This window comes from Celeribacter indicus, assembly GCF_000819565.1.
Lineage (GTDB): Bacteria > Pseudomonadota > Alphaproteobacteria > Rhodobacterales > Rhodobacteraceae > Celeribacter > Celeribacter indicus.
The window spans coordinates 930,001-986,578 of record NZ_CP004393.1 but is presented as its reverse complement, the minus strand read 5'-3'; the positions used below and the strand labels follow the sequence as shown (position 1 = coordinate 986,578).

Here is a 56,578-nt window from a genome sequence, read left to right as displayed (position 1 = left end):
GCCGCGGCGCGACTGGCAGTAGTAGTCCCGCTTGGGTATCGCCCGCGCCAATATCTCGATCTGGCGGTCGTTCAACCCGAAGCGGCGATAGATCGCGGTGATCTGCGGCTCGATGGCGCGCTCATTGGGCAGCAGGAGCCGGGTCGGGCAGGACTCGATAATCGCCGGGGCGATATTGCTGCCGTCGATATCGGACAGGCTCTGCGTGGCGAAGATAACGCTGGCGTTCTTTTTGCGGAGGGTTTTCAGCCACTCGCGGAGTTGGCCCGCGAAGCCGTCATCATCAAGCGCTAACCAGCCCTCGTCGATGATCAGGAGCGTCGGCCGGCCATCAAGCCGGTCGCCGATGCGGTGGAACAGATAGGAAAGGACCGCTGGTGCCGCGCCGGTGCCGACCAGCCCCTCGATCTCGAAGGCCTGAACATCGGCAGTGCCGAGATGTTCGACCTCAGCATCGAGCAGCCTGCCATAGGGTCCGCCGACGCAATAGGCGCGTAGGGCCTGCTTCAGGTCATTGGATTGCAGCAAGACGGCAAGGCCGGTGATGGTGCGCTCCCCGACCGGGGCAGAGGCCAGCGAGGTCAGCGCCGTCCAGAGATGCTCCTTCACCTCAGGCGTGATCTGGATGTTTTCGCGCATCAGGATCGCGACGATCCAGTCAGCGGCCCAAGCGCGCTCTGCAACATCAACGATCCGGGCCAGCGGTTGCAGCGAGACCGAGGCTTCCGCCGCATCTGTCAGCTCGCCGCCGAGATCGTGCCAGTCGCCACCCATGGCAAGAGCCGAGGCGCGGATCGAGCCCCCGAAATCGAAGGCGAAGATCTGGCTGCGCGCGTAGCGGCGGAACTGGAGCGCCATCAGCGCCAGCAGCACAGATTTCCCAGCCCCAGTCGGGCCGACAACAAGCGTATGGCCGACATCTCCGACATGGAGAGAGAAGCGGAACGGGGTCGAACCTTCCGTGCGGCCATAAAGAAGCGGAGGCCCGTTGAAGTGTTCGTCCCGTTCCGGCCCGGCCCATACGGCGCTGGAGGGCACCATATGGGCAAGGTTGAGTGTCGAAACCGGCGGCTGCCGGACGTTGGCGTAGGCGTGCCCCGGCAGACTGCCGAGCCAGGCATCAACCGCATTGACCGTTTCCACCATGACGCTGAAGTCGCGGGACTGGACGATCTTCTCGACCAGCCGCAGCTTTTCGTCGGCGCGCCGGGCATCGTCATCCCAGACCGTGATGGTGGCCGTCACATAGGCCATGCCCGCCACATCTGCACCGAGCTCCTGCAAGGCCATATCGGCATCGGCGGCCTTGTTCGCCGCATCGGTATCGACCAGCGCGGATTGCTCGTTGGTCATCACCTCCTTGAGGATCGCGGCGATGGACTTGCGCTTGGCGAACCATTGCCGGCGGATCTTCGTCAGCAGCTTCGTCGCGTCGGTCTTGTCCATCAGGATGGCGCGGGTGGACCAGCGATAGGGAAAGGCCAGCCGGTTCATCTCGTCGAGCAGACCGGGCGTCGTCGTGCCCGGAAACCCGGTGATGGTGAGGATCCGCAGGTGCTGGTTACCCAGACGTGGTTCCAGCCCAGCGGTCAGCGGCTGATCGGCCAGCAGCGCATCGAGATAGACCGGCGTTTCCGGCACCCGGAGACGATGCCGGTTGGTCGAGATGGTGGAATGAAGGTAAGTCAGCGTGCCCGCGTCATCGAGCCAACGGCATTCCGGCATGAAGCCGTCAAGCAGCGCCAGCACCCTGTCGGTGCGGTCGATGAAACCGCGCACCAGTTCCCAGGGGTTCACACCCGAGGTCTCGCGCCCCTCATAGAGCCAGGATTCGGATCGTGCGGCATCCTCGGCAGGCGGAAGCCAGAGGAATGTCAGGAAATAGCCAGAGACGAAGTGACTGCCTTCCTCCTCGAAATCTGCCCGCCGCTCGGCATCCACTAGGGCGGACGCTGGATCCGGAAACCGGCTCGCCGGATAGGTTGCGGCCTCTGAGCGCTGTGCTTCCACAAAAATGGCCCAGCCGGACCCGAGGCGGCGGAAGGCATTGTTCAAACGCCCGGCCACGGCGACCAGTTCGGCCGCGACAGCAGAGTCCAGATCGGGACCACGAAACTTGGCGGTCCTCTGGAATGATCCGTCCTTGTTGAGGACAGCCCCCTGCCCGACCAGCGCCACCCAGGGCAGGTAATCGGCAAGGCGGGAGGCGGTGCGGCGGTATTCTGCAAGATTCATCATGGCGAATGCCTCACACCGAGAGATGGCCGGGGATGCGCAGATGACGACGTGCGACCTCGACGAAGAGCGGATCACGCTTGGCAGCCCAGACCGCTGCGACATGGCCTACTGCCCAGATCAGGATGCCGAGGAGCCAGAGCTGCAAGCCGAGGCCGACCGCGCCGGCCAGCGTGCCATTCAGGATGGCAACAGAGCGCGGCGCGCCACCGAGCAGAATCGGCTCGGTCAGGGCGCGGTGAACCGGGACGCTGAATCCCGGCACCGCGTCGAGGGCCTCGAAACTGCCCCCCATCAGATCAGCGCCCCGCCACCGAAACTGAAGAAGCTGAGGAAGAAGGAACTGGCAGCGAAGGCGATAGAGATACCGAAGACGATCTGGATCAGCCGCCGGAAGCCGCCGCCGGTGTCGCCAAAAGCCAGCGTCAGGCCAGTGACGATGATGATGATCACCGCCACGATCTTGGCAACCGGCCCTTCGACAGATTGCAGGATCGACTGCAACGGGGCTTCCCAGGGCATGGAAGACCCTGCGGCAAAGGCCGGGGAGGTCATCAGGCTCGCCCAGGCGAAGGTGGCCGCAGTTGCGACATGCTGGCGGATACGGAAGGCACGACGGATCATTGAGAGTCTCCTGTATTGGGAGGGGTGGCGGAATCGGAAAAGGCGGGGGAAATCCGGTAGTCGCCGTCAGGGCCGAGACCCTCGACCGAGGCGAGCTCCGCAAGCCGGCGGGCAGAGCCGCGACCGGAGAGAACGACCACAAGGTCGATGGTCTCGGCGATCAGAGCACGCGGCACGGTGACAACGGCTTCCTGGATGAGTTGTTCGAGGCGGCGCAGCGCGCCGATGCCAGAACCCGCATGGATGGTGCCGATCCCGCCGGGATGGCCGGTGCCCCAGGCCTTGAGGAGGTCGAGAGCCTCGGCTCCCCTTACCTCGCCAACGGGAATACGATCCGGGCGCAGGCGCAGAGAGGCCCGAACCAGTTCGGACAGAGAGGCAACGCCGTCTTTGGTGCGCATGGCGACGAGGTTCGGCGCGGCGCATTGCAACTCGCGCGTATCCTCGATGATGACCACACGGTCCTGGGTCTTCGCGACCTCCGCAAGCAGAGCATTGGTCAGAGTGGTCTTGCCGGTCGAGGTGCCGCCTGCCACCAGGATATTGGCGCGGGCTGCGACCGCGCGGCGAAGAGCTCCGGCATGAACGGCGGTCATGATGCCAGCGGCCACATAGTCATCCAGGGTGAAGACGGCGACAGCGGGTTTGCGGATCGCGAAGGCCGGTGCGGCCACGACAGGTGGCAGCAGACCCTCGAAGCGCTCACCTGTTTCCGGCAGTTCAGCCGATACTCGCGGGCTGCGGGCATGGACTTCGACGCCAACATGGTGGGCCACCAGCCGCACGATGCGTTCTCCATCGGCAGGCGACAGCACCTCCCCCGTATCGGCCAGCCCTTCGGACAGCCGATCCACCCAGATCCGGCCGTCCGGGTTCAGCATGACCTCGACCACGGAGGGATCTTGCAGAAAGGTTGAGATGGCAGGCCCGAGCGCCGTCCGGAGCATGCGCGCGCCGCGGTCCACCACTGCCTGTTTGTGAATATTGCCTGCCATCTCGTCCCCGTTCCACCGGGGAGGCTGGAGACACTCCCCGGATGGGGATGACTAAAAGAGACCCAAAACAGGTCGTTTCAACAAGATTCGGTGGGCGTCGTAGCGTGGCGTGCAAATACAGGAGAACGGCGGTGGGCCAATCGCATATGGCAGCCGGGCGGGATCGGTGACACGTTTTGCGTCCTGATTACAAAACATGAGAGGCAGAACATGACCCGGAAAGAAGATAGCAAAACCGACCATCCTGACCGCCCTGAGCATTGGAGCGACCGGCTGGCCGTATGGAGGGTACAATTACTCGCTCTGGCGGCCGCGCCTTTTCTCGGGATCGGCTTCGCATTTGACTTCTCACTGCGCGCAAAAGACTTCCCTCAGCTTGGAAGCGCAATGTGGGGCGTGATGGTCCTGTTAATTGGTCTTTTTCTGTTCATCACGGCCCTGCTGGTCGCAGCAATGATGGCGTCGATACTCGGCAGCCACGAGTATCGTCACAGAGACAAGACAGGCTGGAAACGCGTGTTGGCGATATTTTTGCCGCGAGCCTTGATTGCTTGCGGAATCATCGTGATCGTGGCGACCGGTTATGATGCCTTCGCCAAATCAGCGCAGGGATTTGGAAGCTACGTCGAACCCTATGTGAAATGGCTTCGGGACGCCGCACCCTGATGCCAGCTATTAGCCGTCACCCTCCGGGTCAACATCCTCTGCGACCTCCTGCCGGAGCGTTGGCCCTTGGGCAAGCCGCCGCCCGAGGGCCGTGATGAACGCCTCATAGCGCTCACCGACCTTCGCGCGGGCGGCCTTCGCAGCAGGTTCGGGCAAGGACGGCGTCGTCGCGAGCCAGAAGCGGATGAACACCGCCATGGTTTCGACCGAGATGCCGATATCCCGTTCGACGCGTGTGAGACGACGATCCATCTGGTCGAGGCGTTTGGCGAGGATGGCCTCCCGCCGCTCAGCGTCATCGGGGGAGAGGAAAGATGCGATGGCGGCCTCGGCGATCATCGACTGCGACCGATCCCGGCGCGCGGCAAACTCCGCCAAGGATTTCTCGACCTCCGGGTCGAGATAGACGGTGAACTTTCGCTTTTTTAAACGGCTGGCCATGGTTCTAGAGGTCCATGCCATCATTAGGGTCCATCGAGATCTGCCGGGCGATACTCTGGACATGGCGGACCATGCGCCGGTTCTGGACCGCCTCCTCGTCCACATCATCGCCGAGGCCGGCCTCGAACTCGTTCTCGATGGGCTTTTTCTTCTCGACCGGCTTCACGCGGTTGAGTTCGGGTTGCAGCCTGCGCTCGGATTCCGTCGGATCTTCATCCTCGGCATCCCCTGCCCCAGCGTCCCTTTCTCCCTCCAGTGGAGCCGGGATCGGGAGCGAGGTCCAGTCATCGGCGCGCGTATCCGCCGGATGGGTCAGCGCTGGCGGCGGCAACAGGCGCTCGCGGAAGCGCGCATCCTCGAAGTAGCGCGCCTTCTTTGCCTTGATCGGCGGGATGCCCGCGACCATGACGATCTCTTCGTTCGGGGGCAGTTGCATGATCTCGCCGGGCGTGAGCAACTGGCGGGCAGTCTCGGACCGAGACACCATCAGATGGCCGAGCCAGGGCGACAGCCGGTGCCCGGCATAGTTCTTCATCGCCTTCATCTCGGTCGCGGTCCCGAGGGCGTCGGAGACCCGCTTCGCGGTGCGTTCGTCATTCGTCGCAAAGCTCACCCGCACATGGCAGTTGTCGAGGATCGAATTGTTCGGCCCATAGGCTTTCTCGATCTGGTTCAGCGACTGCGCGATCAGGAAGCTCTTGAGGCCATAGCCCGCCATGAAGGCCAAGGCGGTCTCGAAGAAATCCAGCCGCCCGAGGGCCGGAAACTCATCGAGCATCATCAGAAGCCGATGCCGCCCGGCATTGGCCTGTAGGTCCTCGGTCAGCCGCCGCCCAACCTGGTTCAGAAGCAACCGCATCAGCGGCTTGGTGCGGTTGATGTCGGATGGCGGTACCACGAGGTAAAGGGTGGCCGGTTTTTCCCCGCCGACGATATCGCTGATGCGCCAGTCACAGCGGCGCGTGACCTCAGCCACCACCGGATCGCGGTAAAGGCCAAGGAAGGACATGGCGGTCGACAAGACGCCTGATCTTTCGTTCTCGGATTTGTTGCGCAACTCGCGCGCCGCGCTGGCGACGACCGGATGCGGACCGGCCTCGCCCAGATGCAGTGTCTTCATCATCGCGCGCAGTGTGGACTCCACCGGACGTTTCGGATCGGAGAGGAAGTTGGCAACGCCTGCCAGCGTTTTGTCGGGCTCGGCATAGAGGACATGCAGGATCGCGCCGACCAGCAGGGAATGACTGGTCTTCTCCCAGTGGTTCCGTTTGTCGAGGCTGCCCTCGGGATCGACCAGGATATCGGCGATGTTCTGGACGTCCCGCACCTCCCATTCGCCGCGGCGCACCTCGAGCAGCGGATTGTAGGCAGAGGATTTCGGATTGGTTGGATCGAAGAGCAACACGCGACCATGGCATGCCCGGAACCCCGAGGTGAGCTGCCAGTTCTCGCCCTTGATGTCATGAACGATGGCTGAGCCGGGCCAGGTCAGGAGGGAGGGCACCACCAGACCAACACCCTTGCCCGATCTGGTCGGCGCGAAACACAGCACATGCTCCGGCCCATCATGGCGCAGATAGTCCTGCTCGTACCGGCCGAGCACGACACCATCGGGATCGAGCAGGCCCGCCGCCTTGATCTCTGGCCTTTCCGCCCAGCGCGCCGAGCCGTAGGTTGCAACGTTCTTTGCTTCGCGCGCCCGCCAGACCGACATGCCGATCGCGACGGCGATGGCGATGAAGCCACCCGATGCGGCGATGAGGCCGCCTTTGGTGAAAATCGGCGGCGCATAGGCCTCATAGAAATACCACCACCAGAAGATCGCCGGCGGATAATAGATCGGCGTGCCGAAGAGCTCGAACCAGGGCGGGCCAAGCTGCGGCTGATAGCCGAGGCTCCAGGCCACATATTGCGTGGCGCCCCAAGCGGTGGCGAGGATGATCAGGAAGACGATGGAGATCTGTCCCCAGAGAATTTTTGTGGCGGACATGGGCGGTGTTCCTTTCCGGGTGCTGTCAGAGGCCGAGGCCGCGCTTGCGACCGAAGTCCCAATCGACCCCGCCATCGTCGCGGGCGACGCCGGAGACAGGACGACCGAGCTGTTTGTCGAGAGAGGGTGACCAGGGGACGAGCTGGAAGCCGAGGCCATCATCGATCATGGCGAAACGACCGGAGGCGAGCGTGAACCGCTGGCGATAGCTGCCGGAGACATATTCCCCGTTTCCGGCCCGGTTGAACGGCATGGCGGTCTCGGCCGCGAGCTTTTCCCCAAGGGCATCGACTTCGCGCTGGCGCAGGGTGGTCAGTAGACGACGGGCAAAGACGACGCGCCCACCCTGCCGCTCGGCCAGGCCCTCTCCGATCAGGGTCTCGGCGCGGTCATCCATCGCCTGACGGACTTCGCCGCCGAAGCCACTCTCCGACAGCGCAATCGGATCCTTGGTGATGGCCTGCCGGTCGAGCCAGGTCGCGCCCGAAGCCCCGACCTGTGCGCCGAGATCGAGATCGGAACGAACGGCGAGCGCCACGCGGCGCGTGCCCTGCCCATCTTCCCAGGCGCGCAGCTCGACGATGGAACCCGGCGGGCTGTCGCCGGCGGCATCCAGATGCGAAAGCCTGATGTGATGACTGCGCCCGTCCACGCCGTCGACGACGGCATAGGCCGTGCCTTTCAACTCGTCATCGAGGCCGCGCTCAACCAGACGGCCGATGACGGGAACGTCGAGGCTTTCACCGGCAAGGACATAGCTGCCAGAGCCGCGCTCAATGCCCCGTTCGGTCAGGGCGCGGTGCATCCGCTTGATGATGTCACCGCGCTCGCCGAGTTCGCGCAGCACCGTCTCGGCCTCGGGCCTAATCGCCCATTGCGCAGGGCCGATCTGGTCGGCAACCCCGAGCACTTCGAGGGTGCGGAGCCGACCGACCTTCAGCGTGTGGAACGCGTCCTGCGGGCGGTCAGCGTGCGGCGCGAGGTCCACGATGCCCGATTTCCCCGCATCACGGACAAGCTGCCGATCGATTTGGGTCCAGCGCTCCGCCTCGACCTGCCGTTCCAGGTTGTGGTGAATCTCAAGGTCGCTGCGCTGGCCAAGTTCCTGCGTGACGAGATCCTGAGCGCGGGCACGCATCCCCTCCTTGATGTAATCCCGCGAGATCACCAGGTCCTGGCCGTCATCCGTTCGGCCGCGCAGGATGATATGGGTATGCGGGTTGTCGGTGTTCCAGTGATCCACCGCGACCCAGTCGAGCTTCGTGCCGAGGTCCTTCTCCATCTGCGCCATCAACTCGCGGGCATGTTCGCGCAGGTCGATCATCTCGACCGCATCCTCTGGCGAGACGATGAAGCGGAAATGGTGGCGGTCATCCTTGCAGCGTTCCGCAAAAGCGCGAGCGTCCATGTCATCCCCCTCGGGGCCGAAGAGATGCGCCTTCTCCCCGTCACGGGTTACACCGTCACGTCCGAGATAGTTCAGATGCGCAGCGAGAGGTGCAGAGCGCGCCGTATGGCGGACGACGCGGGTCTTGATGACGACATTGCGCGACCGCCCGGTCAGCATGCGATTGGCCTGAATGCTGGCGCGTTGTCCCCGGCCAAAGCGCGAACGGTTGCCAGAGGTGACCTTGCCCGAGCGCGAAACCCGCCCACCAGCCTTCTGCGCGGCCGCCAGCGCCTGGGCGATAAAGGGCCGCGCCTGCTGCGCGCGGGTCGAGCGAATGCGCCCGGGCCGGATACGGAATTCGCTGTCATCGGCCATGGATCAAGCCCGCACAGTGCGAAACAGAGAATAAAATCAGAGAGGTGGCGGCGAAGCGCACGGTGCGCGCCAGCGCCGCACGGTGCGGAACGCACCAGAAATCCCTGCAAAAACAACAGCCCGACCGTTGCGCACCGTGCGCCTTTTTATCTCGCCATCCTTCGGTCGTCGTGCCTGCCGCCACGCTCTGCCCCCTCCACAGCACGCCAGCGCCCGATGCCATGCGATATGTGCCCAACTGGCTCATGGCTGAGGTCCATGGGCTGCGCGCGGCACGAAGAGGCCCTCCGGCTGCAATGCAGTGAGAGCTTCTGGTGCTGCCGGAAGGAGCGCAGGGGCATCGTCCGGCGTGCGGTCGAGGGCGGCGGGATCGGCAGTGGAAGCACCGATCTGCTGCGCCACGAAGATCGCCGCCTCGCGCCAGTCGGGCGGTGGTGCGACAGCCGATCCACCAGCCGCAGGGTCTTCACCGAGCAGGATCGGCGTCAGCACTGCGACATAGCTGCGGGTCTCGGCCGGAAGCACGCGCGCGTCCGAGAGGTATTCGTCATAGCGACCGGGACCGGCATTATAGGCCGCCAGCATCGCCGCGACATTGCCGTAGCGATCCCACATCTCGCGCAGATAGGCGGTGCCTGCGAGGATGTTGTCGCGCGGCTCATAGGGATCGTCACCGAGGCCATGACGGATACGCAGCTCCGCCCAGGTCTCGGGCATGACCTGCATCAGGCCCATTGCCCCGGCAGCGGAAAGCGCGCGCAGATCGCCCGCGCTCTCGACCCGCATCACCGCGATGATCCAGGCCGCCGGGATGCCGAAACGCTGCGCGGCCTCGGCGATATGCGCGCCCTGCGGATGTGCTGCGGCTGCACGGTACGGCGGATCGGTCTGCGCAAAACCCTGCGGCGCTGCGGCGGTGAACGTCAGCAGGCCGGAAAGAAGGAAGAGGAGGATGCGACGGCCTCCGCCGCATCTCCCGATCACCTGACGGGTGCAGGACGTGATCATGGTCACTCCTGCTCGTCACGCTTCTTCGCGCGGGTCCAGCGCAGGTTCCAGTCGCGGCCTTCCTCATCCGACTGGAACAGCCGGGCGCGGATCGGCTGCGGGAACACCGGATCGTCGAGGACGACGGAAATGTACGGCCCCGCGCTTTCGCCGGTCTGTTTCCAGCCCGCGCCGACTTCGGGTCCGTCTTCATCGCCGAGATGGACACGGTAAGCAGGCGCCTTCTCGGACTCGGGATTTTCGGTCGGGACGAAGGTCAGCTCGACGTCGAGCGAGAGCGTGCGAACCTGCCCGGAATAGCCTGACGCGGTGCGGGTAAACTGGCCAATCTGTGGCATTGGAGGCTCCTTTCAAATGCGGTGGGCAAGACACGCGACGGCGCAACCGCCCCACTCTGGACGCGCGATCACCGCATCGGCGCGCGCCAGACAAAGCGGCCATCGCCGTCTTCGTCGGTGAACAGCGGAGTGGCCCGGCCGATCACCGCCGAGGCAGGCAGCGGGCCGAAGTAGCGACCGTCGAGGCTGTCGCCGATCTCAGGGTTCATCAGGAAAACCTCCCCCTCGGCGATCACGCGGCAGCCCTGCCAGACCGGGAGGTCGCGGCCGAGGCTGTCACGGTCCCTCGCCTCGCCGAGCGGAACGCCGTCGACAATGATGAGGTGGCCGTCACGGCATAGCCGCTGTCCCGGCAGGCCGAGAACGCGCTTCAGAAGCGGCACATCACGGGCGACGTAGCCGCGCTCGGCCATGAAGGAGGCAAAGGGTTCGGGTGGCATGACGGCGACCAGATCGGCCCCGTCGATCCGCTCGGCGGGCGCGACGGTGTAGAAGCCGATCGGCACACTGGCGGAGGCGTTCCAGACCAGCCTTGGCACGGTCGGAACGAGTCCGGCGATGGCGATCCAAAGCACGGAGACCGCCGAGACCATGACATAGCGGATGGGGGTCACGGCGCGATCTCCCGCCGCCGCAGCCATGCGCGATGGCGCGCAGCGGTGTAGGGACGTGGCACTTCCCCTGCGCTCATCCAGTGGCCAACGTGACGCCAGTGATCGGGATCGACTTCGGCCAGATCGATGCCGCCGGCCTCGATCCCGTCGATGTGGCGCAGGACGGCTTCGACCTTCGGCCAGCCGCCGATCTTCAGGAGGATCTCACCGCCGGGGCAGACGCAGGGCAGCGTCTGGCAGGTTGCGCCGGGTGCCACGGCACGCAGGATGTCGAGGCGCGACATCATCGTGCCGAAGTCATTCGCCGCCCAGCGAACCAAGGCGAAGACCATGCCGGGACGGAAAAAGACATGGCGGCGATTGCGGTCGAGGATCTGCGATGCAACCTCCTGGCCGAACCGGATCCAGAATTCGGTCCGGCCTTCGATCCAGGTCAGCTCCACCCGGGTCAGATCGGCCATATGCGCGTCGATGGCGATCATGGGCGTTCCCCCGTTCCATCGGGAAACTCGCGTACCAGCAGGTCACGCAGCATCTCGGCGACAGTGATGCCGCGCCCGAACGCAGCGATCTTGATCCTGCCGCGCAGTTCGGGCGTGATGTCCACGGTGAGCCGGGCGGAGTAAACCGTCGCGGCACCATCGCACTCGGGCCGCGCATCGCTGGCCTTGATCCAGCCGTCGGGATCAGCTGGGCGGATTGCGAAACCACGCTTGTCAGACCCCGCCGTCATGAAGAAGCCCTCCGGATATCCAGGCGCAAGATCTCGGCGGCGAGTGCGGCGATCTCGCGCGCAGCAGGCGACTGGTCGTCGATTTCGCGGGCCAGCCGCCCGGTCTGCGCGGCGTCGGCGAAGACGACGCGCTGGCCGATGGAGCTGGCGAGCAGCGGTGGATCGTGGTCCGCCAGCATCTCGGCCGTTTCACGGGCGATGATGGTCCGCGCCCCGCAGCGGTTGAGCACGAACTTCGCCGCGAGATGGGGCCGGTAGATGCGCGCCTCCGTCAGGAGAGACAGCATCTCGGCCGAGGCCCAACCGTCGAGGGGTGACGGTTGCACCGGGATAAGCACCAGATCGGCAGCCAGCAGCGCCGAGCGCATCAGGGCGGCGACACGCGGTGGCCCGTCGATCACGAGATGATCGACGCCACGGGCCAGATCAGGGGCTTCGCGATGCAGCGTATCTCGCGCCAGGCCGATGTTGCCGAAGATCCGGGGGTGGCCTTCTCGCGCGCGTTGCTGCGACCAGTCGAGGGCGGAGCCTTGCGGATCGGCGTCAATCAGGGTGACACGCTGGCCATCCCGCGCGAGTTCACCGGCGAGGTGCAGCGCCAGCGTGGTCTTGCCGGTGCCGCCCTTCTGGTTGAGGAGCGCGATGATCATCGGCCCCCGCCCGGCAGATCGAGCGGCAGAAAGGGCGCGTCGCACTCGGCGATACGCGCTTCATGGGCCAGATCGGTTGCGGGTTGTCGGGCCGGTTCTGCGCTCGATGCGCCCTTCTTTGCAGAAATCCGGAGGCTTCTGGCGGTGTCGCGGATGAGTTTTTCCACATCGCCCGCACGCCCCTCAATGTTAGACTCTTTGTTAGACTCTAAGTTAAGGGCGCGATTTTTCGATTGATCACAGTGGGTTAACTCCGGTTTCGGTTCCCCATAGCACGTCACCCCGGTTCCTGATGGCACGTCTCTCCGGGTTCCCGATGGCACGACGGCATTCACAGGTTTTCCACAGGGCGCAGCCGGCTCGAAAGCCAGCAGAACGCGGCCACCAATCTCGGTGACGGCAGACAGGGTGTATCCCGGAAGCGGCTGGCGGCGGATGATGTCGCGCAGTTCGAAGGAAAAGCGCTTGAACGGCGACAGGCTGCCGGATTTCTGATGCAGATGCCGGAAATCGAACCGCCATCCGGTTCTCTGGCGACCACCATGTTTGCGTACGATGCGGTAGAGCCAGCGTTCCAGGCCCCCGGTCAGCTCGAAGTAGGCCGGATCAATGGTCAGCACGAGGGCATCGTCCAGAACGGCCTGATAGAACCAGTCCGGCAGGATCATCTCGATGCCATCAGCGCGGCCATCGCGGCCACTGCGCTCCTTCCATTCGTTGATCCAGGAAAAGCGATGGCGTCGGCCTTCCACGGGCTGGCGGATCGTGGTGCTGACCGTGGTGGATTGCAGGCGGTCGAGCGCCGCTCTCAGGCGCTGGTAATCGCGCATCGAGGTGCCGCGGCCGATGAAGCGCAGAATCTCGTAGGGGGTGGCGGCCATGAGCCGCGAGGTCCGAAGCCCGGTATCGCGCGCCTCGACAATCTGGCTCGCCGCCCAGATCAGGATATCGGCATCCCAGATCGTGGCCATGCCATGATCGGGAACCGCCTCGACCCGGATGGTCACGTTACCGGCGACAAAATCGATTGGCGCGATGCGCCTGGATTTGGCGAGGGAGAAGAATGGATAGGCCATGAGATCCTGTGCATCTCTGGGTGCGAAGTCACCGGGCAGCGCCCTGAAGAGGTCGAGCTGCCCGCGCTCGGAACGGGACCCGCGTCGCGCTGCCATGGGAAACTGCAGTGGCTCAGCGCGCGTAGCTTCGGACCCGGTGCCCGGACAGCTGCGGATGGCGCTTGGCGGGCAGTACCGAGCCGCGCGGATCCGAGGTGGAGGTCACTGCCCCGCGTTCGGTCCAGGCCTCCAGATCGTCGATGGCATAGACGACGCGTCCACCGAGCTTGCGATAGGCCGGGCCCGTCCCATAGGTGCGGTGCTTCTCCAGGGTCCGGGCCGAAAGGCTCAGGAACTTGGCGGCATCCTTTGTGCGCAGAAAGCGCGGCGGCAAATGGACAGGGTCTTGGGGCATGGATCGGGCCTCCGTGGTGTTGAAGCCGGTCGCTGCGGATCAGCGGCGGGCAACGACCACGGTGGCGAAAAGGAAGCGGTGATGTGCAGGGCGAAGTTGGGGGGGATCGAAATCGCCCACCGCCCAAGGCTGGAAACTGCGCTAGTTTGGGCGACGATGACGCAGCAGCTTTCGATATCCGCCTGCGATCATGGATCGGGCATCACGCAGCAACGCCTTGACGCTGTGGCGGGCCGAGGCGGCTTGCCATTCATCCCGGTCCAACGGACCGGAATTCAGGATCACCTGTGCGATTTCCTGTTGGGTGGCACCTGCGCGGGAACCATCAAAGGCGCGCAGCATGCGCCGCAACCTTGCGCGCTGCTGCCGTGTCATTCGCGTGTCAGGAGGAATCGCGCGCCCATGCAGGGCAGCGAGAAGCCGCTCCACTGCCTCGATCCGGTCAAAACCGTCGAGGCTGAGGGGAATGATCGCAACGGCAACCCTGTCGACACTGGTGGAGCAGTCAAGAACCTGGAGGGCCTGTCCGTTGCCGAGTGCGAAACGGAACGCAACATCGATACTGTCTCGTGCGAGGTCCCCTCGCCCGATCAGCGGCGCACTTCCGAGATTGTCACCGAACTCCGCCGCGGTGTCGGCAAGCACGACGACACTGGTATCCACCTGCGGAAGCCAGAGAACCGGCGCTTCTGGAGGCGGCAGCATAGGATCGACCGGGAAATCGCAACCCCCACCGCTGCCGGATCTGTTCGGTCAGCGGGTCGAGGTCTCCTCGCGCAGAGGCGGCGGCTTCAAAATCGGCGTCATAGTCATCATTCCGGCGCAACCACTCCCATGCCATGTCGGATGCCGTCAGAGCATCCAGATGGTCGTAGTGTTCCGAAGAACGCCAGGTTGAGGCGTCTGGGATCATCGCAACCTCCCGAGTGTTTTACTGGGAATTTGGGATGTTCAGGATTCCCGGGAAGGTTGCACTGGGGAAGTCCGCTTCAGGTTGACAGGTGATGCGTGGCGCGCATCACGATAAAGTCTTACGCTGGCTCTCGGCGACCAACTGACGATAGCCCTCTTCCGTCATCCATCGTGCGCGCGCCAGATGGGAAGCATGGACGGAGCGGCAATGCGCAGGGTCACGTTCCGGATCAAGTCCGAACAGGATCTGCACGGCTTCGCGCCAGTCAGCACCATCCCGCTCTGCATCAAGCAGGCGCATATAGAGCTTCATGTGGTCCCGGTCGTAGGCCGTGAGCCTGTCACTGGCCGGCGGTTCGTCCAGGAACTCCTGCAGGGCCTTTCCCATCACGTTCTCATCACCGCTGGTCACGCATTTGTTAACCATCTCTGTCGAGAGATAGCCATTCCTTTTGACGAGAGCCGGTCGCCACCGAGACGGTAACGCTACGATCTTGTGCTGCGGCTTTCGTGAAGCAACAACACGCCCTCGCCCTTGTCGGTTGCCAGAAAAACGATCCCCGCCGCCTCAAGGGCCCGGCGCACCTCATCACGCGTGGATTCGAACACCTCGAGCCCGTTTTCGGATTCGAGGCGCTTGAGCGCGGTCAGCGATACTCTGGCCTTGTCAGCGAGCGTCTCCTGCGTCCAACCCAAGAGCGCACGCGCGGCCCGTGATTGGCGAGCGGTGATCATACATGACCACCTCCCATCCGGACCTGCACGCACTCCAGAACTACGACTATAATAGTCGCTTTAGTTCATCACGCCAATCAGAAACCGTCTCGGAAGCATAGCACTTATCGATCCTCGGCTGGGTGCGCAGCGACTGATTCGGTTGGGACGAGTTGAGGCGTTGGCCCGGTATCCACGAGCAGGATCGGTACACCAGGGCCGGTGACGTCCATGATCGGCACCCCTCGCGCTGAGGTGTCGGCGGCGTGCGGCGCGAACACGGGAAAACCCGGCGGCTTACGCCGCCGGGCTCCGGGCGTCCCGTTCAGAACGGGATGTCATCGTCGTCGATGAACTTGCCATCGTCGTTCTCGGTCTGCTTCGCCCGGCTCAGGAAATCGACCGTTTCGGCGATGATCTCGCAGCCGTAGCGGTCAACGCCAGCCGCGTCGGTCCATTTCGTGTAGTGGATGCGGCCGCGCACCAGAAGCTTCATGCCCTTCTCGCAATGCTCCTGGACCGTCTTGCCGAGGCCGTTGAAGCAGGTGATGCGGTGCCATTCGGTGTCCTGGACCCGATAGCCGTTCTCGTCGCGGACCACACGGCCTTCCGCGTAACGGGGGCGGGAGGTGGCCAGGGTGAAGCGGGTGATGCCGGTGCCGCCCTGAGTGGTGATGGTTTCGGGGGCTTGGCCGATGTTGCCGGCGAGGATGACGATGTTCTGCATTGTAAGTCTCCGTTGCTTCTCGGAAGGACCATCCCTCCGACGAGACCCGGCCAAGGCCGTCGGGAGACTCCCGCAACTGCCACTCGTGGCAGCTTGCCCCCAAGGCCCGGAGTGGTGCGGGCAGGCGCGGCACGCGCCAACTCGGTCCGGAGCCGCCGGGGTTGCTGGTGGAAACCGAACGGACTTAGGGGATCAGTCAGGCGGAGGGAATGGTGCATCAGAGAGCATCGACGGAGACGCAGAGCAGAACAGACATCCCATGCAGGTATCGGCATCGCCCCCTGAAACTGCACAAGAGAGGACAGGTCAATCAACCCGCTTCCCGGCCACCCCTGTCGCTCTCGCCGGAAGGTCTTGTGGTTCGGGACGAGGACACCGGGGCTATCGGAGTGGGTACAGAGCCGCCCCGCTTTACCTGCGCAGGCCGAGGCGCGGGCCAGCAGCGTTGCATGAAGGTGCCATGAAGATGGCGCGGCCTTCGTGACGAAACAGGATAGACCGATTGGCTGATATCGACCGCTGGCTGCATGGGTGTCATGCCGACGACGGTTCCCCATGACGGGCAATGACCACCGGGAATAGAGAACGTCAGGCCCACGGCGACTCATGTAGCCCGTTCCTATGGAAAACGCGGAGCCCGTCGGCGTAAGCCGCTGGTTTTCCTGGCAGCGCCGGCCCCGGCCAAAGCCTCAGCGCGAGAACACGGACTCGCCAAGAGCATTCAGGTTCACAATCGCAGAGACGCCGATGATGAGGCCCGCGACGCCGCCGAGCAGATTGAGGGCAAGGCCTGAATCTACTGCGTTCTTCGTGATACCATAGACCAGCGCATAGCCTGCAATGGTGGCGGGCACAGCGAAGAGAGCAAGGGCGAACAATCGCAACACCGGGTTCTTCGCGAACCCGAGAGCGAGGATCACGAATGCAACCGACAGCACGGCGGTGGCGATGGCAGCGAGGCCGGATATCAGGATACCCGCCCCTGCGCCCCAGGCAAGTTGTGCGGCAGAGATGCCCGCCATCACCGGCAAGGCATAGACTGCGAGATTATAGGCGATCACACAGGCCGCTATGGTCAGCGCAAACGCGAGCAAGATCAGGGTCATGGAAGCCTCCAGCGAACGATTGTGGAATTTACGTCAGGCAATCGGGAGCTAGGCTCAGCCTGGAGCAATTCTGTTTCGCCGGTTCTGCAGATGGATAACATCGTGAAAGCGGATCGGCGTCAAGCGCTCGCAGCGTGGACGCATATCCAGAGACAACATGGATTATGGTCGGCTCAGCGTGGTGCCCACGGGATCGGTAGTTTGAGCCCTTTTGTTGCCCTTGGTCATGACGACGCGTTGCGGCATAGCTTTGGCTGCCACAACTTTCCGGTGTCACCTTGAACAGCGAAACACTTCTGCTCTCGATTGCCTTTCTGATCACCGCATTGGTCTATGCAGCGGTCGGGCAAGCCGGGGCTTCGGGCTACATCGCAATCATGGGATTGGCTGGCTTCGGCCCACTCGCCATGAAAACCACCGCACTATCCCTCAACCTTCTGGTGGCAGCTATCGGCACTGCCATGTTCCTGAGGGCCGGGAGGTTGTCATGGCGAAACGTCTGGCCCTTTGCCATTCTGGGCTTTCCATTTTCGATGCTGGGTGGCGCCCTTCACTTGCCCGAGCGCATCTATTTCCCGCTCGTCGGCGTGGTTCTGATCCTCTCGGCGCTTCAGATGGCCCGCACAGCGGTCTGGGGTAAAAGCACAGGAGATGAGGCAGCGGTCACGCCTCCCTTCATGGCTGCCCTCGCAACCGGGGCTGTTATCGGGTTCATCTCAGGGACGACGGGGACCGGCGGTGGAGTGTTCCTTGCGCCAATCATCCTGACGATGAACTGGGGCACCGCGCGGCAGACTGCCGCCACCACCGCCGTCTACAATCTCATGAATTCCTTTGCGGCACTGGTCGGGGCCTATGCCGTCTGGGATCACATCCCGTCAATGCTTCCGGCGTGGCTGGTTGCTGTCGCGGTCGGCGGCACCATCGGTGCCTATATCGGTAGCCGCCATCTCTCGGACCGCTGGTTGCGTGGGATACTGGCGCTCCTGCTGCTCTTGTCCGGCGTCAAGCTCGTCTGGTGACCGATAGATTTATCCGCTCCTCGACATGCCGATCCCTTAGCCGCCGGTCGCCTTGCGTGCCTTGCGTCGTTGGGTTAGCCTCCTTGTCAGGCTTGACCCGCGCCTCCTCCCTCCAGATGGGGAAGTATCGTACATGCAGGGTGACTGAGATCATCGAACCATCTGTTCGAGCGTTCGCATAAGGAGGGGTTGCGTTTTCGGCTCGGAATGGAGGTTCCGTGATGCGGCTATCCGCACCCATCTATCAGTTGAAACGCCGCGCCAAGCTGTTGGCGCGAGACGAGAATATTCCGTTGCATCAGGCACAGGCCCGTATTGCTGCAGAGGAAGGATTCACGGCATGGAGCCTGCTGGCCGCGCGTGTAACTGCAGATGCCGATGTCAGCGCATTACTTCCCCAGCTTGTGGATGGCGACATGCTCCTGATCGCCGCGCGGCCAGGACACGGCAAGACGCGTCTCGGCCTACGGCTTCTGCTTGATGCAGCCCTTGATGGGCGTCGAAGTGCATTGTTTTCGCTTGAATACACGGAGCGAGAGGCGATGGAGCGCTTCCGCGCGCTTGCCGACCCTCTGCCCGATACCATTCCGGAAATCATTACCACGGACGATATCTGCGCCGACTACATCATCCAGCATCTGCGGGGCGCACCGAGCGGCTCTGTAGCCTTGATAGATTATCTGCAAATTCTCGATCAAAGGAGAACAAAGCCTCCGCTTTCGGACCAGATGAAAGCGCTACAGGCATTCACCCGGAGCACTGGGGTCATTCTGGCCGTGATTGCGCAGATTGATCGCTCTTATGCGTCAGAAGCTGCATCGGTGCCGGGTTTCACCGACCTTCGCCTTCCCAACCCCATCCCTGCGAACATCTTCTCGAAAGCCTGCTTCTTGAACGCAGGAGAAGTTCGCTTGCAAGGCATGAATTGACGTTGCCCGCCAGCGGCAGACCCCTGCCACCGGCGGAGTGCGACCGGCAGCTTCGTCCCGCATAGCTACGTACGCCGAGGGAACTACCTCGCCCTTCGGCGGCGCTTACGCGCCGCCGTCGAACTTCATGACAGGGATGCCGAGTTTGCGGGCCTTGTCTGCAAGATTCTCCTGAATGCCCGTGCCTGGGAAGACCATGACACCGATGGGCAGGGTGTCTAGCATGGCATCGTTGCGCTTGAAGGGCGCGGCCTTGGCGTGTTTCGTCCAGTCGGGCTTGAAGGCGACCTGTGGCACCTTGCGGCTGTCTGCCCAACGGGCGGCGATCAGCTCGGCACCCTTCGGCGAGCCGCCGTGCAGCAGTACCATGTCCGCGTGCTTTGCATGGACCTGATCGAGCTTCGCCCAGATCAAGCGATGGTCGTTGAAGTCCGCGCCGCCCGTGACGGCGACCCTGGGACCGGCGGGCAGCAGCACCTCGGTCTCGGCCCGGCGTTTCGCGGCAAGGAAGTCGCGGCTGTCGATCATCGCCGAGGTGAGGTTGCGATGGTTGACCATCGAGCCGCTGCGGGGCCGCCAGGCGCTGCCGGTGTGGTGCTCGAACGCCTCTGCGGCGAGATCACGGAAGAGTTCCATGCTGGCGCGCCGTTCGATCAGGGTCTGCCCCTCTGCGGTGAGGCGCTCGAGTTCGACGCTCTTGACCTCGCTGCCGTCCTGTTCGCGCTGCATGCGCCGCTGCGCCTGCTCGTTGTCATCGAGATCACGTTCGACCCGGGTATTGGCGCGGTGGAAGAGATTGACGGTTCCCCAGAGCAGCTCTCCGAGATCGGGCTCGAGGCGGGTGTCAGCGAGCGTCGCCACCAGAGCGTCGAAGATGTCGCTGACAGCGGCGGCAACGGTATTGCCCTCGGGCAGCGGACGGGGATCAGGTTCATCCTGGAAGGGACGCCAGCCGTAGAGTTGGAGTTCGGTGAGGGCGTGATCGGTCTGGGAGGAAGTGTGGACCGGCTCATCGCCTACGGTGTCGGTTGTCTTCATCATCGGGAGCGTCCTTCGTCTGGTGACCGCGCCCATCGCGGCCTTCGCAGGCGTCGAAGCGCACGGGCGGGACGGGTTGGCAGCCCTCGCCCGCTCCGCGAGGGCCTTGATGGCAAAGGCCGACTATTTTGTCTTTCGCGATGCAAAGGCGGGGCTCGTCCCCGCCGGCGGAAAATAGTCGGCCGCCGCCATTGCCTGCCCGGCCCGCTTGTGCGCCGATCGCCCTCTCAAGAAGGCCGTGGGTGCAGGACTCTCCGACGCAGGATGCAGCTGCCGATGGCGAGCGAAGGTGACCGGCAAGGGGATGAAGCCTGGCCAAGCCTCCGGGATCGCGCCCCCTCACCCCACCAGAAAGCGGCGCAGGTCGTCGGGATGAAGCTGATCCTTCAGCGCCGCCCTGAGGGCATCGAGGCCATGCAACCGCAGATCATCGTTGAAATCGCCCTCGAGTGGCGTAAGCGATACCACCTCGATCCCGTGATCGGCTGCTCTGGCAACCAGGCTGTCTCGTGCGCCATCCCCGGCGGGGTCGCGATCCCGGATGACATAGAGCCGACGCAGCGCAGGCGGGAACAGGATTGCCGCGAGATGCGCGGCAGAGAGCGCCGCCAACATCGGCATTTCTGGCAGAACCTGACGGGGCGACAACACGGTCTCGATCCCCTCGCCCGCGGCGAGCACCTCACCGGCAGTGCCGAAGCGGACCCCGTGGCCGAGAAGGTCGCCCATCGCCCGTCGCGGGGCCTCGACTGTCGCCTTGCCGGAACCGTCCGGAGCGAGCCAGGTGCGATGCGCGCCGGTCTGGAGGCCGTTGAGATCGGTGACGGCTGCTATCAACGCCGGCCTGATTTCCCGGGGCGCATGCTCATCAGGCCGATAATAGCACCTGGGATGGTAACGCAGCGCGGCCGCCCCTACGAGAGAAGTGATCCCGCGCCCACGCAGGTAAGTCTCCGCGAGGGTGCCTTGGATCGGTCGGGACATGGCGAACAGGCGACGCGACGCGTCAGGCGAGCCAGGCTGCCTGCTGGATATGCTGCCAGCCGAGGATCTGGCCTTCTCCGGTTCAGGATGCGGAAGGGCGAGGAACCGGCGTGCCTCCTCAGCCACATCCCTGAACTCGACAAGGCCGAGCGCCTCCCGGATGACGTCGAGCAGATCGCCATGCGATCCATCCGCCATGTCGGTCCATTTTCCTGCGGCACCCTTGCCGGTTTCCGGGCCGGTGAGGCGAACAAACATTGAGCGTCCAGGCGTGTTCTGCACATCGCCGACCAGCCAGTATCGTCCGGCGCGGTGACCGGACGACAGGTAGTGGCGGCAGACCGCCTCAGCCTCACGGCCAAGGCGGATCGCCAGTTCCGATGCGTTGAGATGCGCCACTACGCGGCCTCCCGCTCACCGATGCGCGTGACCGGGAAGCGCTCCAACAGCTTTTCGAGGGTCTCGGCGCCATTCGCGCCCACCGGCACGAAGAAGCGCAGTTTCCACGAGATGATCTCGCTGAAGAGACCATAAGCCCGGAGCCGGTCGCGCATTGCATCGGTGAAGCCCGTCAGCTCGATGCGGTTGGTACCCATGACCCGGGCACGGCGCAGTTGCATCCCCTCGGTGAGGTCGAGGATCGTGCGGCCTTCGATCAGTGCGGCATAGGCGGCATCCGGTGTCAGGCTGCTGGTGACGCCGCTGGTCGAAGCATTGGCGGCCCAGGCCGGCGATACGCGGCGACCGATGATGCGTTCGCCCTCGTCAGTCTGGAGCCGATAAACACGGGAAGAGTCCTGCGGCAGGCGTTTCCAGATCGGCAGCAGGAGTCCAGTCACCATATGCAGGGTGCTGTCGGTGAACTCGGGCACCTCTGTCAGTTCTGCCGTCCAGGCTGCGGTGAAGGCGGTATGGTCGGCCTCAATCCAATGGGTCTCGCCCATCGCCCGCACGGGAATGCTCATCGCCTCCATGGGCCGGATCAGCCGCACGCGTCGTTCAATCTCCCCGTCATCGAGCATAACGCTGGTGTTCGGGATCTGGACGGCAGCGCGTCCTGAACGCTCGTTTATGAGCAATCTTGCGCATGGATCATCCAGTTCCGCCAGGGCGGCATCGAGCGTGACCGGCTGATTGCGCTTGCGCTCGGTCAGCGTCAGCAGCCGGGTTTCCGCGCCGGTGCCCGGGTGGGTATGGATCACCTGACGGTCGGTGACGATGAAGCTTTCGGCCTTCAGCGTTTCCAGCCCCATATCATAGGTGCCCGATGCAATCGCGCCGTCGATCCGCGCCTGCAGTAGCTGCTCGAAGGCCGAGAACAGGATACCCTGCAATTCGATGGTCAGCGCTAGCAGGCGGTTGAGGAAAGTGGTGATCGGCGGCAGGTCGTCCTTCACACCGTTGCTGTCCATCAACTTCAGCCCGGTGGCGGATTCAAACCGCTCCAGCGAGCAACCCTCGACCTTGCCCCGCACGATCAACAGATAGAGCTGGCGCAGCGCATCGCGAGCATAGGCGGATTCCAGATTGTCCTCGGGACGGAAAAGCCCTTGTCCGCCGGTCTGGCGCTGACCGCGCGTGATAGCGCCCAGCGTATCGAGGCGACGGGCGATTGTGCTGAGGAAGCGCTTTTCGGCTTTGACATCCGTGGCAATGGGCCGGAACAACGGCGGCTGCGCCTGATTGGTCCGGTTGGTGCGGCCCAGCCCCTGAATGGCGGCATCGGCCTTCCAGCCCGGCTCCAGCAGGTAATGGACGCGCAGCCTCTGGTTTTTCGCCGAAAGTTCAGCGTGATAGCTGCGCCCCGTGCCGCCAGCATCCGAGAAGACCAGGATGCGCTTCTGGTCATCCATGAAGGCCGACGTCTCGGCAAGGTTGGCAGAAGGCGCACGGTTCTCGACCGCAAGACGTGCCGATGCCCCTTCGCCCTTGCGCACGATCCGGCGCGAACGCCCGGTGACCTCGGCCACCATATCCGTGCCGAAACGCTGGACGATCTGGTCGAGCGCCCCCGGCACAGGTGGCAGCGAACCAAGCTGCTCCAGCAGCTCATCGCGGCGGGCGACAGCTTCGCGGCATTCAACCGGCTGACCATCGCGGAAAACGGGACGGGATGACAGGTTTCCCTCGCCATCGGAGAAGGGCTCATAGAGCTGCACCGGGAAGGAATGCTGCAAATACGAGCCTACGTACTCCCTCGGCGTAACATCGACGGAAATATCGTTCCATTCCTCGGTCGGGATCTCAGAAAGCCGCCGTTCCATCAGGGCTTCGCCGGTCGAGACGATCTGGATGACGGCAGCATGACCCGCTTCCAGATCGGCATCGATGGACCGGATCAGGGTCGGGGTTTTCATGGAGGTCAGCAGATGGCCAAAGAAGCGCTGCTTGGTGCTCTCGAAAGCCGAACGTGCCGCCGACTTCGCCTGCCGGTTCAGCGTCCCTTCGCTGCCGGTGATGTTGGCGGCTTCCATCGCCGCGTCGAGATTGTTGTGAATAACGGCGAAAGCCCCCGCATAGGCATCGTAAATCCGGCGCTGCTCGTCGGTGAGCTGATGCTCGACCAGTTCGTATGCGACACCATCATAGGAGAGTGAGCGGGCGGTATAGAGGCCGAGGGATCGCAGATCACGGGCCAGCACTTCCATGGCTGCCACGCCACCGGCCTCGATTGCCTCGACGAATTCGGCTCGGGTCGCAAAGGGGAAGTCTTCGCCGCCCCAGAGGCCGAGACGCTGCGCATAGGCGAGATTGTGGACGGTAGTGGCCCCGGTTGCCGAGACATAGACCACGCGCGCATCGGGCAGCGCGTGCTGAAGGCGCAATCCCGCCCTGCCCTGCTGCGAGGCGGCGACATCGCCGCGCTCGCCCTTGCTGCCACCGGCATTCTGCATGGAATGGCTTTCGTCGAAAATGATGACCCCATCGAAGTCGGACCCCAACCATTCAACGATCTGCCGGACACGCGAAACCCTTTCTCCGCGGTCGTCGGAGCGTAGCGTAGCATAGGTTAGAAACAGGACGCCTTCGCTCAGGGTGATCGGCTTGCCTTGCGGGAACCGTGACAGCGGCGTGACCAGCAGGCGTTCCATGCCGAGCGCCGACCAGTCGCGCTGCGCATCTTCCAGAAGCTTGTCGGATTTGGAGATCCAGATCGCCTTGCGACGACCGCGCAGCCAGTTGTCGAGAATGATGGCCGCCGACTGGCGGCCCTTGCCTGCGCCGGTTCCATCGCCGAGCATGAAGCCGCGGCGGAAGCGGATCGATCCTGCAGCACCCTCAGGCGCAGCGCTGACATTGTCGAAATGCTCGTCCACGGTCCAGGAGCCTACGAGATGCTCGGCATGGGCTTCGCCTGCATAGATCACCGTCTCAAGCTGGGCGTCCGACAGGCGCTGGCAGATGTCAGGGGGCAGCATGGGGCGGTAGGACGGTTTGGGCGGAGCGACCGAGGCCATGGCGGCGGATTGCACCAGCTTGGTCGGATGCGGCTGTGCGCCGGGAATACGCAGTGATTGCAGCGCATATTCCTCATAAATCGCATCGGACAGGCGAGCACCTTCCGGTGGCGTCCAGTCCACGGTCTCATAGGCAAGTTCGACGCCCTCGGGATCGTTGGCGGGAGTAGCGGCTGAGCGGGCGAGATAGCCTCGCACGGTCTTAGGCGCTGCGGTTGAACCTAGCACCACGATCTTCGGCAGTGATACCGGCATACGCTGCGGAACATGCGCCTCGATCCATCCGATCAGCGTGGCAACATCAGGCGCAATCCCCGGAGAGGCCGGAAAACTCGCCGGATCGTCGGCGGGCAGTTTGTCGATCACGGTCAGCCGCGTGTTGATCGTGGTGCCGTGCCTTGCATAGACCGCGCCATCTACGGCCGCGCTGAACACCACGCGGCCACGGGCCTGCATACGGATGAACGCGTCCCGCCATGCCGGCGCCTCGGGGCCAAAGCCAGCGCCGGTAATCGTCACCAACCGGCCACCGGGGGCAAGACGGGCCAGTGCCGAGGCGACATGGCGATAGGCTGCATCGGAGGCGCGGCCGCTGACATTGGCCATGACGGAAAATGGCGGATTCATCAGCACCACGGACGGGACTGCATCCGGGGCGAGATGATCGTCGATCTGGGCGGCGTCGAACCGAGTGACAGCAAAGGTCGGAAAGAGCGAGGACAGAAGATCTGCGCGGATCTCGGCCAGTTCATTGAGGATCAGCGAACCGCCGATGGTCTGCGCCAGGATCGCCAGAAGGCCGGTGCCTGCAGATGGTTCCAGAACCCGGTCATCAGGCGTGATCGCTGCGGCCGTCAGAGCGGCAAGGCCGAGCGGGATCGGTGTCGAGAATTGCTGGAAGTTCTGGCTCTCGTCGGAGCGGCGCGTTTGCGTGGGCAACAGCGCCGCGATCTTTGCCAGCACGGAAATCCGTGCAGCCGGAGGCGCGGCTTTACGGAAAATCGCCTGTCCGTATTTGCGCAGGAAGAGAACGGTAGCGACCTCGCAGGCCTCATAGGCCAGCTTCCAGTCCCAGGCGCCGGTGGCATCGGACGCACCGAATGCCGTCTCCATCGCACTGCGCAAGGTGGCAGCATCGACGCGTTCACCTCGTTCGAGATGGGGGAGCAGAAGACTGGCCGCAGCCAGGATCGCGGGCGCAGCCGCCAGCGGCGTGTCCGGATTGGCCACGGGAAATACCATGTTCATGTCGGGAACCTCAGGAGAGCGGAAAGGACAAGGCCGGACGGCGCTCTCTCTCGACCACCCGGACTTAACCCCTTCCGGCCCCCCTCGAACTCTTCGGACCAGGCGAGGATGGTGAAGTCCCGCAACGGGGTTCCCGCCGCCATTGCTTGCTTCAGCTCTCTGCCCCAGGTCACCCGCAGCCGCCCCCTGCGTCAGGGATCTTTGCCCGAATGGGGGAAGACTGCGAGCAGGCTTCCGTCCGCAAGGACCCGAGCCCGGTCCCGGCAAGGCCGGGAGACGCCCCGCTTCTGTTCAGGATCGCGACGATTTCGACAATGATGCGACCCGACATACGATTGGCCCCGGCCAAAGCGAATGTCATGCTGCGCACGGTAACAGAGGATCTATGCCAACCATGTCCCAGGAAGCCCCATGACCTCACCTCAAACCTGGTGAACAGCCCTGACCCATTCCACCTGACCATGGCACGCCATCAGGCGCTTGCCATTCTGTCCCTGCTCAGCGGTGAAGCGCGAGGTGTCTGCAATGACAGGATCTTGCTCGACTGGCTGCGTGACTGGGGAATGGGGGCCGAGCGCGAAAAACTACATGCGCTTCTGGAAAATCTGGAACGCGATGGCGCGCTGATCCTTGCCAGGCATGCCGATGTCATCGTGATCAGGCTGACTGAGCGGGGAGATGATCTGACAAAGGGCTATGCACGATCCGAACACGTATTGCGCCCCTTGCCGGGCGGCCCCTATGAGAGCCTCAGAAAAGAGCCAACCTGACCAAGCGGGCGAGCTTCCCGGTTCGAACCCTCTGAACGCATCGTGGCTCAGCGACCGTTGAGGCGATCGCGGATCTGCTTGCCCGCCGTGAAGAACGGGACAGTCTTGTTTCGAACCGGAACAGTTACCCCATTACGCGGGTTGCGCCCGAGCCGGGCTTCCCGCTTCCGGACAGAAAACACCCCGAAGCCACGCAGTTCCACCCGATTGCCATGCGCCATGGCATCAATGATCGTCTCGAAGATACAGCCAACCAGCCGCTCGGACTGTTGTGCCGTCAAATGCGGGTTCTCGCTGGCAATAAGCCTGATCAACTCTGAACGGATCATGGTCGATTTCCTTTGATGAGCATCACGCAACCGACGCTCAGCACACATCATCGCAAAAGTCGGACGGACATTATTCACGCGGATCAAATGATTACAATAGCTTGACCGGCACCGGGACAGCGGGTGTCATGTTCAGGTCGTTGTTCCGCCACCGACGATCCTGCCCCGCAACAGATCGAACGCAAGGCTGAGAAGAGGGCGATGACCATCAGGATAGGCCCCACCGCCCGGTTGGGATCTCAGGTGCAGGCCGTGTTTCACTCTATCCGAACCGGCGGCCGACCTCGGTGAAGGTGTATTCGTTTGCGGCGATGGTTTCGTCCACCACCTCATCCGACGACAGATAGTCGTGTTCGCGCTCCAACTGCCGATAGAGCCAGCGCGCCAGATCGCGCATCGCCTCGACAATGATCTCCTCGGCATCCCCGGTCATGTCCTGCCAGGTCGGGCTGTCGCGGGTGACAGAAATCGCCATGCAATACTCATGATAATAACGGCCCCGGTGGCTGATATCAGCTTGTAACTGGTAGAAATTGCGCCGCTGGATCGCCTGAAGGGCATCGGCGATGCGATGCAGTTCGGTGTCTTTCGGCGCATATTCCCTGATCCGCTGTGGGGCGCGTTTCCGGTGGGACAGAAACGCCTCGAAGCAGGCTCCATCCCCCTGGCCGCAGAACCCTCGAAACCAGATGCAGGGATCATGACGGATACCACCGCCCATGAGCCTGACAGGCCGGGTCTTCAGGCCGAGGCCGAGGATCTCCGCAATGCGCTGGAAATCTTCATAGACGGAATCATACCAGTCGTAGTCGAACCCACCCTCGCGATACCAGGCTCGTGCCTTCTCTTTCGCTGCCTCTGAGAGTTCGTCCAGCCGATAGACGGTGACCTCGATGACTTCACTCATGGGGATCGCCTCCGGCCAGAACGATCTCCAGCCAGCTACCGCTGTAGATCCAGTCCACGGTCTCGCCAGTCGCGAGATCAAGGACATGCGCGCCGCCCCCACATGCGTTCACCCGGGCCTGAGAACAGGTCGTTGCGTACTGAAAACCCCATAAGCCGGTCAGACCGAAGGCCGCGGCGCAGCGCTTGACGAACTGGATGACATGCTCGGGATCGCCGGTTTCGTCATCACGGATCCAGAGCTGCGTGCCGCCATGCTCAGGCTGGATCGAGAGCAGGAAACCTTCGGAGGGCGGATCATCCGCCGCATTCTCTGCGGACAGCGCGTTATAGAGATCAAGGGCATGGGCGGCATTCTCGGGCGTGCCCACATCCAGCAGGCAGGAAAAATGGGTGAAGTAGTTGGCCATATCAGGCTCCTGAAACGATAAGGCCCGGCGCGTGGCCGGGCTGGACAGGATTAAGCGGGTGATGTTCAGGCCGCTTGTGGCAAGCGGGTCAGGTCGGCGGCTGTCTCACGCCAGATCGGATCGACCAGCCGGGCCTCCAGAATGGCGGCGCGGAAACGCAGCTTGCGGACCGCAGCCGGGTCCACCGAACGAAAGGCCATGCCGCGCAGCTTGCTGGCCTCGGCCACGACCTGTCGAGCCTCTGCATCCGAGGTGACAGGCTGCTGCCAGAGGATGATCCCGGCGCGAATATCCCCGGCGAGAACCAGGCCGCCCTCATGGTCCTGGATCAACAGGATGCGCGGCTGGAAGTGAGGGACTCGGTCGGGCCCAATGCGGATGTCTCCGCGTGCTACGCGCGACGATGCAAAACACATGGCGTCCTCTGGTGACCGACGTTCCCCGAGCGGGATCAGGCGGTCAAAGCTGGCGGCATCCTCACCAGCATCATCGCTGGCGATGCCAATGCAGGAGATGCGCAGCGGTAGCTTCCGGGCACAAACAAGCGCGGGCAGCACAGTGGTCGCTACGATCTGGCCAACCTGGCGGAAGGTATCAGGACGGGCAAAAGTCATCGGGATCACTCCGTGACGGGCGCCGGCGAGCCTCTCTCTCCGGCCTTCAACCCGTCACGGCCGAACAGCCCGCACTCTGCCTCTCTGACCGGGGACATCCCCGGTTCCGCAGCCCGCGATGGCCGACCATCGCGAGGCACTGAAGGCCCGGTCGCGGGATCGCCGCGCCCGGGCCGTCGAGGGGTGAGGCGCTTTCGCGCCTTACTCCCAGGGATCCAGCTCCAGGCGTACCATGTCGTCATCGCCGTCGAATTCGGCGGCGGGGCAAGCGGCATGGGTGCCGTCCCCGGCCTGGAACACGACGATCGAGACCATCAGCGTGGTGGCGAGGCTGGCGGCGAAGGCGGTGGCATCTGCGTAGGACATGGGTTCCGGCTCCTGTCTTTGGAGGCGAGGGACCATCCCCCGCGCGACAGGCGCCCGAAGTGTCTGACCGGATCTGCAATCACCCTCGGGCGTTCGGGCTTTTCCCGAATCCCCGAGGGCGGCACGCAAAGCGTCAAGCCGACCCTTTACGGGTTGATTTCTAAGAGACGGATCAGACCAAGGTTAGCGAATGGAAGCGGGGGTGGTGCTTTGTATCTGACAGGAGCCGGTGACCCGTCGCAGACGCCCCGCCGCGCCAGCCTTGAAACCATGGTGATATCGGCAGTGTTCTTTCTGGCCGGGGACGGCACCCATGCCGCCTGCCCTCATGGGAAGGGCGAAGAACATGGTGCGTTGGCGCGGATCCCGTCCGGTGCCAAAGCGCCACTCCCCACAACCGGGTTGGGAAAGCAGCCGGACTTCAGTCCCAGAGCCCCTCGACGATCTCGCGGGCGATAATGGCGCGGGCCTTCATCATCAGATCATCGCCGGATGTGTCGATATGACCATAAAAGCGGGCGCGACCACCATATGCGCTCCAGGCCGCATAGCGGCAGTATTCGCGCACATCGAGGCGAAACACCCGCATATCCTCGGCCCAATGCGGCTTCGGCTCGACAACGACGGTGATACCGTCGCGGGTTTCTTCCCAGGGCAGCGTTCGCTCCGAAGGTGCGTTTTCGCGATCTTCGAGGAAGATCTGGTCAATGTCGATGGTGGCAGACATGGCGTCTCTCCAAAGAAAATGCCCGGTCACGAGGACCGGGCAAGGTGTGGAAACGATCTGACCGGGGCGACCGCAGCCACCCCGGCAGGGGATCATTCGGCAGCGATGACCTGCTGAGGCTCATCGTCTTCTGCCGCCTCATCCTCACCATCATCCGCAGTGAGGAAATCAGGCAGATCCGCCGCACCACTGTCGTCAGCGGCTGCCAGACCACCCTCGGTTCCGTCATCCACCAGGCGCAACGGTTCGGGCAGCCAGCCGGTATCTGCCAGCAGGCGTTCGGCTTCTTTTGCCATATCCCCCTTCTTGAGATGCCCGATCAGCTCTGCCGCCCGCTCGCCAGCGCCTTCACGCACGGCCTCGAGGATGCGGGGCTTGGTTACCCGGCCGAGATAGTTGCCGGCCGTCGGCCGCCAACCCACCGCGACCATGTCGAGACCAGTCACCCGCGCCAGCCGGTCGGCCTGTGCCAGCCGGATGTCCAACCCGTGCTGGCTGACGCCCATACCGCTATAAGGATTGGGCTTCTCGTAAAGCGCGTTGACGCCGAAGCTGACGCAATGGGCCAGCAGATCCATTCGCGATCCATCATCCAGCCCCGTGATCCAGTCCCAGAGTGCGCCATCATCGGCCGGAACATGATCGCCCCAGCGTTCATGCCGGTCCTGGATCGACTGTGCCGAGGCACTGTCACGCAGATCCTCGGCCTGAGCGGGCATATGCACGTCGCGGATCTGAGCCTCGAGGCAGCCCTTGGCGGAATGCGGCATGAAGCAATCACTGACCAGCCGGTGCAAGAGCGCCGTCATGGCGATGCGCGGATTGTCCGCCACCGCGTCCCGCAGCGCCAGCGTCCGATGCGCCGTCAGTTCGGAAACCAGCCGGTCAGGCAGCGGCTTGATCGTCTCTCCCTCGTCTTCCTCTTCTTCAGGGGAGGTCGTAACCGCACCGCCCAGGGTGATGACCGCGCGTTGGTGGCTGACATCGGGCTCCGCCCGGTGCAGCACCTCGCCTGTCTCGGGATCAACGATCTCGGCTTCCGGCTCCAGTGGCGCTTCATCCTCGGCCCGGACATAGCCGCGTTCGATCAACAGTGTGCCATCGACATCGACACTGACGAAGACCCCGGCCCGCGCCATCTGCACCGGTTCATAGATCATCGGGCGCATCTCGAAAGCGCCAAGGATCTTCTCGATCTCGCCAAGACGGGCATCGACCTCGTCGGGATATTCCTCGGCCTCGGCATGTTCGGCCTCGAGCCGGTCGAATTCGTCCCGCAGCGTCTCGCGGGTCGCGCGCTCCTCCTCGGTCAGATCGACCGTGGTGCCGGTGATCTGCCGCATGCCGTAAGTGTGGCTGTAGGGAAAGCTGACCGCGACCTCGATCCATTTCCAGCCCTCGGCGGCGATGGTCTCCGCCTCCATCTTCAGCTTCTCGTTCACCAGACGGTCGAGCAGCACGGGATCCTGCAGCCAGCCGCCATCATCCTGCTGGAAGAGATCGCGCAGCACATAGCCACCCGCGGCCTCATAGGTCTCGATGCCGACAAAGCTGACCCGCTTGTCCGAGGCTCGGACGGTCGTCTCGGTCAGCATGCGACGGATATTGTAGGGCTCCTTCGACCAGCTGTCCTTCACCGCGTCCCATACCTGAACCTGGCGCTCATGATCGGAGGAGATGGTGAAGGCCATCAGCTGCTCCAGCGTCATGCCATCCTCGGCATAGATCTCGAGCAGCGCCGGTGCGACCGAGACGAGGCGCAGACGTTGTTTCACCACCTTGGCATCGACGAAGAAGGCGGCGGCGATTGCCTCTTCGGTCATGCCCTTCTCGCGCATCGCCTGAAACGCGCGGAACTGGTCGACAGGGTGCAGCGGTGCACGCTCGATATTCTCAGCGAGCGACACCTCGTCGATCAGCACCTCGTCGGAAGCGTCCGACACGATGCAGGGCACCGGTGCGGTCTTAGCGAGGCGCTTCTGTTTCACCAGTAGTTCCAGCGCCCGGAAGCGACGACCACCGGCGGGCACCTCGAACAGGCCGGTCTCGGCACCGTCCTGGCCCAGAACAGGGCGGACATGCAGGGACTGGATCAGACCGCGCCGCGCAATGGATTCTGCCAACTCGTCGACCGAGACCCCGGCCTTGACGCGCCGGACGTTGGACTGGCTCAACACCAGCTTGTTGAAGGGGATGTCGCGCGAGGACGACAGCGTGATCTTCTGAACGGCAGTGGCCATGTCAGATACTCCAGGACGGGCGCCGGAAGGACTCTCTCTCCGGCTACCAACCCGTCATGGAAAGCCCCTCCCCTCTCTCCCTCTCCTGCCCGGCGATGACGCGCGGGCCTGAAAGTGGAGGTACAGATTCCTCCTGCCGCATTGATATGTCGAGATTTCCTTGGCCCCCGGCCACGGCTGTGCGACAAGAAGACGATCCCGCCCTACGCCAGATCTGCCGTCAATTGATAAGGAATGGTCATGTATCATCACATCCTGATCTCCACCGATGGATCGGAAACCGCCACCAAGGGCCTCGACCATGGTCTGACGCTCGCGAAGGCGCTTGGCGCAAAGGTCACCATCGTCACCGTGACCGAGCCGTTTCCGGTCTATGCCGCAGCTGCCGGCGGTGCATGGGTCGCGCCCGTCGACATGGGCGGCGGTTATGAGGAAAGCCAGAAGGAACTGGCCGATGGCATCCTGAAGGCCGCGAAAGAGGCCGCCGACAAGATCGGCGTATCGGCCGAGGTTCTGCATGTCCCGAACGGGTTTCCGGCAGAAGCGATTGTCGAGACCGCAAAGACCCGCGATTGCAGCCTGATCTGCATGTCTTCGCATGGTCGGCGAGGTCTCGGCCGTTTGCTGCTCGGCAGCCAGACCGCCGAAGTTCTGGCCCACAGCCCGGTGCCGGTCCTGGTGGTCCGCTGAGGTACGACAGACGTGACGATCCTGCGAACCGGTCGGGTTTCCGGAGTGCGCCTGCTCTGGGAGCACTCCGGTGTCCGATGACCTTCCCTCATCATGGGTCGATCTTCTGCGCCGCGCCGAAGATCAACCCGATGGGGTTCTGTCCCTGATTGACGCGGACGGCGACCCGAGCATCGAGCAGATAGCTGAGCGTCTGACCGACCGCGGCTTCTTCAAGGTGGTCAGCGCGAGGCGCTATCAGCTGACAGAGGCTGGTCGTGCAGTTCTCGCCGGTTTACCGGGGCTGAAGCGGCGCAAAGCGGCAAGTGAGAGTGGGTGGCTGAGCCGCCTGTTTCGGCGGCGGTAGTCGCCTATCGTCAGCAGCGGCGACCGCCCATGGGCGACATGTCGCCCAGCCTCAATCGCAGATCCTTGCGAGCAGATCACGCCGCCCCTACTTGCTGGTCGGGCGACGATGCCAGCGACAACAAGAACATATGGGCATGCTGACAATGCGCTATCTGCTTGCATTCTATTCCGAGACCACCAGCCAATGGCGGTGCCTCGATACAGCCCTGCTGCCTGTGCCGGTGCCAGGTCCCGAGGATATTCCCGGGGTGCTTCACGCATTCCCGGCGATCACTCTGCAGTGGATGTTGGAGCGCCGGGAGCTTGGTCCTTTTGAATCCACCGGCGGCGAGACAATCACAGACGCCGTTCTTGTCTACAGGTTGGAAGCCGATGGCTCCCCGATTGGTGCTGGGACCGACTATCTCGGTGCCTGGCTGGAAATGTTTATGCAAAGCCACCAGCCAATGGGCACGATCAGGCTTCTGGCTACCAGTCAGAGGGCGCAGATCGAGAGTTTCGATGCACTTCGGGGACTGGTCGCCGCGCCGCTGCAAGCACGTGACGAAGCCTGTCAGCAGACCATGGACCTGATGAGAGATTATGCGGCCGTTCCGATAGAGGAGGTCGCACCCGATCCCGAAATCCAACCGCAAGAATCTGTGTGAGGTGCCATCGGCCCCCGGAATTTGACGGTTCCGGTTCGCGGCCAAAGCTGCAATGGTCGTCACAATCCAACAGGAGCAAGCCCAGATGACCACAATCAATGACATTGCCGGCAAGATCGCCGAAGAGAACGGCCTGACGAAGGCTCAGGCGAAAGCCGCCGTCGAGGCTGTCTTCAAAGCCGTGACAGACGCGGCCATCGCCGGCGAGGAAACCTCAATCCCGGGCTTCGGCAAGTTCAAGGTGAAAGAGACCGCCGAACGCGAAGGCCGCAATCCCGCTACCGGCGCAACCGTTACCATCGCGGCCTCGAAGAAGCTGGCCTTCATCCCGGCAAAGGCCGTGAAGGATGCGCTGAAGACCTGAGGCCCCGTCGAGCGGGCTGCCTTCGACCTGTATGAAAGCAGTGTTCATGCGGGTCTGGAGGCAACCTCCTCAGCCCTGTTCCTTGAGCCACTTCCGGATGCGTCCTGAACCGCTCCGGGTTTGCCGGAGGCTGTTTGGTTTAAGTTATGCGGCTATGGTCTTAGTTACCAGAGCTGCGTAGAAGTTTGCCTCTGCTTCCGCTGGTGGGATGTTCCCGATGGGCTCGAGGAGGCGGCGATTGTTGAACCAGTCGACCCATTCCAGAGTGGCGTATTCCACGGCGTCCAGACTGCGCCACGGGCCACGGCGGTGGATGACCTCCGCCTTGAAGAGACCATTGATTGTCTCGGCCAAAGCGTTGTCATAGCTGTCACCGACGCTGCCGACCGAGGGTTCGATTCCTGCCTCGGCCAAGCGTTCGGTGTATTTTATCGCCAGGTATTGCGATCCGCGGTCTGAGTGATGGATCAGTCCCACACCAGGCTGCCGCTGATGAACAGCCTGTTCCAAAGCGTCGAGAACGAAGCCTGTGTGAGCCGTGCGGCTGACGCGCCACCCAACGATCCGGCGCGCGAACGTGTCGATCACGAATGCCACATAAACGAACCCTTGCCAGGTGGCGACATAGGTGAAATCGCTGACCCAGAGCATGTTCGGTGCCGGCACCCGGAATTGCCGGTTTACCTTGTCCATCGGGCACGGCTGCTTCTTGTCAGGGATCGTCGTTTTATGCGGCTTGCCCCGGATGACGCCCTGCAGGCCCAAATCCTTCATCAACCGGGCTATCGTGCATCGGGCCACATCAAATCCTTCCCGCCGCATCTGGCGCCAGACTTTGCGCACGCCATAGACCTTGTAATTCTCATCGAACACGCGCTCGATCTCGGGGCGAAGCTCGTCGTCGCGCTTGAACCGATCCGAGCGCAGATCAGGGTCGGCCCGTTTGGCCAGATGATCGTAGTATGTGGACGGGGCAATCGGCAGGTGCTTGCAGATCGGCTCGACCCCGAGCTCTCCACGATAATCGTCGATAAAGGCGATCATGACTTCGGTCGGCGGTCGAGCTCCGCCATCGCAAAATACGCCGACGCCTTCCGCAGGATCTCATTCGCCTGCTTGAGTTCGCGGTTCTCGCGCTCCAGCGCCTTCATCTTCTCGGCCATCTCGGTACTGACCCCAGCACGGTCGCCACGATCAATCTCTGCCTTTTTGACCCAGTCATTCAGCGTGTTCGTCGAACAGCCTATCTTCGCCGAGATCGATACGATCGCTTGCCAGCGGCTCTCATGCTGACCGGCGTTGTCCAAAACCATACGAACCGCTCGCTCGCGCACTTCAGGGGAATATTTGTTCGTTGTCTTGCTCATGATGCTCCATCCTACTCAAGAGTTGGAGCCTCCGGCAAACCCGGAGCGGTTCATCCCCGTGCATTCGCATAGGGCGAAGAAGTATTGAACTGGCTCATGCGGCCCTTGGTCCATTTGCCATACCAAGGCTGTCCGTAAAGTTCATTGTCTGACCGTGCTGCAATGGTCTCAACCAGTCGCCCCTTTGCCTCTAAGAGGCGGGCCAGCAGGTCGTTCCAGTCCAGGGATTGATGGTCGTCGTAAAATTTCCGCGCCAGCTGCCCGAGTTCATTCCATTTGAACCCGGTCTCGGGAAAGTCGACTTGCTCGCCTCTGTCGTCGCGATCCAACCATTTCAAGACCAGTTCGTTCCAGCCGATCAGGTAGGCCACCAGATCGGCCGGGCTCATCATCGTGCCCGCCGCATGACCCTCCAGCGAGGCTTCCCGCGCGCGGGCCACCGGGACCCGCGCGAGATCCGCATAAAGCCGATCAAATGTCAGCGAAATCGCTGCAAGCAACTCTTCCTTTGATGTCGGCACTGCCATCGCCATCATCCTCAATTCTTGTACAAGCGCCTGCACCGCACCCATGGTATCGCAGTCATGTCCAACCTGCGTAAGCGCGGCCTGATTTCGACGTGCTCACGCCCGGCGGAGAGTGCAATACGCTGGTCAGTTCCGGAGCGCATCCAGGGTTGCGCAAAGTTCGTCCACACGCCTGATACCGGCAATCTCGTAGTCCACCCGGCCAACCATCGGAACACCACCCTCGCTCTCCGACATCGGCAATGCCTTCAAGCCGATCACAAAAACACAGGAATCAGTGCGCAGGCGCCATTGAAGGACGCCGGCCTCGTCCGCGCCTTGATATTCCATCGAGACGATGAACGAGCCCTCAATTGCCCCGATCACTTCTTCGCTCTCGAAGATGGTGGTCATCTGCCAGGCACTGTCTGCATGGGGCGGCAGCGCGGCGAAGGCCGCAGTGGAGATTCCAAAGGCGCAGGCACCAGCCAGAAGCAGTTTCTTCATCATTCGATCCAAGGTTATCATTTGTTGAACAGGAACCCATAGGACGCATCCGAGGCCTCCATCCTTGGTATAAGTCATCCCCTTTTCCCCGTCTAATCGCTGCGCATTTCCGGACCTGTCCCAGATCAGATATCGCCTCTTGCCCGGAGACTGGTTTCACGACCTGCTCCGGTAATGATGTGGTCATGCAAGACGATGCCCAGGGCAGCGCAGGCTTTCTGGATTTCCAGCGTCATTTTCAGATCGGCCTCCGAGGGTTCAGGATCGCCGGCCGGGTGATTGTGGACCAGGATCAGGGCGCTCGCCCCAAGCAGAAGGGCGCGCTTCAACACCTCGCGCGGATAGACCGGGACATGATCTACAGTCCCGACCGCCAGTTGCTCATCGCAGATCAGGCGGTTCTTGCGGTCGAGATAGAGCGCATGCAGACGCTCAACGTCACCCCTAACGCTGAGCGCGCAATAATCGAGCACCGCCTGCCAGGAGGTCAGGACCGGATTCTGGTTCAGATTGCGGAGCAGGATCTGTCGCGCCTCGGAGATGATGGCCTGTTCCTGCGCCGAGAACTGCGCATCGGCGCTGAAGCTGATCTGATTGCGTGTCATTTTCTGCGTCCAGACGGGCAGCGGGCAACATGCCGGGCTTTCACCGCGTCATGGGAGATGCGCCGCCCTCTTCCAGAGAGTGCGACGCGAGCCGGAAAGCCTGAAAGCCGCAGATCAGGGGATCCGGCTCTCATTATAGGAGGAAGTGTGAGGCAAGCTGGCTCCCAGTCGATAGAGGCGCTGTTCGGCGGCGCGAATGCTGCCGGTTTCGCGCGCGGCCTCCGCCCAGACGGAGATCGGAAAATCCCCCGTGAAGAGCAGATCACGCTCGATCCCCATGCCGAAGGGCAGCCGGACGGAGCGCAGTTCCTCAAGGCTCCACGACCCAAGTTCGGGATAGCCGAGATCGGCCAACCCGAACATGATGTCGCCACCGTCGTCCAGTTCAGTGGCAAGCCAGACCCCGGCGCCGAAGGGATTGAAGAACTTCACCACCGGGATGTGATCCTGATCGCGGTCACGCCCATTGGCCAGCAGACGGTCGCGCTGAGTGCCGGTCAGGAGGATCATGCCGCAACCCTCCCCTCGGTGACTACGGAATCCGGTTCACCAGCATCCGCGCCCGGCAGATACGACAGCAGCCAGTCGGCCGCCTTGCTGGCCTGTGAGGCCGCGCGGACGACGGCGCGATTGTCTTCGCGCAGCACTTCCAGCCAGGATCCGATATAATCGGCATGGCGCACCGTCGGCACGATACCCAGCGAGGCACAGCAGAAGGCGGCGCTCATCTCGGCCACCAGTTCCTCGAACGCGTATTTCTTCGTACCGAAGCCGCCCGAAAAATCCCGTCCGAGCCGCGAGGCGTGACCTGTCGCATGCCCCATCTCGTGCAGGGCAGTACGGTGCCAGTTGATCGGCTCGAAATAGGCCTGCGGAGGCGGCACCTGCACATAGTCATGGGCGGGCACGTAATAGGCGCGATCCCCACCGATGCGGAAGTCGATGCCGGTGGCCCGGATCAGCGCCTCGACCTGCGGCTCGATCAGGCCAGGCGGCGGTGGCGGGGCCTCAACGGCGATCTCCTCAGGAAGGCCCTCGCACTGCGCAGCATTGAACACAGTGAAGCGCTTGAGGAACGGGATGCGCCCCGGCTCATCACCGGTCTCACGGGCCCGGCGCTTTTCATCTTCGGGCGTGAAACGATCGGCATAGACAACGGTGGTGCCGCGTTCGCCCTTCCTCACATTTCCACCGAGCGACAGCGCCTGGCGGAAGGTGAGCCAATGCTGGGTCGGGAAGCCATGCTGGACCACTGCGCCCCAGAGGATCAGGACGTTGATCCCGGAATATTGCCTCGAAGTCGCTGCGTTCCTCGGCATGGCAAGCGATGCCTTTGCCGCCGCCGTGCCCCAGGGCTGAACCCACGGCAAACGCCCCTCCTCCAGTTCGGCGATGATCTTGCCAGTGATATCGTCGTAAAGATTGCTGCGCGCGCCACCGCCGACGCGATCCTGTCTGGCCATCGAGATGTTCTCCGCGACGGGCGCCGGAGACCTCTTCTCCAGCCCTCAACCCGTCACGGAAAACCCGTCCGCACTCTAACTCTCAGGAGGGCGTCGCGTGGTTCTCCCCACTGAAGGAGGTGCATAGGCAACACCAGTGCCGATCAGGGGGAAGGTTTTCCCCGGCTTCGCGTTTTCTAAAGGACACCGCATGGCCCAATCCCCTGCCTGGGCGCAGATTCAACCTCAGGCTGGTTGTATTCCCCCCACTATGTGCGTTTATCTGTCTGGCAATCACGGCTCTGAACGGCCAGGGACCGGCGAGCACCTTTCAAAACTCCCGAGGTCAAACTGCTCGGGCATAAATGAGGATAATATGGCTGATATCGACCTGAGCACCCTTTCCCTCGCGGAGTTGAAGCATCTGGAAAAGAACGTCGCAAAGGCCATCACCAGTTTCGAGGAACGTCGTAAAGCCGAAGCCCGCGCCAAGGTCGACGAACTGGCGCGCGAACTCGGTTTCAGTCTCAACGAACTGGTTGAAGCTGCGCCCATCCGTAAACGCGCAGCATCGGAACCCAAATACCGTCATCCGGAAAACTCCGAGATCACCTGGTCGGGCCGCGGCCGCAAACCGGGATGGATCGCAGACGCGCTGGCCTCCGGCAAATCGCTTGAGGACTTCGCAATCTGATCAGGAAGCATCCGCCATGTACCAGCCGGTGAACGCCGTCCGTCTGCATGTGTCGCTGGCCGACATAGACCCGCCCATTTGGCGGCGTCTTGTCGTGCCGGCAGACTGGACGCTCGACAAGCTTCATCTGGTGCTGCAGGCGGCGTTCAGTTGGACCGACAGCCACCTGCATGAGTTCCGGATCGGCGGCTTGCGCTATGGCGATCCCGGCCCGTTGGAGGACGGTTTCGGCGGAGTGAAGGTCTTCAACTACTCCGAGGTCAGTCTGGCGGACTTCACGGGGCAGGATCTCGCCTTCAGCTATCTCTATGACTTTGGCGATGACTGGACCCATGTGATCCGGATCGAGGAATGGCTCTCCCTCGATCCCCTGCCCCGTCATGCCGAATGCATCGAAGGTGCCCGCGCTCGACCTCCGGAGGATGTCGGTGGCCCCTGGTCTTATGCCGACTTTCTCGAAACCATCCGCGACCCCGACCATGACGACCACAAGGCGCATCTTCGCTGGGCAGGTGGGCATTTCGACTCGGAATGGTTCGACCTCGACCTGATCAACAAAGATCTGCGCAACACCTTCCGTACCAACGTCAGCAGACGTCTGCACCAACCCAAGGCAAAGCGGCTTTAGCCAGTGAGCGGGACAAGCGATGGGCGTTAAGGGCGGAAAGCGGCCTGAGGTCTGCACGGCAACGTACCTTCTGCGTCGTGCCTGAGCGAGCATGTTGCGCTACGCGCTTTCAATTTCCGACCCCGTACTAGAATGAAAATGGGCTGGACTTCAACCTGCACGTGCGACATCATCCAAAAATTATCAGCCTTTTGATCGCACCGAATGCCAATTATTCTTACGCCTTTCCCGTCTTCCGATTGCGAATTGACTGAATGGTCCATCGAGGGTGCGAGGTATGATGAATTCATTCGCGTCTTAGCTTACCTTTATCTGCGCCAAGAAAGAAATGCACTCAGGGTGATCTCTGAGCTCGATCCGGTCCGGCGGCCGCGTCATGGAAATGTATGTGAGAACGCCTTAGCCAAGCTATCTGGCCCGGACCTAGCCGATTTGGATTTGTTGAAAAGCGGCGCCGGCCCTGTTAAAAAAAAGGCCATGGATCGTATCAAAAATCACATCGCACAGCGAGATGGTCTTCTCTTTCAACATATTTCGTGGATTGCTGCTCGTATTGCGCTTCCAAATGGTCACATGACTGCTCCTCATGTGCGAAAGGCGGACAAAGGATTTGATGGATTTATCATTGAAGTTGATATCGCAGAGAAGAAGATTGCTCGGCTCATCCTATGTGAAGATAAGGCATCCGAAAAGCCAAGGAATCTCATCTACAGAAGTGTCTGGGACGAGATCAGAGGCATAATAAATCGTGAGCGAGATGATCAAATTCTTGCTGATCTGACAACCCTTTTGGGTGGGATCAATGGCCTCGACTGTGACGCTGCGGAAGCCGCAATCGATAGAATGATTTGGGATGACGTTCGGAAATTCCGTGTTTCTGTGGCAACGGGGGAAAATCACCGCAAGATAAAAGGGGGATACGCACATATTATGAAGGGGTTTGCAGGGGTTGCCCCCGGCGTCGCAGATTCTCGCATAGGTGGAGTTCTTGCTTTCAAAGATGTTAGAGGTGGACTTGACCAGATTTCCAAAGATGTTGCAGATCGCGTGCGAATGATTTCCGAAGAGATTAAAAGTGTTTGATGAAAGCTCCCGCCGTCTTTTGCGAAGCGCACCAAATCTGAAGGGGCTTGATGCAGAAACGTTGGATCAACTCTTAACGGAGGCTCACGTCGTTCTGGCAACGGTACGTGGACGCATAGGTGGCGTTGACGACGAAGCCACTCTGGAACGTATTCGGCGATTAGCGGCAACCTTTGAGGCTTATGTTGCGCTCGGCATTCGTCCAGATCAGCGACGTGCTGCAGCTTTTGTTGCAGCGAGCGCGCATCAGATCGTCGCACAGGCGGCGCGTTCGCGCCGCGAAGGCCCTAGTCTAGTGTCGAGTGATGCAATCGATTCCTCGATATCTAGCATTTTACTCTTCCTCCTTGCCGAACGTACAGCCGATGCGCATGAGGCTGCGGCACGTCTACGCGCGCAGGGGGAGGCCAGAGCGGCGCGTCGTACACTCATTTTGTCCATTAGGGAGTTTGCTCGCAGCGAGCTTGCTACCGTCGTCGAACGTGATCTTGAAAAGGACAGAATACCGAATGACGAAAGCCGCGAAGCGGCTGCTGACCTTTTATATCGAGAATGCTCCTATGTCGTGCAGATGTTGGCGAAAGAAGCACTTGGTTTTTCCGACGATGACGCTGCTTATGAGAAGATAAAATCGCGGCTTGAGCGAGTAATGGCATTAGCTCGTGTGGTCGATGATGGCCCGGGCGGAAGTTTTGAAGGTCCAGTATATCTGCAGTTTTCAGGACCCTATCATCTTGCGGCACTTCTTATGGCTCTCATAGATGGTGTGCGAGAAACGATGCTTGTTAAGCTCCCAGTGCCCAGTGGCGGAACTAATGCCTCATCTTGGATATCTTGGCTGACAACTCAGGCAGAGACACGTCCGTTTCTTTGGACGAACCACCTAGCAGCCGTCCGTACCGGCTATCTAAACCGTGGCGTTTCGATGGTGATGACATCGCCGACTGGATCAGGTAAAACCACTCTAGCGGTCTTGAAGATCGCCGCTGCCCGCTGCGCTGGCAAAGGAGTTGTTTATCTCGCGCCCACACATGCGCTTGTTGATCAAGTAGAAGAGGATCTCTCGGGCGAGGTCGGTCACTTAGAATCTAACAGCGTCGAAGACCTTGATATTGAGGAAATCGGTGAGCGTCTCCCAGATATCGCAGTAATGACTCCTGAACGTTGTTTGGCGCTGATAAATTCAGAACCGGCTCTCTTCGCAAACGTGGGTCTCTTAGTGTTCGACGAATTTCATCTGATTAGCGCTGATACTGCGGGTCAGATCGGGCCTGGTGACAGTCGTGCAATAGATGCAATGCTAGCTTTGCTCTCCTTTCTAGAGTGTCGTAAAGACGCTGACCTCCTGCTTCTTTCAGCCATGGTGTCGAATGGAAATGCGATTTCTGAATGGCTGAAGAATGTGTGGGGACGTGAAGTGCGTGTCTTCGATGATCCATGGAAGCCAACACGTCAGCTGCGCTCTTGTGTAATCTATGATCAGAGTGAATTGCAAGCAGCGTACGCTGCAGCACAGGCCCTTCCCATTGCGTCGGATCGAAAAAAAGTCAAACTAAATCCGCTTGGCCTTTTCTCCCTCATTGCCGGTTGGCACCCGAATGATCACGAGAAACTTCTCATTCGCCCAATAACTAGCTACCAGCCCCCTCTAGCGATAAATCAGTATGATAGTCTGACCGCCAACAGGAACATCGTGGCGGCTGAAATCGCCGCAGAGTACGCTGCCCTCGGCAAGCGTGTGATTGTTTTCTGTGCTGACACGAAAGCTTGTGGCAGCGTTCGAGATCACATTAATGAGTTGTTGAAGCCCGCGAATGTGACTTTGAACGAAGCACAAGAAGCTTTGCGCTCTGCTGCACTTGCGGACGTTGGATGTGCCAAAGCTGTCTTCGACCCATCCGGTTTGCGAGCAGCAGTTCACCACGGCGATCTGCTGCCAGTGGAGCGCCGACTAGTCGAAAGCGTTTTTAAAAGTAGACGTCCCAAAGACGAGGCTCTTCTGGGGGTAGACGTTGTCGCAGCCACATCAACGATATCTCAAGGGCTCAATTTGCCATGCGATGTAGTTATCCTTGCAGGCACTGACCGGAGTGCAAAAGACGATCCCAGCGGGAATCCTAGACAAAACCTAAAGCCCCACGAAATCCTTAATGCTTTGGGTAGAGCTGGTCGTGCCGCCTATGCAGCAACTGGTGTAGCAATTGTGGTGCCAGCAACGCCGATCTTCATTGATCTTGCCGAAATGAAATTTCCTGCGATCAGTCCACTACCTATAGTTTTCTCGGAAAAAGACGCTTGTAGCCCAATCCTTGATCCGATCGAACAGCTACTCGACCAAATAGAGAGTAGTGCAATAAGCGACCCTCGAATGCAGGGAATGATCCGACGGCTTGCAGCAGTCGCACAGGACGGCAAGATCGGCTTTGACGGAATTGCACGCGGGTCCTTCGGCTACCACCAACGGCGTACATTGAACGAAGAGACTGCCTACGCGTGGCTGTCAGCACGCCGAGAGGCAATTAAAGCTGCGGCGTTGGCCCTCACGGATCCCCCAGTTCTGGATTGGCAGCAGGAACTCGCAGTACGGAATGGTATACCTCCAGAAATCATAGCCCGTGTCGACACCGCGTATCACCTAGCACCAGTTCATGAATCGACAACCGCAGAGTGGATCGACTGGCTTCTTGATACCTGTGTACTCTCCGAGAGCGACCTCAAACTCTTTGTCAGAGGTTCCTCGTTGGAAGCCGTGTTTGGACGCGCCTGGAGCAAACCATTAGATCGAAACAAAGCCTTTGCCGATGTTCTCAACGCTTTGAAGCATATCACACGTATGTGGTGTGGGGGGAAAACAATTGTTGAAATAGAGGCTCACCTGCTAAACTTTATACGTGCTCATGAAGGAGAGGTGAAAATAAGATCCAGTCAATCTGCAACGGCTCATCGTGCTAGACGGTTCGCTATTCGCATCCTTCCAGATATAGGATTCCTCAGCAGTCTGTTTGCGCAAGTTGCCGCCCACCGCGCATTGGAGATAGGTGTTGACGAGGTACCTATAGCCTCCATGCTGCAGCGTATGGTCAAGGCTGGTGACTACGATAGACACCATACCGTACTGCGCATAGCGATAAAAAATCCTTCTAGGATAATTTCTCTGCGCGCCTGCAACGAGTTACGAACTCATTTCACGGCAGGCACATTAGATCCTATCGAAGCAGTTCAAGGCGACATACGTCGTGCACTGATCCTCCAGGGGTTTGATGATTTCGGCGATGATTTCGATGACCTTCTTTGATCACCCATGGCACATATTTTGCATATCTTTACTGCAACGCGGTAGTTTATTCGTCATTTTCCGGCCGTTTTACAGAACTTACTTAGCTGCGCTCGCGGCTAAGAATTTTCAGCGGTGACTGTTGAAAGTGGGTTTCTGAGGTCACGGCGTCGTAGGCGGGGTTTGAGTCCGACGGCCAGCAAAGGGCAGGGAGCGCTGTGCAGGGTTGTGTTGGTCGAAGGGCAGCTTTGGGCCGAGATATGTCAAAACTCGTTGCCGGGGTCTTTCTAAGGATGACTTTCCCCGCTAACCGGAATAGCGGCCTCAGATCTTCCTTCGCGCGGTTGGCGGCCCGCGTGGTCTCGCCAAAGCTGGAGGGGCGGCGACTGGACCCCTAGCGGGCCGGGATGCCGATCAGGCAGATCACCTGCCTGATGTTTTAGGCTAGGACGTTCATCGCTATTTCGATGCGCACGTCTTTCAGCGTTCGGGTCAGGAAATGGGTGTGTCTCATCGTCTTGATTCAGGAGTTGTCCGCGACGACAAAGCAAGATCCCCCAGAAGAAGGTTCGACCTGGGCAGGCAAATTCGAGGCGCTTCGCGAAAGCATGATCTTCGAAGGGCGCGCATTGACACCCCCCCGTGGATCGCCGCTCCCAGATTGATGCACATTGTCCGAATGCGCTCCAGGCAAGCAGCGCACGACTTCTATGAAGAGGAGGTGCGATTGGCGCGGGAAAAACTCGCGAAGCTCCCCACGACTGAACGCAGACCAGGCGCGAGCGACCGTCCCGCTCGCTGTGCGCGCTGCCGCCCCTCCGACCGGACACCGGGCTGAACATCGACCTCTCGTCATGCCATTTTCTACACTCCAGGCCCTCATGAAGCCTTTTCGACATCAATGATTGATTCTCTACATGATGGCCGTATAAGAATTTTCGACAAGAACCCGTCATTTGCGGTCCTAATCCGCGCGCATGAGGCCTTTTCGACGCATGAGACCCGACAGCCTGACGCCGCCCTTCTTCCAGGATGAGCCCCTCCCCGAGGGCGCCAGCCTCGCGGGTTGGGCCGCGCTGGCCTCCGCCTTCGGCATCCCTGCGCCGGTGCGCAACCCCACCTGCATCTCGGACCGTCACGTGCGCGGCAATGTCCGCGCGGAGGGTATCTGGCAGGTCTATGACAAGAGATACCTGCCCGATGCGACGCTGGAGGGCCATCTGGGCTTTGCCATGCGGCATGAGAGCATCGACCTTCTGATCCTCAAGCGTGTGTTCGATGCCGTTCCACAGCAGGACATCGAAATCATCGTCCGCGCCACACCGACCGGCACCTTCTCGCGGCGGCTCTGGTTCTTCTTCGAAACGCTGACGGGACGCAGGCTCGATCTCGAGGATGCGCCTACCGTCACGGCGGTCCCCGCCCTGGACCCTACCCTCTATTTCACCGGCGAGGAGCGCTTCTCGCAGCGCCACCGTGTCCGGGACAATCTGCTTGGCACCGGCGCCCTCTGCCCGGTGATCCGGCGCACAGAGAAGCTCAAGGCACTGATCGCGCTCGACCTGGCCGAGCGGGCCAAGGAGACCATCGGCAAGACCGGCGGCCATGTCGTGGCGCGGGCGGCGAGTTTCATGCTACTGGCCGACAGCCGCGCGAGCTTCGAGATCGAAGGCGAGCGCCCTCCCGTCAACCGTCTGGAACGCTGGGGACGCGCGGTGCTCGAGGCCGGCAAGCGCCCCCTCAATCAGACCGAGATCTACCGCCTGCATCGCATCTTGATCGGTGATGATCGCCTGACCCCGATCGGCTATCGCGACGACGGGGTCTTTCTGGGTGAACGGGACCACAGTAACGACCCCTTGCCCGAGTTCATCGGCGCACGGCCCGACGATGTTCCCGACCTCATGACGGCACTGAACGACTGCAACAACCGGCTACGGCTGACGGATACCGAAGAGGTCGATCCCGTCCTGCAAGCCGCCATCATCGCCTTCGGCTTCGTCTATATCCACCCGCTGGCAGATGGGAATGGCCGCCTGCACCGCTGCCTGATCCATCACGTTCTCGCCGAGCGGAAGTTTACCCCACCCGGGATGGTCTTCCCGGTCTCGTCCGTGATGCTCGACCGCATCGACGATTACCGGGCGGTCCTGCAAAGCCACTCGGCACCGCTGATGGACCACATCCTGTGGCGCGCAACGCCCACCGGCAATGTCGAGGTCCTGAACGACACGGCCGACCTCTATCGCTTCTACGACTGCACGGCGGAGGCCGAATTCCTCTATGACTGCGTCCGCAAGACCATCGAGGAGGACCTGCCGCGCGAGATCACCTACCTCAAGCGCCACGACGCGGCGATGCGCGCCATTATGAACCGCATCGAGATGCCAGACGCTCTGGCACGGCAGGTGATCCTGTTCGTCACCCAGAATGACGGGCGGTTCCCGAAGCGCAGGCGCGACCGCGACCCCTTCGTCAAACTCACCGATGCCGAGATCGCCGATCTGGAGGAAATTGTAACGACGGCGTTCTCGAACTGAATTCAACCCGCACCCCGCACAGCACCCTACCCACAGACGCGCAAACATCCGATTTGACGGCCCTCGAAAGCACAGGACAGCAGTAATGGCGAGATTCAACCCGCACCAGAAAAGCGCCGCAGTGTATCCTGTGGTCTCGGACTTCGCCGACCGCTGCCTGCTGCAGGATGGCTCTCTTCTCCAGCCAGACATTCGTCTTTGGACAGCCGACAATCTCGCTGAACTGGACCGCACATTCGTCCAGAATCCCGATGAAGGCACAGACAGCTATTACCAGAAGCTCGAGCAGCAGATCTCCTCAGGCACGCCGGAAAGCCGCCAGTTGATGGCCGAGCTGCACTGGGTCCTGTTCACCTTTCCGAGCGACATGGGTGCCGCGACCAAAGCGCAGAGGGTCAGAGAAATCTGGTCCTGGTCCGGCACCCCGCTTCCCGAGGGCGTTGCGGCCTTGAGCCCGGAGGTTCTGGAAGGCATCGGCCACGCGGGCACGGCCTATAACACGCACAGATGGCGGGAGCTGAGTTTCCTGATTGCCCTGGTTCGTGACTGGAAAGCGCAGCCGCCTGAGATGCAGGCCCAACAGCGCAAGGACCATGAGGCGTTCTGCGCGTTCCTGGGCAAGGTGCCCAGTGTCGAGGGCCGCCAACTGCGTCAGATCCTTCCGCATCTCCTGTTTCCCGATCACTACGAGCGGATTTCAAGCCCGCGGCACAAGCGAGAGATCCTTGAAGGCTTTGCCGTGGCAACGCGCAAGGACATCCGGAAGATGCGGATTTCCGAACTGGATTCGCATCTACTTGCCCTGCGCCGCAGGCTTGAGGCGGAGCTCGGCCGGGAGATCGATTTCTATGAGCCGGACATTGAACAGCGCTGGCGGGAAAGCGGCGCGACCTATCTGATCAGCTGGAATCCGTCACGCTGGGACTGGGAGACTTTCGTCCAGGATCGCCAGCAGACCGCGTCCGGAGGCACTGTGGTCCATCGGTGGCGCACGAGTTCGAAAAAGCCAAAGCCGGACGACACGGTCTTCCTGATCCGAACCGGCGACGATTTCCGTGGCATCATCGCAAGGGGACGGGTTGCGAAGGCCGCCTACTCCGACCTTCACTGGGACTCAGAGCGCGCCGCCGCGGGTGAGACCACGGATTTCATCGATGTGGAATTCGAGGACATACGGGACCCACTGAAGGATGCCTACATCCCGCATGCGACCCTGACGAGCAAGATCAGCGGGCAGGACTGGAGCCCTCAGTCGTCCGGAATTCTGATCAAGCCCGCCGCAGCGCGGGCTCTGGAAAAGCTCTGGGAAAACGCGAAGCCTGCGAAAACAGACGTCGAAATGGCGGTACCGATCATGGGATCAAGCTCGCACAACATCATCCTTTACGGCCCGCCCGGCACTGGGAAGACCTACCGCACGGCGGAAGAAGCTGTTCGGCTGTGCGGGAAACCTGTACCCGATGACCGTGCCGAACTGATGGCCACGTACCAGCGCCTCCTCGCCGCCGGTCGGATCGAATTCGTCACCTTTCATCAGTCGATGGCCTATGAAGAGTTTGTCGAGGGCCGACAGCCGATGACCGGCGCGGATGAGGGTGAGGACACATCTTCGGCCGGCTTCCGGCTGGAGACGGTGCCCGGCATATTCCGACGCATCGCGAAACGCGCCGAGACCAGCCGCGGGCATTCATCTGAAGAGGAAGCGACACGCGTCGAGGGCCGCCAGGTCTTCAAGATGTCGATTGGCGAGGCGAACAACCCCGAGGACGCGCATCTTTTCGAGGAAGCGATCAAGGGCGGCTATGCTCTTCTCGGCTTCGAGGACATTGACTGGTCGGACGACAAGTTCGAAAGCCGAGAGGCGATCATCGACGCCTGCAAGGCCCACGGCGACCAGAACGGCGCTGTCGATGCCAGATCCGGCATGGTGCAAATGCCCTTCATCTTCCGGAACTGGGTCCGAAAGGGCGACATCGTCATCGTTTCCAAAGGCAATGGGCTGTTTCGAGCCATCGGGGAGTTTACGGGCGGGTACGAGTTTGCCCCACGTCCCGAGGGCGGATATGCCCATCGGCGAGCCGTCCGCTGGCTTTGGATCGACCGAGAGGGCGTGCCTGTCGGCGAGATCTATTCCCGGAAGTTCTCCCAGAAATCAATCTACGCCCTCTATGACGCCGAGCTCAACGTCCCGGCCCTCGAGCGCTACATGAACAGCCAGCAGAACGAGGGGCCGTCCGAACCCGAACCCTTCGTCCTGATCATCGACGAGATCAACCGGGCCAATATCTCCAAGGTGTTCGGAGAGCTGATCACGCTCTTGGAACCGGACAAGCGGCTCGGCCAGCCCAACCAGCTCAAGGTGCGCCTGCCCTATTCGGGGGATGAGTTCGGTGTCCCGTCGAACCTGCATATCGTCGGCACGATGAACACGGCAGACCGCTCCATCGCTCTGCTCGACACAGCGCTGCGACGCCGGTTCACGTTCCGGGAAATGATGCCCGATCCGGCCGTCCTGAAGGATACCGTGACCCACACCGGCATCGATCTGCCGAACCTTTTGACCATCATCAATGAACGCATTGAATACCTCTACGATCGCGATCACCAGATCGGGCATGCCTATTTCACCGGCTGCAACACCCGCGCGGATGTGGACGCAGCGATGCGGCACAAGGTGATCCCGCTGCTGGCCGAGTACTTCTTCGAGGATTGGGGCAAGATCGCCGCGGTACTCGGCGATCTCGAGACGCATGACAGGCCCATCACGGGGGGCTTTCTGAACAGGTCAGTCCTCAAGGCACCGCCGGGGCTCGACAATGGTGAGGCGATGCCGCGCTTCCGGTGGGACGTGCGCGAAGACGGCTTCGATTACGCGCGGCTTCTCGGCTCATGATCCGCCGCACGCTCCGCGAATGGCAGCGCATCGGCTATGGGGATGACGACACGACCATCCCGACCGCCGAGGCTGATCGGATTGCCGCCGTGGCGGCGCGCTCGAGCTTCGCGGGGCGTGGCGGCGAAGGCGTGCTCGAACACGGCCGCAAGGGCTTGCGGGCCCGCGGTGTGGTCGGCGTGATCGCAGCACAGGGCTGTCAGCTGGAGATCCTTCCCAAGATCGAAGGTCTTGGAGAACACGACGCCTCTGACGAAGCCCTGCGTCGCCGTCTTATCCACATGCTCGCGGTGGTTCACGATCTGCGGATCGATGCAGGCTCGCTGGCCCAGCTCGGATGGCAGACGGACACCATCCTCGAATTGCTGATCCGCCTGTTCTGCGCCCGCCTGATGGAAGCGGTGCGCATGGGTCTGCCGCGCCGCTATGTGGACCATGCAGACGACCTCCCCGCTCTGCGCGGCAGGCTCGACGCTGCCCGGCAGTTCTCGCGCCATGCGGTGGCACCGCAGCGGCTGGCCTGTCGGTACGACGAGCTGTCCTCCGACATCGCCCTCAACCAGGTGATGCGCGCTGCCGTCACCCGTTTGCAGCACGTGGCCCAGGCCCCCGACAATCAGCGCATCCTGCGCGAACTGGGCTTCGCCTATGCGGATGTGGCCGAGGTTCCCGTCCCTGCGCTCCGATGGGACCAGATCACTCTGGATCGAACAAACCAACGGTGGCGCGAGCTCGTATCCTTCGCGCGCCTGCTTCTCGGGGATCGGCATCAGCAGACCAGCGCAGGATCCATGGATGGCCATGCGCTCCTGTTCGAGATGAATGCCTTGTTCGAGCAATACGTCGCACGACTGGTCACCCGTGCTTTGGCCGGAAGCGGTTACCGTGTTGCAGCGCAAGGTGGCCACCGGGACTGCCTGTTCGAAGCCGATAAAGGGCGGTTTCGGACCAAGCCGGACCTCATCATCAGGCACGGAGATCGAACGGTGCTTGTCGTGGACACGAAATGGAAGCGGATGGCCCCCCGCATCGACGACCCCAAACAGGGGATCAGCCAGGCCGACGTGTATCAGTTGATGGCCTACAGCCAACTCTATGGCTGCCGGGACGTCATGTTGCTCTACCCCCATCACGGCGATCTCCCGCCAGAACCGATTTGCACCCGATACGCCATCTCACGTGAAGGCGCCGAAGAGGCCCTTCACGTCGCAACCCTTGTCATGACCGGTCCCTCGCGATCGCACGTCGATGCGTTGAAGAAGCTATTGGGACGGATGTTACCGTCTTCCGTGGCGGCCTAGGCAACGAGCGGAATGAGGCAAACGGACTGACCTCGATCAAAGCGTCATAAACCGGTGTTTACCCCGACCAACCGGCCCGCAATCCTAAGAGGCCAAGTGAGGTGACTGCCAGGCAGACCATCACATTGCGTATCACCAGCAGGTTGGCGGTATTGCCTAAGATCCGCAACGGATGGGCGGCATTGGCGGCACTTAAGCCGAGGGGGAGAGGATGTGCCCGGCAAACAACAAGGTGCCTGAGATGTGCAACCAAATCGCGCCCGCGCCACTTCCTTCGGCAATGATCATGAGCACCAGAGCCATAGCGATCCTCACAAGCCGCGAAGACGTCGAGACCTGGCTGACGGCAGACTGGCCTGAGGCAAAGGCACTGCAACGCGTACTCGATGACGACCTGCTTGAACTCATCGAAAAACCGGCACCCGAGGTCAGGTGAGCATTTCCATGTCGGGACAAGCGGAGCAGATCGGGGAGACGGATGATCGGGACGGCAAGGTCCGCAAGATCATCCATGTCGATATGGATGCCTTCTATGCCTCGGTCGAACAACGCGACAATCCCGAGCTGCGCGGCAAGCCGGTCGCGGTCGGTGGCTCAGCGGCCCGAGGTGTCGTGGCTGCCGCCAGCTATGAGGCCCGCGCCTTCGGCGTGCGCTCGGCCCTGCCTTCGGTCACTGCGAAACGGCGCTGCCCGGATCTGATCTTCGTTAAGCCGCGCTTCGAGGTTTATCGCGCCGTCTCGGCGCAGATCCGCAAGGTCTTTGCAGAGCATACCGACCTGATCGAGCCCTTGTCGCTGGATGAAGCCTATCTCGATGTCACCGAGAACAAGCAGGGCATCGCCATTGCGACAGAGATCGCACAGATCATCCGGAGCAGGATCAAGGAAGTGACGGGCCTCAACGCCTCGGCAGGCATCAGCTATTGCAAGTTCCTTGCCAAGATGGCGAGCGATCTGAACAAGCCCAATGGCCAGGCCGTCATCACTCCGGCGCGCGGCCCGCAATTCGTGGCCGAGCTGCCGGTCAAGAAGTTCCACGGTGTCGGCCCTGCGACAGCAGCGAAGATGGAACGCCTCGGCATTTTGACCGGCGCCGATCTCCGCGCAAAATCGGCCGATTTCCTGCGCGACCATTTCGGGAAGTCGGGCGGCTGGTACTACCGTATTTCGCGCGGGATCGATAATCGCCAGGTAGAGCCCAACCGGGAACGCAAGTCCATCGGGGCCGAGGACACGTTCGCCGAGGACCTCATTGACCTCGAACCGGCACGGCAGGAGGTCGAAACTCTTGCGGCAAAAGTCTGGCGAAGCTGCAAGGGCAAAGCATTGACCGGCCGCACGGTAACGCTCAAGGTAAAGTACGCCGATTTCCAGCAGATCACCCGCAGCCGGACGATTGATCGCGGCGTGGTTGATGCAGACGACCTGGCAGCGATCAGCACGACACTGCTGGAGGGCCTGTTCCCCTTCGAGAAGGGTGTGCGGCTTCTCGGCGTGACGCTATCCTCGCTGGAACCAGAAGATGCCGAGAGCATCGGGCAGCAGCTCAGTCTCGGTTTGCCGGACACGCAGGGACCGAACAGGGGTACGAGATGAAACGGCAGGACGAAGAGCGCATTGCAGCCCAACTCGCCAAGGCAATGGCCATGATCTGCGTCCGCAACACCATGCTTGAAGGAATCCATTCCGGGCGTGTTCCGGTGACTAGGACAGGGGATTTCTCGGATGTCTTCGTCACCGATGGCGATGGCAACCAAATCCCGTGGACAGAGCTGTCGCGCATTGATGATGATGAGATGCGCGACCTGATGCGTCAGGTGGTCAATCGGCTCTACACGTTTCAGGTCCGCTTTGGCGAGCCGGAATTTCGGGCATTTGTCGACCGCTGGCTGGGAGCTGCCCACCACTGGGATGAACCCACCCTCGACGCTGGTCTTGCAAAGAGCACTGCCTGGCCCGGATGAGTGTTGAAATCAAACCGACGTATCCCTAAGCTGGAGACAGGACCTGGCTGGAACGTCTCGCTGTGCGAGCAGATGTTCAAATCCCTGTGAGCCGCACATTCGCACAGTGTCGCGCCAGTATTTGCGCTACGCCATGCTGCTCAGGACTACGCCAATGCCCTATTTTGCACCCTATCGACACCTGAACGCCGCCGAGCGCTTCTCTGTAACCGATGATTTTTCCTCGGTAGTCTCGTCGACACAGGCATTTCAGCCGATGGGACGAACATGGCACGGCAACGGCAAACCACAGCCACGACGCTTCGATTGGTCGCCCAGACCACAGATGAAGCTGTTGCGCGCGTGGCCGATGCCCGCAGACCCGATCCTCGCCTCGTCGATCTTGTCCGGCAACTTGCCCGGCAGGCTGCACGCGACTTCGTTCAACAGGAGACGGCCCGACTGCCGAGCGACCGCCTCCCAGATTAGGGAGAACCTCGCATGAGAGTCGCACTCTACGCCCGCTATTCCTCCGACAATCAGCGCGACGCCTCGATCGCAGATCAGCTGCGCCTGTGCCGCCTTCGCGCCGAGAAAGAAGGCTGGACCGTCGTCGAGGAATACACCGACCATGCCGTCTCCGGTTCCAGCATGATCCTGCGGTCGGGGATCCAAGCGCTGATCATGGATTCCTCCCGCGGACGCTTCGATATGATCTTGGCCGAAGCCATGGACCGACTGTCGCGCGATCAGGAAGACATCGCCGGCATTTTCAAACGGATGACCTATGCCGATGTGAAGATGTTCACGCTGTCTGAGGGCGAGATCACCCATCTGCATGTCGGGCTGAAGGGCACGATGAATGCCCTGTTCCTGAAGGATCTGGCCGACAAAACCCGGCGCGGGCTCCGCGGCCGGGTCGAGGACGGCAAATCTGGCGGCGGCCTCTGCTACGGCTACGACGTGGTGAAGAAGTTCGATGACCGTGGTGAGGCGGTCCGCGGTGATCGCACCATCAACGAGACCGAGGCCGGGGTCGTGCGCCGCATCTTTGCGGATTATCTCGACGGCAAGTCCTCCCGCACCATCGCCATGGATCTGAACCGCGAAGGCATCGCCGGCCCGCAGGGCAGTGAATGGGGACCGTCCACTATCCACGGCAATCCCAAGCGTGGAACGGGAATCCTGAACAACGAGCTCTATGTCGGCAAGCTGGTCTGGAACCGGCTGCGCTACATCAAAGACCCTGATACCGGGCGTCGCGTGTCGCGGCTGAACCCCGAGAGTGACTGGGTGACACAGGAGGTTCCCGAGCTTCGGCTCGTGGATCAGGATATCTGGGATGCGGTGAAGGAACGGCAGAGCCGACTGGCCTATGAGCCCGCCAAAGAGACCAGCAGCAATTTCCTGAACGACCGGCGGCGGCCGAAGCACCTCTTCGCAGGGCTTATCAAATGCGGCTGCTGTGGTGGCGGCTACTCCATGATCTCGAAGGATCTGCTCGGTTGCTCCACCGCGCGCAACAAGGGCACCTGCGACAACCGGCTGAACATCCGGCGCGATGCGCTGGAAGCCTCTATCCTGAATGGGTTGCGCAAGCACCTGATGGAACCGGAGTTGTTCAAGGAGTTCTGCGCCGAGTTCACCAAAGAGGTGAACCGGCTCCGCATCGAGCGCGGTGCAGACCTGGAAGGGTGGAAGCAGGAACTGAAGCGGGTAGATAAGGAACTCGACAAGATTGTCGATGCTATCCTCGAAGGCTTCCCGCCCTCCAAATTGAAGGACAAAGCGGAGAAGCTGGAGGCGCGGAAGGCGGAGCTTGCAGACAAACTCGCCAATGCCGACGAGCCCCCTCCCCTGATGCATCCCAACATGGCAAGCCTCTATGCGCAGCGGATCAGCCAGCTCTATGAGCACCTGCAGGACAAGGATGGCCGCACCCAGGCTGCCGAGACCTTCCGGTCACTGGTCGATCAGGTGACACTCGTGCCTGACAATGGGGAATTGGCGATTGTGTTGCGCGGAGATCTTGGCGCGATCCTGCGCTTTGCCGCTGGCAGGAAGAACCCTGATTTCCTCTCGGAAGCACAGGCTCTGGATAACCTGCTATCGCCGGGATCGTTGGTTGCGGGGACGCGCAACAGACGATCACTGCGGAATGCGTCCGGACAGCAAAAAACCTCCTCGGCGGATGCCTTGGAGGTTTCGCAATTATCGTTGGTTGCGGGGGCAGGATTTGAACCTGCGACCTTCAGGTTATGAGCCTGACGAGCTACCGGGCTGCTCCACCCCGCGACAGGGTATTTTTGCCCACGGGCGATTTATCGATCGGGGGCACATCGTTGAGAGAGATTATGGGCTCTTTACTAGGTTTGGCGGTGACCTACTCTCCCACGTCTTGAGACGCAGTACCATTGGCGCGGTCGTGCTTAACGGCCGAGTTCGGGAAGGGATCGGGTGTTTCACTGACGCTGTGACCACCAAACCGAGGAAAGAGCCAAGTCAAGCAGGGATTGTGTATGCTTCTGGTTTGTCCGTAGCAGCTGAGTTTTGCTTTTACTGGATCAAATCAAGCCTATCGGGCAATTAGTACCGGTCAACTGAATGCATTGCTGCACTTACATCTCCGGCCTATCGACGTGGTGGTCTTCCACGGCCCTCAGGGATACCTTGTTTTGAGGGGGGCTTCCCGCTTAGATGCCTTCAGCGGTTATCCTTTCCGATCATAGCTACCCTGCACTACCGTTGGCACGATAACAGGTCCACCAGTGGATCGTTCACCCCGGTCCTCTCGTACTAGGGGCAACTCCTCTCAAGTATCCTACACCCACGGCAGATAGGGACCGAACTGTCTCACGACGTTCTAAACCCAGCTCACGTACCTCTTTAAATGGCGAACAGCCATACCCTTGGGACCTGCTCCAGCCCCAGGATGAGATGAGCCGACATCGAGGTGCCAAACACTGCCGTCGATATGGACTCTTGGGCAGTATCAGCCTGTTATCCCCGGCGTACCTTTTATCCGTTGAGCGATGGCCCTTCCACTCGGGACCACCGGATCACTATGGCCGACTTTCGTCTCTGCTCGACTTGTCAGTCTTGCAGTCAGGCTGGCTTCTGCCATTGCACTCAACGAGCGATTTCCGACCGCTCTGAGCCAACCTTCGCGCGCCTCCGTTACTCTTTGGGAGGCGACCGCCCCAGTCAAACTACCCGCCACACAGGGTCCCGGGTCCCGATGAGGGATCGCGGTTAGACATCAAGCAGAACAAGGGTGGTATCTCAAGGGAGGCTCCACAGGGACTGGCGTCCCTGCTTCGAAGCCTACCACCTATCCTGCACATGTTGTGCCTGATGCCAGTGTGAAGCTGTAGTAAAGGTGCACGGGGTCTTTCCGTCTAACCGCGGGAAGCCTGCATCTTGACAGGCAATTCAATTTCGCTGAGTCGATGTTGGAGACAGCGGGGAAGTCGTTACGCCATTCGTGCAGGTCGGAACTTACCCGACAAGGAATTTCGCTACCTTAGGACCGTTATAGTTACGGCCGCCGTTTACCTGGGCTTCAATTCAAGGCTTGCACCTCTCCTTTTAACCTTCAGGCACCGGGCAGGCGTCAGACCCTATACGTCGTCTTGCGACTTCGCAGAGCCCTGTGTTTTTAGTAAACAGTCGCCACCCCCTGGTTTGTGCCCCCAGCCAATACTTGCGTAGAAACTG

At 61.6% G+C, this 56,578-nt stretch carries 56 protein-coding genes, 1 tRNA gene, 2 rRNA genes and 1 other annotated feature (2 of these 60 running past the window's edge); of the genes, 19 read left to right on the top strand and 40 right to left on the bottom strand.

Annotated features, from left to right (window positions below; genetic code table 11):
- The 4 genes in view from trbE to trbB are tightly spaced (at most 10 nt apart) and all read right to left on the bottom strand, a layout consistent with a single transcriptional unit that may run on beyond the window.
- Positions 1-2,238, bottom strand: partial view of a conjugal transfer protein TrbE gene (trbE, locus tag P73_RS05025; protein WP_043868733.1) — the 5' portion only. 273 nt of this gene lie to the left of the window's left edge; the window shows 2,238 of its 2,511 coding nt (coding positions 1-2,238); it begins with the start codon at positions 2,236-2,238; its stop codon lies beyond the left edge, outside the window.
- Positions 2,239-2,248: 10 nt separating this feature from the next.
- Positions 2,249-2,530: a VirB3 family type IV secretion system protein gene (locus P73_RS05020; RefSeq protein ID WP_043868732.1), complete on the bottom strand. Its 282-nt coding sequence runs from the start codon at positions 2,528-2,530 to the stop codon at positions 2,249-2,251.
- Positions 2,530-2,859 (bottom strand): TrbC/VirB2 family type IV secretion system protein, encoded by a 330-nt coding sequence (locus tag P73_RS05015; protein WP_043868731.1) that lies wholly within the window; start codon positions 2,857-2,859, stop codon positions 2,530-2,532. Before P73_RS05015 ends, P73_RS05020 begins: the two co-directional genes overlap by 1 nt.
- Positions 2,856-3,806: a P-type conjugative transfer ATPase TrbB gene (gene trbB / locus P73_RS05010; RefSeq protein WP_437438360.1), complete on the bottom strand. Its 951-nt coding sequence runs from the start codon at positions 3,804-3,806 to the stop codon at positions 2,856-2,858. Before trbB ends, P73_RS05015 begins: the two co-directional genes overlap by 4 nt.
- Positions 3,807-4,064: 258 nt before the next feature.
- On the opposite strand from trbB, the gene P73_RS05005 reads away from it, so the two are divergent.
- Positions 4,065-4,520: a hypothetical protein gene (locus P73_RS05005; protein WP_043868729.1), complete on the top strand. Its 456-nt coding sequence runs from the start codon at positions 4,065-4,067 to the stop codon at positions 4,518-4,520.
- 9 nt (positions 4,521-4,529) lie between these two features.
- Here P73_RS05005 and P73_RS05000 read toward each other — a convergent pair whose 3' ends face one another.
- The 17 genes from P73_RS05000 to P73_RS04920 all read right to left on the bottom strand — a co-directional run bounded on the left by P73_RS05000 (position 4,530) and on the right by P73_RS04920 (position 16,988).
- Positions 4,530-4,961, bottom strand: a complete 432-nt coding sequence (locus tag P73_RS05000) for a ribbon-helix-helix domain-containing protein (protein ID WP_043868728.1) — start codon at positions 4,959-4,961, stop codon at positions 4,530-4,532.
- Between the two features lie 4 nt (positions 4,962-4,965).
- Positions 4,966-6,951, bottom strand: coding sequence for a conjugal transfer protein TraG (locus P73_RS04995; protein ID WP_043868727.1), 1,986 nt, complete (start codon positions 6,949-6,951; stop codon positions 4,966-4,968).
- Between the two features lie 25 nt (positions 6,952-6,976).
- The gene (locus P73_RS04990; RefSeq protein ID WP_043868726.1) at positions 6,977-8,716 is read right to left on the bottom strand and encodes a relaxase/mobilization nuclease domain-containing protein; all 1,740 of its coding nucleotides are present in this window, start codon (positions 8,714-8,716) and stop codon (positions 6,977-6,979) included.
- 243 nt (positions 8,717-8,959) lie between these two features.
- A complete protein-coding gene (locus P73_RS04985; RefSeq protein WP_043868725.1) occupies positions 8,960-9,724 on the bottom strand; it encodes a lytic transglycosylase domain-containing protein in 765 nt (254 codons plus the stop codon).
- Positions 9,725-9,726: 2 nt separating this feature from the next.
- A complete protein-coding gene (locus P73_RS04980; RefSeq protein WP_043868724.1) occupies positions 9,727-10,062 on the bottom strand; it encodes a DUF736 domain-containing protein in 336 nt (111 codons plus the stop codon).
- Positions 10,063-10,130: 68 nt separating this feature from the next.
- Complete coding sequence (locus P73_RS04975; RefSeq protein ID WP_043868723.1) at positions 10,131-10,676, bottom strand: S26 family signal peptidase; 546 nt, start codon at positions 10,674-10,676, stop codon at positions 10,131-10,133.
- Positions 10,673-11,158 (bottom strand): DUF2840 domain-containing protein, encoded by a 486-nt coding sequence (locus P73_RS04970; protein ID WP_043868722.1) that lies wholly within the window; start codon positions 11,156-11,158, stop codon positions 10,673-10,675. Before P73_RS04970 ends, P73_RS04975 begins: the two co-directional genes overlap by 4 nt.
- On the bottom strand, positions 11,155-11,409 hold the full coding sequence (locus P73_RS04965; protein WP_043868721.1) for a hypothetical protein: 255 nt from the start codon (positions 11,407-11,409) through the stop codon (positions 11,155-11,157). Before P73_RS04965 ends, P73_RS04970 begins: the two co-directional genes overlap by 4 nt.
- The gene (gene parA, locus P73_RS04960) at positions 11,406-12,059 is read right to left on the bottom strand and encodes a ParA family partition ATPase (protein WP_043868720.1); all 654 of its coding nucleotides are present in this window, start codon (positions 12,057-12,059) and stop codon (positions 11,406-11,408) included. The genes P73_RS04965 and parA overlap by 4 nt, the downstream gene beginning before the upstream one ends.
- On the bottom strand, positions 12,056-13,135 hold the full coding sequence (locus tag P73_RS04955; protein WP_043868719.1) for a replication initiator protein A: 1,080 nt from the start codon (positions 13,133-13,135) through the stop codon (positions 12,056-12,058). The genes parA and P73_RS04955 overlap by 4 nt, the downstream gene beginning before the upstream one ends.
- A gap of 112 nt (positions 13,136-13,247) precedes the next feature.
- Positions 13,248-13,529, bottom strand: coding sequence for a helix-turn-helix transcriptional regulator (locus P73_RS04950; protein ID WP_043868718.1), 282 nt, complete (start codon positions 13,527-13,529; stop codon positions 13,248-13,250).
- Between the two features lie 141 nt (positions 13,530-13,670).
- Positions 13,671-14,234 (bottom strand): DUF2285 domain-containing protein, encoded by a 564-nt coding sequence (locus P73_RS04945; RefSeq protein ID WP_082033121.1) that lies wholly within the window; start codon positions 14,232-14,234, stop codon positions 13,671-13,673.
- Entirely contained in the window at positions 14,143-14,370 is a 228-nt protein-coding gene (locus P73_RS26395; RefSeq protein WP_420836131.1) for a transcriptional regulator domain-containing protein, read from the bottom strand. The genes P73_RS04945 and P73_RS26395 overlap by 92 nt, the downstream gene beginning before the upstream one ends.
- Before the next feature lie 177 nt (positions 14,371-14,547).
- The gene (locus P73_RS04940) at positions 14,548-14,829 is read right to left on the bottom strand and encodes a DNA -binding domain-containing protein (RefSeq protein ID WP_043871392.1); all 282 of its coding nucleotides are present in this window, start codon (positions 14,827-14,829) and stop codon (positions 14,548-14,550) included.
- 98 nt (positions 14,830-14,927) lie between these two features.
- On the bottom strand, positions 14,928-15,176 hold the full coding sequence (locus P73_RS04935) for a helix-turn-helix domain-containing protein (protein ID WP_043868717.1): 249 nt from the start codon (positions 15,174-15,176) through the stop codon (positions 14,928-14,930).
- Positions 15,177-15,480: 304 nt separating this feature from the next.
- Positions 15,481-15,882, bottom strand: a complete 402-nt coding sequence (locus P73_RS04930) for a single-stranded DNA-binding protein (protein ID WP_043868716.1) — start codon at positions 15,880-15,882, stop codon at positions 15,481-15,483.
- 689 nt (positions 15,883-16,571) lie between these two features.
- The gene (locus P73_RS04920) at positions 16,572-16,988 is read right to left on the bottom strand and encodes a hypothetical protein (RefSeq protein ID WP_043868714.1); all 417 of its coding nucleotides are present in this window, start codon (positions 16,986-16,988) and stop codon (positions 16,572-16,574) included.
- Positions 16,989-17,266: 278 nt separating this feature from the next.
- On the opposite strand from P73_RS04920, the gene P73_RS04915 reads away from it, so the two are divergent.
- Together P73_RS04915 and P73_RS04910 are read left to right on the top strand one after the other, a co-directional pair.
- Positions 17,267-18,010 (top strand): sulfite exporter TauE/SafE family protein, encoded by a 744-nt coding sequence (locus P73_RS04915; RefSeq protein WP_043868713.1) that lies wholly within the window; start codon positions 17,267-17,269, stop codon positions 18,008-18,010.
- Positions 18,011-18,231: 221 nt separating this feature from the next.
- Positions 18,232-18,939, top strand: coding sequence for a DNA helicase (locus P73_RS04910; protein ID WP_043868712.1), 708 nt, complete (start codon positions 18,232-18,234; stop codon positions 18,937-18,939).
- Between the two features lie 105 nt (positions 18,940-19,044).
- On the opposite strand, the gene P73_RS04905 is transcribed toward P73_RS04910, so the two are convergent.
- From P73_RS04905 to P73_RS04895, 3 genes are all read right to left on the bottom strand, one after another.
- Positions 19,045-19,980, bottom strand: a complete 936-nt coding sequence (locus P73_RS04905; RefSeq protein ID WP_043868711.1) for a DUF2493 domain-containing protein — start codon at positions 19,978-19,980, stop codon at positions 19,045-19,047.
- A 336-nt stretch (positions 19,981-20,316) separates the two neighbouring features.
- On the bottom strand, positions 20,317-21,360 hold the full coding sequence (locus P73_RS04900; RefSeq protein WP_043868710.1) for a DUF7146 domain-containing protein: 1,044 nt from the start codon (positions 21,358-21,360) through the stop codon (positions 20,317-20,319).
- Positions 21,360-25,667, bottom strand: a complete 4,308-nt coding sequence (locus tag P73_RS04895) for a strawberry notch family protein (RefSeq protein WP_043868709.1) — start codon at positions 25,665-25,667, stop codon at positions 21,360-21,362. Before P73_RS04895 ends, P73_RS04900 begins: the two co-directional genes overlap by 1 nt.
- Positions 25,668-26,026: 359 nt before the next feature.
- Between P73_RS04895 and P73_RS04890 the strand changes: the two genes are divergently transcribed.
- Positions 26,027-26,437, top strand: a complete 411-nt coding sequence (locus P73_RS04890) for a hypothetical protein (RefSeq protein ID WP_144401204.1) — start codon at positions 26,027-26,029, stop codon at positions 26,435-26,437.
- Positions 26,438-26,484: 47 nt separating this feature from the next.
- Here P73_RS04890 and ihfB read toward each other — a convergent pair whose 3' ends face one another.
- From ihfB to P73_RS04860, 7 genes are all read right to left on the bottom strand, one after another.
- Positions 26,485-26,766, bottom strand: a complete 282-nt coding sequence (gene ihfB, locus P73_RS04885; RefSeq protein WP_043868707.1) for an integration host factor subunit beta — start codon at positions 26,764-26,766, stop codon at positions 26,485-26,487.
- Positions 26,767-27,028: 262 nt separating this feature from the next.
- A complete protein-coding gene (locus P73_RS04880; protein WP_043868706.1) occupies positions 27,029-27,673 on the bottom strand; it encodes a hypothetical protein in 645 nt (214 codons plus the stop codon).
- Positions 27,666-28,082 (bottom strand): hypothetical protein, encoded by a 417-nt coding sequence (locus P73_RS04875; protein ID WP_043868705.1) that lies wholly within the window; start codon positions 28,080-28,082, stop codon positions 27,666-27,668. Before P73_RS04875 ends, P73_RS04880 begins: the two co-directional genes overlap by 8 nt.
- Positions 28,083-28,147: 65 nt before the next feature.
- Complete coding sequence (locus tag P73_RS04870; protein ID WP_043868704.1) at positions 28,148-28,696, bottom strand: hypothetical protein; 549 nt, start codon at positions 28,694-28,696, stop codon at positions 28,148-28,150.
- Positions 28,697-28,897: 201 nt separating this feature from the next.
- On the bottom strand, positions 28,898-29,062 hold the full coding sequence (locus P73_RS26160; protein ID WP_169747677.1) for a hypothetical protein: 165 nt from the start codon (positions 29,060-29,062) through the stop codon (positions 28,898-28,900).
- Positions 29,063-29,483: 421 nt separating this feature from the next.
- Positions 29,484-29,789, bottom strand: a complete 306-nt coding sequence (locus tag P73_RS04865) for a hypothetical protein (protein WP_043868703.1) — start codon at positions 29,787-29,789, stop codon at positions 29,484-29,486.
- A gap of 92 nt (positions 29,790-29,881) precedes the next feature.
- Positions 29,882-32,029, bottom strand: a complete 2,148-nt coding sequence (locus P73_RS04860) for a ParB/RepB/Spo0J family partition protein (RefSeq protein WP_043868702.1) — start codon at positions 32,027-32,029, stop codon at positions 29,882-29,884.
- Between the two features lie 240 nt (positions 32,030-32,269).
- Here P73_RS04860 and P73_RS04855 point away from each other — a divergent pair, with 240 nt between their 5' ends.
- The 4 genes from P73_RS04855 to P73_RS04840 all read left to right on the top strand — a co-directional run bounded on the left by P73_RS04855 (position 32,270) and on the right by P73_RS04840 (position 34,078).
- Complete coding sequence (locus P73_RS04855; protein ID WP_043868701.1) at positions 32,270-32,719, top strand: universal stress protein; 450 nt, start codon at positions 32,270-32,272, stop codon at positions 32,717-32,719.
- Between the two features lie 70 nt (positions 32,720-32,789).
- Positions 32,790-33,065, top strand: a complete 276-nt coding sequence (locus tag P73_RS04850) for a hypothetical protein (RefSeq protein WP_043868700.1) — start codon at positions 32,790-32,792, stop codon at positions 33,063-33,065.
- A gap of 130 nt (positions 33,066-33,195) precedes the next feature.
- The gene (locus tag P73_RS04845) at positions 33,196-33,714 is read left to right on the top strand and encodes a hypothetical protein (RefSeq protein WP_043868699.1); all 519 of its coding nucleotides are present in this window, start codon (positions 33,196-33,198) and stop codon (positions 33,712-33,714) included.
- A gap of 85 nt (positions 33,715-33,799) precedes the next feature.
- Entirely contained in the window at positions 33,800-34,078 is a 279-nt protein-coding gene (locus P73_RS04840; RefSeq protein ID WP_043868698.1) for an HU family DNA-binding protein, read from the top strand.
- Positions 34,079-34,222: 144 nt separating this feature from the next.
- On the opposite strand, the gene P73_RS04835 is transcribed toward P73_RS04840, so the two are convergent.
- The 6 genes from P73_RS04835 to P73_RS04805 form a co-directional block, all read right to left on the bottom strand.
- A protein-coding gene (locus P73_RS04835) for an IS3 family transposase (RefSeq protein ID WP_420836116.1) occupies positions 34,223-35,445 on the bottom strand; the annotation gives its coding sequence in 2 pieces (ribosomal slippage) (positions 34,223-35,157 and positions 35,157-35,445; 1,224 coding nt in all).
- Positions 35,048-35,164 (bottom strand) — a sequence feature (AL1L pseudoknot). It overlaps the preceding gene by 117 nt.
- A 50-nt stretch (positions 35,446-35,495) precedes the next feature.
- Positions 35,496-35,972: a ClbS/DfsB family four-helix bundle protein gene (locus tag P73_RS04825; protein ID WP_043871391.1), complete on the bottom strand. Its 477-nt coding sequence runs from the start codon at positions 35,970-35,972 to the stop codon at positions 35,496-35,498.
- Between the two features lie 126 nt (positions 35,973-36,098).
- Positions 36,099-36,536: a hypothetical protein gene (locus tag P73_RS04820; RefSeq protein WP_139267223.1), complete on the bottom strand. Its 438-nt coding sequence runs from the start codon at positions 36,534-36,536 to the stop codon at positions 36,099-36,101.
- 47 nt (positions 36,537-36,583) lie between these two features.
- The gene (gene radC, locus P73_RS04815) at positions 36,584-37,063 is read right to left on the bottom strand and encodes a RadC family protein (RefSeq protein ID WP_052453041.1); all 480 of its coding nucleotides are present in this window, start codon (positions 37,061-37,063) and stop codon (positions 36,584-36,586) included.
- Between the two features lie 114 nt (positions 37,064-37,177).
- A complete protein-coding gene (locus tag P73_RS04810; RefSeq protein ID WP_043868696.1) occupies positions 37,178-37,573 on the bottom strand; it encodes a DUF2958 domain-containing protein in 396 nt (131 codons plus the stop codon).
- Entirely contained in the window at positions 37,570-38,526 is a 957-nt protein-coding gene (locus P73_RS04805) for an ArdC family protein (RefSeq protein WP_043868695.1), read from the bottom strand. The genes P73_RS04810 and P73_RS04805 overlap by 4 nt, the downstream gene beginning before the upstream one ends.
- A 355-nt stretch (positions 38,527-38,881) precedes the next feature.
- Here P73_RS04805 and P73_RS04800 point away from each other — a divergent pair, with 355 nt between their 5' ends.
- The 11 genes from P73_RS04800 (at position 38,882) to P73_RS24755 (ending at position 55,123) form a co-directional block, all read left to right on the top strand.
- A complete protein-coding gene (locus P73_RS04800; protein WP_043868694.1) occupies positions 38,882-39,199 on the top strand; it encodes an H-NS histone family protein in 318 nt (105 codons plus the stop codon).
- A gap of 16 nt (positions 39,200-39,215) precedes the next feature.
- Positions 39,216-39,827: a plasmid pRiA4b ORF-3 family protein gene (locus P73_RS04795; protein WP_043868693.1), complete on the top strand. Its 612-nt coding sequence runs from the start codon at positions 39,216-39,218 to the stop codon at positions 39,825-39,827.
- Positions 39,828-40,031: 204 nt separating this feature from the next.
- Positions 40,032-40,910, top strand: a complete 879-nt coding sequence (locus tag P73_RS24775; protein ID WP_074743457.1) for a hypothetical protein — start codon at positions 40,032-40,034, stop codon at positions 40,908-40,910.
- Positions 40,903-44,205, top strand: coding sequence for a DEAD/DEAH box helicase (locus tag P73_RS24770; RefSeq protein ID WP_074743459.1), 3,303 nt, complete (start codon positions 40,903-40,905; stop codon positions 44,203-44,205). Before P73_RS24775 ends, P73_RS24770 begins: the two co-directional genes overlap by 8 nt.
- Positions 44,206-45,179: 974 nt before the next feature.
- Positions 45,180-46,724 carry a Fic family protein gene (locus tag P73_RS04785; protein ID WP_043868691.1) on the top strand — a complete coding sequence of 515 codons (1,545 nt, stop codon included), beginning with the start codon at positions 45,180-45,182 and terminating at the stop codon, positions 46,722-46,724.
- An 85-nt stretch (positions 46,725-46,809) separates the two neighbouring features.
- Positions 46,810-49,617, top strand: coding sequence for an AAA family ATPase (locus P73_RS04780; RefSeq protein WP_202966936.1), 2,808 nt, complete (start codon positions 46,810-46,812; stop codon positions 49,615-49,617).
- On the top strand, positions 49,614-50,918 hold the full coding sequence (locus P73_RS04775; RefSeq protein ID WP_043868690.1) for an McrC family protein: 1,305 nt from the start codon (positions 49,614-49,616) through the stop codon (positions 50,916-50,918). Before P73_RS04780 ends, P73_RS04775 begins: the two co-directional genes overlap by 4 nt.
- 286 nt (positions 50,919-51,204) lie before the next feature.
- Positions 51,205-51,354 (top strand): hypothetical protein, encoded by a 150-nt coding sequence (locus P73_RS24765; protein ID WP_202966935.1) that lies wholly within the window; start codon positions 51,205-51,207, stop codon positions 51,352-51,354.
- Positions 51,351-52,514, top strand: a complete 1,164-nt coding sequence (gene dinB, locus P73_RS04765; RefSeq protein ID WP_245629233.1) for a DNA polymerase IV — start codon at positions 51,351-51,353, stop codon at positions 52,512-52,514. Before P73_RS24765 ends, dinB begins: the two co-directional genes overlap by 4 nt.
- The gene (locus P73_RS04760) at positions 52,511-52,882 is read left to right on the top strand and encodes a hypothetical protein (RefSeq protein ID WP_043868689.1); all 372 of its coding nucleotides are present in this window, start codon (positions 52,511-52,513) and stop codon (positions 52,880-52,882) included. The genes dinB and P73_RS04760 overlap by 4 nt, the downstream gene beginning before the upstream one ends.
- A gap of 480 nt (positions 52,883-53,362) precedes the next feature.
- Positions 53,363-55,123 (top strand): recombinase family protein, encoded by a 1,761-nt coding sequence (locus P73_RS24755; RefSeq protein ID WP_074743463.1) that lies wholly within the window; start codon positions 53,363-53,365, stop codon positions 55,121-55,123.
- Here P73_RS24755 and P73_RS04750 read toward each other — a convergent pair.
- From P73_RS04750 to P73_RS04740, 3 genes are all read right to left on the bottom strand, one after another.
- A tRNA-Met gene (locus tag P73_RS04750) sits at positions 55,080-55,156 on the bottom strand. The two genes, P73_RS24755 and P73_RS04750, sit on opposite strands and share 44 nt — an antisense overlap.
- 75 nt (positions 55,157-55,231) lie before the next feature.
- Positions 55,232-55,346: ribosomal RNA gene (rrf, locus tag P73_RS04745) — 5S ribosomal RNA — on the bottom strand.
- An 80-nt stretch (positions 55,347-55,426) separates the two neighbouring features.
- A 23S ribosomal RNA gene (locus tag P73_RS04740) occupies positions 55,427-56,578 on the bottom strand (it continues 1,679 nt past the right edge of the window).

Excerpts from the sequence above, each read along its gene's own strand:
- P73_RS05020 (WP_043868732.1), bottom strand. The coding sequence starts at position 2,530 with ATGGGGGGCAGTTTCGAGGCCCTCGACGCGGTGCCGGGATTCAGCGTC.
- P73_RS05015 (WP_043868731.1), bottom strand. The coding sequence starts at position 2,859 with ATGATCCGTCGTGCCTTCCGTATCCGCCAGCATGTCGCAACTGCGGCC.
- trbB (WP_437438360.1), bottom strand. The coding sequence starts at position 3,806 with ATGCTCCGGACGGCGCTCGGGCCTGCCATCTCAACCTTTCTGCAAGAT.
- P73_RS05005 (WP_043868729.1), top strand. The coding sequence starts at position 4,065 with ATGACCCGGAAAGAAGATAGCAAAACCGACCATCCTGACCGCCCTGAG.
- P73_RS05000 (WP_043868728.1), bottom strand. The coding sequence starts at position 4,961 with ATGGCCAGCCGTTTAAAAAAGCGAAAGTTCACCGTCTATCTCGACCCG.
- P73_RS04995 (WP_043868727.1), bottom strand. The coding sequence starts at position 6,951 with ATGTCCGCCACAAAAATTCTCTGGGGACAGATCTCCATCGTCTTCCTG.
- P73_RS04990 (WP_043868726.1), bottom strand. The coding sequence starts at position 8,716 with ATGGCCGATGACAGCGAATTCCGTATCCGGCCCGGGCGCATTCGCTCG.
- P73_RS04985 (WP_043868725.1), bottom strand. The coding sequence starts at position 9,724 with ATGATCACGTCCTGCACCCGTCAGGTGATCGGGAGATGCGGCGGAGGC.
- P73_RS04980 (WP_043868724.1), bottom strand. The coding sequence starts at position 10,062 with ATGCCACAGATTGGCCAGTTTACCCGCACCGCGTCAGGCTATTCCGGG.
- P73_RS04970 (WP_043868722.1), bottom strand. The coding sequence starts at position 11,158 with ATGATCGCCATCGACGCGCATATGGCCGATCTGACCCGGGTGGAGCTG.
- P73_RS04965 (WP_043868721.1), bottom strand. The coding sequence starts at position 11,409 with ATGACGGCGGGGTCTGACAAGCGTGGTTTCGCAATCCGCCCAGCTGAT.
- parA (WP_043868720.1), bottom strand. The coding sequence starts at position 12,059 with ATGATCATCGCGCTCCTCAACCAGAAGGGCGGCACCGGCAAGACCACG.
- P73_RS04955 (WP_043868719.1), bottom strand. The coding sequence starts at position 13,135 with ATGGCCTATCCATTCTTCTCCCTCGCCAAATCCAGGCGCATCGCGCCA.
- P73_RS04950 (WP_043868718.1), bottom strand. The coding sequence starts at position 13,529 with ATGCCCCAAGACCCTGTCCATTTGCCGCCGCGCTTTCTGCGCACAAAG.
- P73_RS04945 (WP_082033121.1), bottom strand. The coding sequence starts at position 14,234 with ATGCTGCCGCCTCCAGAAGCGCCGGTTCTCTGGCTTCCGCAGGTGGAT.
- P73_RS26395 (WP_420836131.1), bottom strand. The coding sequence starts at position 14,370 with ATGGCATGGGAGTGGTTGCGCCGGAATGATGACTATGACGCCGATTTT.
- P73_RS04940 (WP_043871392.1), bottom strand. The coding sequence starts at position 14,829 with ATGGGAAAGGCCCTGCAGGAGTTCCTGGACGAACCGCCGGCCAGTGAC.
- P73_RS04935 (WP_043868717.1), bottom strand. The coding sequence starts at position 15,176 with ATGATCACCGCTCGCCAATCACGGGCCGCGCGTGCGCTCTTGGGTTGG.
- P73_RS04930 (WP_043868716.1), bottom strand. The coding sequence starts at position 15,882 with ATGCAGAACATCGTCATCCTCGCCGGCAACATCGGCCAAGCCCCCGAA.
- P73_RS04920 (WP_043868714.1), bottom strand. The coding sequence starts at position 16,988 with ATGACCCTGATCTTGCTCGCGTTTGCGCTGACCATAGCGGCCTGTGTG.
- P73_RS04910 (WP_043868712.1), top strand. The coding sequence starts at position 18,232 with ATGCGGCTATCCGCACCCATCTATCAGTTGAAACGCCGCGCCAAGCTG.
- P73_RS04905 (WP_043868711.1), bottom strand. The coding sequence starts at position 19,980 with ATGATGAAGACAACCGACACCGTAGGCGATGAGCCGGTCCACACTTCC.
- P73_RS04895 (WP_043868709.1), bottom strand. The coding sequence starts at position 25,667 with ATGAACATGGTATTTCCCGTGGCCAATCCGGACACGCCGCTGGCGGCT.
- P73_RS04890 (WP_144401204.1), top strand. The coding sequence starts at position 26,027 with ATGCTGCGCACGGTAACAGAGGATCTATGCCAACCATGTCCCAGGAAG.
- ihfB (WP_043868707.1), bottom strand. The coding sequence starts at position 26,766 with ATGATCCGTTCAGAGTTGATCAGGCTTATTGCCAGCGAGAACCCGCAT.
- P73_RS04880 (WP_043868706.1), bottom strand. The coding sequence starts at position 27,673 with ATGAGTGAAGTCATCGAGGTCACCGTCTATCGGCTGGACGAACTCTCA.
- P73_RS04875 (WP_043868705.1), bottom strand. The coding sequence starts at position 28,082 with ATGGCCAACTACTTCACCCATTTTTCCTGCCTGCTGGATGTGGGCACG.
- P73_RS04870 (WP_043868704.1), bottom strand. The coding sequence starts at position 28,696 with ATGACTTTTGCCCGTCCTGATACCTTCCGCCAGGTTGGCCAGATCGTA.
- P73_RS26160 (WP_169747677.1), bottom strand. The coding sequence starts at position 29,062 with ATGTCCTACGCAGATGCCACCGCCTTCGCCGCCAGCCTCGCCACCACG.
- P73_RS04865 (WP_043868703.1), bottom strand. The coding sequence starts at position 29,789 with ATGTCTGCCACCATCGACATTGACCAGATCTTCCTCGAAGATCGCGAA.
- P73_RS04860 (WP_043868702.1), bottom strand. The coding sequence starts at position 32,029 with ATGGCCACTGCCGTTCAGAAGATCACGCTGTCGTCCTCGCGCGACATC.
- P73_RS04855 (WP_043868701.1), top strand. The coding sequence starts at position 32,270 with ATGTATCATCACATCCTGATCTCCACCGATGGATCGGAAACCGCCACC.
- P73_RS04845 (WP_043868699.1), top strand. The coding sequence starts at position 33,196 with ATGGGCATGCTGACAATGCGCTATCTGCTTGCATTCTATTCCGAGACC.
- P73_RS04840 (WP_043868698.1), top strand. The coding sequence starts at position 33,800 with ATGACCACAATCAATGACATTGCCGGCAAGATCGCCGAAGAGAACGGC.
- P73_RS04825 (WP_043871391.1), bottom strand. The coding sequence starts at position 35,972 with ATGGCAGTGCCGACATCAAAGGAAGAGTTGCTTGCAGCGATTTCGCTG.
- P73_RS04820 (WP_139267223.1), bottom strand. The coding sequence starts at position 36,536 with ATGACTTATACCAAGGATGGAGGCCTCGGATGCGTCCTATGGGTTCCT.
- radC (WP_052453041.1), bottom strand. The coding sequence starts at position 37,063 with ATGACACGCAATCAGATCAGCTTCAGCGCCGATGCGCAGTTCTCGGCG.
- P73_RS04810 (WP_043868696.1), bottom strand. The coding sequence starts at position 37,573 with ATGATCCTCCTGACCGGCACTCAGCGCGACCGTCTGCTGGCCAATGGG.
- P73_RS04805 (WP_043868695.1), bottom strand. The coding sequence starts at position 38,526 with ATGGCCAGACAGGATCGCGTCGGCGGTGGCGCGCGCAGCAATCTTTAC.
- P73_RS04800 (WP_043868694.1), top strand. The coding sequence starts at position 38,882 with ATGGCTGATATCGACCTGAGCACCCTTTCCCTCGCGGAGTTGAAGCAT.
- P73_RS04795 (WP_043868693.1), top strand. The coding sequence starts at position 39,216 with ATGTACCAGCCGGTGAACGCCGTCCGTCTGCATGTGTCGCTGGCCGAC.
- P73_RS24775 (WP_074743457.1), top strand. The coding sequence starts at position 40,032 with ATGCCAATTATTCTTACGCCTTTCCCGTCTTCCGATTGCGAATTGACT.
- P73_RS04785 (WP_043868691.1), top strand. The coding sequence starts at position 45,180 with ATGAGACCCGACAGCCTGACGCCGCCCTTCTTCCAGGATGAGCCCCTC.
- P73_RS04780 (WP_202966936.1), top strand. The coding sequence starts at position 46,810 with ATGGCGAGATTCAACCCGCACCAGAAAAGCGCCGCAGTGTATCCTGTG.
- P73_RS04775 (WP_043868690.1), top strand. The coding sequence starts at position 49,614 with ATGATCCGCCGCACGCTCCGCGAATGGCAGCGCATCGGCTATGGGGAT.
- P73_RS24765 (WP_202966935.1), top strand. The coding sequence starts at position 51,205 with ATGAGCACCAGAGCCATAGCGATCCTCACAAGCCGCGAAGACGTCGAG.
- P73_RS04760 (WP_043868689.1), top strand. The coding sequence starts at position 52,511 with ATGAAACGGCAGGACGAAGAGCGCATTGCAGCCCAACTCGCCAAGGCA.
- P73_RS24755 (WP_074743463.1), top strand. The coding sequence starts at position 53,363 with ATGAGAGTCGCACTCTACGCCCGCTATTCCTCCGACAATCAGCGCGAC.